Genomic DNA, 52173 nt, shown 5'->3' on the forward strand with positions numbered 1-52173 from the left:
TGACGACGATGTCAGGCTTCTTTTCGATCGGGTAAATTCCTTCCCGAAGACGGTAGATATTCTGGTCAATAACGCCGGTGGTTCCGGACCCGCTGAAGAGTGGACGTCAACCCGTCCGCAAACATGGGCTGAGGGATATGATAAAAACGTCCTCTCCGCCCTGCGGGTCATCAACCATTTTCTTCCGGGGATGCGCGCCAGGGCGTGGGGAAGAGTCATTAATATTTCGAGCATGGCGGCGCTGATGCCGCCGGACAAGCGGCCAGATTATGCTGCGGCGAAGGCCGGGATGCTTGCCATGACCTCATCCCTGTCAAAGGCGGTTGCGCAAGAAGGTATCACGGTGAATACCGTTTCACCCGGCACCATTCATAGCCCCAGCCTGGACAAAGCCTTCCGGCAAACGGCTAAACATATCGGCCTGTCTGACGATGCGCGGTGGGAAGAAGTTGAACGCTCGGTGCTTCCCATGTTCGCCCAGGTTCCAATGGGCCGCGTGGGAACGCTTGAGGAAATAGCCGATGCCGTCACATTTCTTGCCAGCCCCCGGGCAAGCTACATTACCGGAACGAATTTAAGACTTGATGGCGGCATGTGGCCCGGACTCTAAAGGTGCAGCGGGTCACAACCCCGCTCAGCTGTTCAACGACATCGGCTTACTCCCCCCAGGAGGTAAACCAAATAACCGACGCACCCAATTAAGAAACGCGCCGTAGGGCCGTCCCAGGCAAAGCATCATCAGCGCGGCGCCGAGAGTGCCTCGAATCAGCCCGCTTCCCGAGGCGCCGCTAAAAGCAATAATCAGCGCATAGATCGGCACCTGGAAACTGACCAGAGCCGCGCTATCCCAGAGCAGCTGAGACACCCGGCCGGGGCCGGCACGCCGCATCAGCCAATCCCGCCAGATGCCGTAAGGCCTTGCGACCGGAATCATCAGCGCCGCCCCCAGCAGGCGGGCGTGGAGAACCTGTTCCCAGGTCATACCGGCTATCACGCGTTCGTTAATAATGCCGGTTGTCGTGAAGAAGAGGATCAGCGCAGCGGTATCTGCAATAAATGCGGTCCGACGCATCGACCGTTCCGGGGGTTGAGGCAAATTACATTTCCTGTCGTGGTGGAGTGATTAAACGCCTTCTCATCCACAGAGAAGCCTAAAACTATAGCATATGGGCATTCTGCGGGACCGCGGCCGCCCTGAGCCCCCACCGTAACCGAAACCATTTACCTGCCGCTCCCCCCTCTCGGATTACCGGCCTGTTAATACTTAGACGCGCCTGCTGAAACCCATTTAAGATAATTAATCGCATGCTCAGCGCACGCCTCGCCACTGTCCGAACGGCCAGGATGTCGCACTCTGCAATGTGCAAAAAAAGATAAGAAGCGCCCGTTACGGGCGCCTCACCAGGCCGGTACAAAGATGCTGGCCGGAATATTGGCTTTGAATGGGATAAGACTATGGGTTCACAGGTATCCGCAGCGGAAGATTCTCTCCTGCGGCACGGGTCGTTCGTCACCTTTTGGCTGGCGCGCACCTGTTCATCGTTTGGTTTTCAGATGTTCTCGGTTGCCGTTAGCTGGCAAATTTACGCCATTACCCACAGCGCGATGGCGCTGGGGATGATCGGCCTGATGCAGTTTCTCCCCTCGGTGCTGCTGGCCCTGCCCGCCGGACACCTCGCGGATCAGTTCGATCGCCGGCGCATCGTGCTGCTAGGCCAGTTCATCGAATGGGCGGCGCTACTCGGACTGGTGGCGCTGACGCTGCTGCACTGGGCGGATAAAATTGAGATTTGGGGGCTGGTCTTCTTAATCTCGGTGGCAAAAGCGCTGGAGTGGCCGGCGATCACCTCGATGCTGCCAGCGCTGGTGCCGCCGCCGATCCTCGCCCGCGCGATGGCGGCCAGCTCCGTCGGGGGACAGGCGGCGGTGATTATCGGCCCAACCCTTGGCGGCCTGCTGTACGTCGCCGGTCCGGAAGTGGTCTACGGCGTCTCCGCCCTGTTCTATCTGTTCTCGATTGTGCTGGTGAGCCGGCTGCGCTACGAGCGGCCGCCGCAAACCCGCCTGCCGATGAACCTCAAGAACCTGTTTGCCGGCGTCCATTTTATCCGCGAGAGAAAAGACGTCCTGGGCGTGATCTCGCTCGATCTGTTTGCCGTGCTCCTCGGCGGGGCGACGGCGCTGCTGCCGATCTTCGCCCAGGATATTCTGCACACCGGCCCTTGGGGGCTGGGGATGCTGCGCGGTGCGCCATCGATCGGCGCGCTGCTGGTGGGCATCTGGCTTAGCCGCAACAAGCTGGAGAAGAACGTAGGTATGATCATGTTCGCCTCGGTGGCCGGCTTTGGCCTGGCAACGCTGCTGTTTGCGCTCTCGACGAAGCTGTGGCTCTCCCTGCTGGCGCTGGCCGCGCTCGGCGGGTTCGATATGGTGAGCATGGTCATTCGCGGCGCGCTGGTGCAGCTGGATACGCCGGATGATATGCGCGGCCGCGTGAACGCGGTAAACGCCATCTTCATCAATACCTCGAACCAGCTTGGCGAGTTTGAGTCAGGCCTGCTGGCAGCGTGGATGGGCGCCGTACCGGCCGCGGCGCTCGGCGGGATCGGCACGCTGGTGGTGGTGGCGATATGGATGACCATTTTCCCGCATCTGCGCAAACGGCAGAAGCTGGAAAATGAAGGCACCCGCTGATAGCAAAGATGAGAGGTACCTTATGCGCACAGCCGCAAACAGGCTGCAGAAATAATATTGACGCGCGCGGCTGCGGTAAAAATTCTGGCTAAGCTCTTTCTCAACGAAATAAGCGCCAGAAAAGAGATCCCGGATGCGGCAAGCGCGTCTGCGTTTCTCGCCTAACATTTAGCGCCGGCAAAAGCCGGCGCATTTATATCAGGCGCGGATATCATCGTATTCGCGGGTATTATCAAACTCGTGTTTAGCAAACGGGCATAGCGGGATAATTTTACGCTGCTCGCCGCGCATTTTTTCCACCACTTTCGCCACCAGCTTTTTACCGACGCCCTGCCCTTTCAGGCTCTCGTCGACGTCGGTATGTTCAATAATGCTGAGATGCTCCCCGGTGGGGACAAAGACAATTTCGGCGACCTGATTACCCTCGGCGTCGTTAACGTAAAACTTGTTGTGGCCTTCCAGTATTTCCATCACGTCCTCGCTTATTTTTGGCGATACTTCAGGGCGCCGCTCGGGCAGGTATCGATGACGCGCACGACCGTGGCGGTATCCACCTCGTCCGGCACGATCCACGGCTTACGTTTCAGATTGAAGAGCTTCGCGCTACCGCGTACGCAATTCCCCGAGTGCTGGCAGATTTCCGTATTGAAGTAGACATCGATTTTCTCTCCCCTGTAGGCGCGAAATCCCGCGTCCAGTAGTTCCTTATCCATGACATTGCCCCATTGTTTTTATTGTTCAGACCCTAAGCATAGCCCTGGCTGGAGGCGCTGACTACGGGCAGCAGCAGAAACCCTTCCCCCTATTTTATCGGCCGCTATCGCGGTTAATGCAAAATAAATGCGTTTATATTCATTCGCTATGCAAAGGCTACGCTCAAGCGGCGCCAGGAATATAGGTTTTTAGTCTGCCGTGCGGCTTTTAATTAGCCTTCAGGCCGATTAAACTCATTCCACAATGATATGAGCGCGCAGGTATCCTCCCTTGAATCGTATAGCGAAGCTGGCTCCGCCGGCACTATTATTAACCGCGCCTTTAATTTCCGGCTGCTCTTTATCACCGGCGATCCCGGTATTAGGCGCCGCATTTCCCGGCTGGTTCTTCTGTTTATTGGGCAGCGTATTTTTACTCATCCCCTGCCATATCCTGATCGTTCGCCGGGGCTGGCAGCCGCGATTTTCGCCGCTGGTCTTCAGCTACCTGGCGCTGATGTTCCTGTTCGCCACGATCCTGTGGTTTCTCTTCTTTGTTAACTAAGCCGCTATGACAAACTCCAGCCCAAGCGTATTCCGGAAAAAGTGGCCCCTGCTGGCCCTCGTCCTCGCCGCGATCGTGGCACTTATTGTGGTTATCTGGCAGCTCCAGACCTCGCCGGCCACCAATGACGCCTACGTCTATACCGACACCATTGACGTGGTGCCGGAGGTGAGTGGGCGGATCGTCGAGATGCCGATCCGCGACAACCAGCGGGTGAAGAAAGGCGATCTGCTGTTCCGCATCGATCCGCGCCCCTACCAGACGATGCTCGACGACGCCAAAGCCCGGCTGACGACGCTGGATGCGCAAATCATGCTGACCCAGCGCACGGTTAAGGCCCAGGAGTACAACGCCCAGTCGGTGGCCGCCGCCGTCGAGCGCGCCAGGGCGCTGGTTAAGCAGACCACCTCTTCCCGCACCCGCCTCGAACCGCTGGTGCCGCAGGGCTTCGCCTCGCAGGAAGATCTCGACCAGGCGCGAACCGCGGAAAAGGCCGCCCGCGCCGAGCTGCAGGCGACGCTGCTGCAGGCGAAGCAGGCCTCCGCCGCCGTCTCCGGCGTAGACGCGATGGTTGCCCAGCGGGCGGGGATCCTGGCGCAGATTGCGCTGGCGGAGCTGCATCTTGAATTTACCGAAGTCCACGCCCCCTTCAACGGCGTGGTGGTGGCGCTGAAAACCACCGTCGGCCAGTACGCCTCGGCGCTCAAGCCGGTGTTTACCCTCATGGATGACGACCGCTGGTACGTGATCGCCAACTTCCGCGAAACCGATCTTAAAAACGTCCGTCCGGGCGTTCCGGCCCGGGTTACCGTGATGACCAACCACGACAGAACCTTCTCCGGGGTGGTGGATTCCGTGGGCTCAGGGGTGCTGCCCGAAGGCGGGAGCGTGATTGAAGGCCTGCCGATCATCCAGAAGAGCATCAACTGGGTCCACGTATCCCAGCGCTTCCCGGTGAAGATCGCCGTCAAAGATCCCGACCCTGAACTGTTTCGCATGGGCGCCTCCGCCAGCGCCGTGCTTCAGCCGCAGTAAGGGGACGGCATGCAGAACTTCTGGTCGTTCCTGAACCGGGAACTCCGCGATGTGCCGGGCCGGGCCAACTATACCCTGCGCCTGACGCTGAGCTGCGCGGTGCTGATCGTCCTGTTTATGACCCTGCAGATCCCCTTCCTGGCCGTCGCGCTGATCGTGGTGTTTTACGTCAGCCAGCCGAACGTGCTGATGATCAAGCTGGTGAGCGTGGTGTTTTTTATCACCGTCAGCGTGGCGCTGGGCTGCGTGCTGCTGATCATCAAATGGACCTATGATTATCCGCTGATCCGCCTGGTGGCCTCGGTGCTGCTCTTTTTCGGCGCGATCTACCTGATGCGGGTGCTGGGCAAGCTGGGGCTGGCCTTCTTCGTGGTGGCGCTGGTGGTGATCTACGCGCAAACCTTCCCGTCGATGACCAGCCAGAGCGAGATTCTGGTGCGCCTGCTGCTGTGGCTGTGGGTGGTCATTAACACCGCCATCGTGGTCACCCTGCTGGTGAACGCCTGTTTTCAGCAGGCGTTTCCCGGCTACCAGCTCAAGGCGCGGATCGTCGTCCTGCTGCGCCAGGTTGCGCAGCTGCTGGTGCAGCCGGAGCCGCTGAAAAAGCAGCCGACGTTTAAAGAGACCGCCGAAAACTTTGCCCAGCTAAACGCCCTCTATAAGCAGGCTACCCGCTCCAGCCCGGAGATGGCCGCCGACCCGCAGGGGTGGCAATCGCTGATGGCCGCCGCGCTGCACTGCTATCACCTTGCCGCGCTGCTTCAGCCGGGGGATGACCATCCCGCAGAGCGCCAGCAGCTCTCCGCTGTGCTCTCGGCATTGGCGGAGAACCTGCGCGCCGACGCCCTGCCCGCGCGGCCGGAGATCGTCGCCCGGGATAGCGCCAACGGCGTGATCCTCCAGGAGATGGCCGCCACCCTGGACAAGCTGGCCCGCGGCGAAGCGGTTGCGCTACCGGCCGGGGAAGAGGAAAAGGCCCCGCTGCTGCTGCCCGATGCCTGGACCAATCCGGCCTACCTGCACTTCGCCCTCAAAACGCTGCTGGCAACCCTGCTGTGCTACGTTTTCTATACCGCCGCCGACTGGCAGGGTATCCACACCATTATGCTGAGCTGCGTGATTGTCGCCCAGCCGGGGCTGGGGGCGACCCTGCAGAAGACCTGGCTGCGCATCGGCGGCGCCCTGCTCGCCACCCTGCTGGCGCTGCTGATGATCGTCTACGTTCAGCCGCACACCGAATCCATCGTCGGGCTGCTGGCGATGACCCTCCCGGTGATGGCGCTGTCGGCGTGGATTGCCGCCGGCTCGGAGCGCATCGCCTACGCCGGGATCCAGATAGGCTTTACCTTTTCGCTGGCGTTTCTCAGCTGGTTCGGGCCGCTGACCAATCTCACCGAGCTGCGCGATCGGGTTATCGGCATCCTGCTCGGGGTGCTGGTCTCGTCGATCGTCCACCTCTACCTGTGGCCGGATAGCGAAGCCCTGCTGCTGAAATCGCGCCTCGCACGGCTCTACCGGCAGATTGCCGGCTACCTGCGCGCCGGGGATGATGAGGTCAGGCTGGTGCCGCTGTTCCACTCCCTTAACGGCGCCGAAACGCTGATGCATCGGGTGGCGGCCGAGCCGCTCAACGCCTGGGCCCATCCGCATCCGGAGGCCAAAACCTGGCCGGTCAAAGCGACCTGGCTCCGGGCCCAGGAGATCGTGCGCTTAAGCGAAGGCTACCGGCTGTACGCCGCGCCGGGGGATGATTTTCTCCCGCGCAGCGCCGCGCAGCTCCAGGCCTACGCCGAGGATATCGAGCGCCAGCAGGCCGCGCCGGCGCTGCCCCACGGAGTGCATCCGGATCCGCACAACCCCTTTGGTCCGCCGCTGGCGACGCTACTGACGACGTTACCTACGTGGTCGTCCGCACCTTCAGATCTTCCGCGACAGGCAGATAAGTCATGAGAAAAATAGACACCGCAGCACGCTATCTGCGCTACTCCCCCCTCGCCTTCGTCCTGCTCGCCGGGTGCGCGCTGATTCAGGACGATCCTTCTCAGGTCAGGATAGCCAACCCGCAGCAGGCAGAGCTCGCGCAGGTGATTCATCTGGCGAACAGCGGCTGGCCGACGGCCAGATGGTGGGAAGGCTATGACGATGCCCAGCTCAACATGCTGGTGAACCGCGCCCTGCAGAACTCCCCGACCATGCAGGCCGCCCGGCTGCGCATTTCGCAATCGCAGTCAACGGTAGAGCTGGCACAGTCGGCAATGGGCGTGCAGGCCACCGCGGTGGCGGCGCAAAATCGCCTGCGGGTGACCAACAAGCAGTTCACCTGGCCCTACTCCTACTCTCTGCCGGTCGATAAAAACGGCCCCTGGTACACCCTGAATACGGTAGGCGTCGGCGCTACGCTGAATATCGATCTCTGGGGCGCCGACCGCGCCCACGTCGCGGCGGCCATCGGCGAGAAAAACGCGCGCCAGGCGGAAACCGCCGGTATCGAGCTGGATCTCGCCAGCAGCGTGGCGCAGCTGTACTTCGCAATGCAGGCTACCTTCCAGAAAATTGCGCTGCTCAACCAGCTGGAAGAGATTGCCCGCCTGTCGGTACAGGCGCACGAGCACCGCACCCGCCGGGGCGTGGAGGATAGCGTCGATATCGCCAACGCCCAGGCCGAGCTGCTGGCGGCGCAGCAGCAGACGATTACCGCCAAAGGTACCCTGACCCAGTATCGCGAAACCCTGCGCGCGCTGATCGGCGCCGACGCCCGCAGCATGCCGGAGATCCACCCGGTGCCGCTGCCGACGCTGCAGGAGACGCTTCCCGATTCGCTCTCCTTCGAGCTGCTGGCCCGCCGCCCGGACCTGCAGGCGCTGCGCGGCTACGTCACCGCCTCGTTAAGCCAGGTCGATGCGGCGAAGGCGGCGTTCTACCCGCACTTCGATATCAAGGCCTTCTGGGGATATAACGCGCTGAGCGTCGGGGATCTGTTTAAATCATCGTTCCAGCAGATTAACCTGTTGCCCGGCCTCTACCTGCCGATCTTCGACGGCGGCCGCCTGAACGCCAACCTGCGTTCGGTGCGCACCGCCAGCAATATCCTGATCAAGCAGTACAACCAGGCCGTCCTCGACGCCGTTCGCGACGTGGCGATAAGCTCCAGCCAGCTCAACGATCTCAACCAGCAGGTGGCGCTCCAGCAGCTGAAGGTAACCGCCGCCATGGCCACCACCCACAGCGCCAGCGCGCACTATCAGCGCGGGCTGCTCAGCTATTACGCCGCCCAGGAGGCGCGTCGACCGGCCATCGCCCAGCGGCTGATGCTGTTGGATATCCAGGCCCAGCGCCTGAGCACCGACGTTACGCTGATCAAGGCGCTGGGTGGCGACTATCGCAGCCCGCTGGCGGAAGTTAGCGAGAAGTAATACGAGCAGCAATAAAGGCGGGGCGGCGAACGCGGCCCCGCAGAAATGACGGCGCGCCTAGCTTAGCAGCCGCCACTCGCGCGCCTGGTTGAGCGCCTGGATGCGGCCGCTGACCTGCAGCTTTTCGTACAGCTGCTTGAGGTGCCACTTGACGGTCTCCGCCGAAATCCCCAGCTCCCGCGCCATCCCCTTATTCGAGTAGCCTTCGGCAATCAGTCGCAGAGTTTGCCGTTCCCGCTCGGTTAGGCGTACGTCTGGCGGCGCGGCGCGTCCGGCGCTGAACGGGATCCCAGCGGCGGCGAAGTGCGCCAGTAGCTGCGTCAGGTCGGCGCTGAACTCCGCCCCTGCCGCGCCGCGTTTAGCGATCAGCTGCAGCAACGACGCCAGCGCCGGGCCGCCGTCCAGCAGGCTGCGCAGCAGCTTCTGGCGCATTGCCCGCCGCAGCGCGGGAACGCCGACCGCCACGGCCTGCTCCGGGGCATTCGCCTGCCACAGGGCCTGGGCCTGCAGCAGCCGCAGGCGCACGGCGAACAGCCACTCCCCGCAGCGCTCCTGCTCGGCCGCCAGCGTATCGAGCCGCAGCGCCGCCGACATCGCTTCCCCTTTCGCCATCAGTACCCGGCAGCGGCTTAGGGTCAGAGAGGCGTGCGCCACGTCGCTTTTGTCCGCGTCGTCGGCCAGCGCCTGCAGCCGGGAGAGCAGCGCTTCGGCGGCGGAGATATCGCCGTCCTGCAGCGACTGGCTGAGGCGCTCGGCCAGCAGCGGCGCCTGCGCCCGCAGCCAGCCGCGCTGGACCGCCAGGCCTTCGGCGTGCAGCAGCAGGGACTCCGCGTCCTCCGGGCGGCCGTCGAGCCGCGCCCGCCTCGCCAGCACGATGTAGCAGCGGCTAAAGCCGTCCGGCGGGCAAAAATCATCGATCGTCTCCAGACGCAGCGTCAGCAGCGCGTCAATGCGCTGCGTCTCCCCCTGCTCCCAGGCGATTTCGGCGAGGATCGGCGCCAGCGTCGCGCCGCTGCTGGAGCGGGCGCCGGTCTGCCGTTCCGCAGCCTCCAGCGCCCGGCTGGCCTGACGCTCGGCCTCCGCCAGGTTGCCCTGGCGCAGGTAGCCCTGGGCCATGACGAAGGCCCGGTACACGCCGACGAACAGATTGCGGCTGGCCTCGCGCGTGCCCGATACCCGCTGCTGCACGTCGAGGGCCTGCTGCGGCCGGGAGCTAGCCAGATGGCAGTAGCTGAGAATGTTGCACACCAGGCCATCGACCCATACGTCGCCGCAGGGCACCTCCCGCAGCAGCGGCTCGACGATAGCAATGCTCTGCGGGATATTCTCGGCAAAGGCTTCGCAAATCGCCCGCACCACCCGCAGCTTGACCCACGAGCTGTGGGCTAATGCTTCGCCGCTGGCCGCCGCCAGGGTTTCGAGCGCGTCCAGCAGCTGGCGGGCATCCTGAAAGCGAAAGCGGTGCGCCAGCGCCCAGGCGAGGTTAATCTGCAGATCGATGCGCGAAGGGTCGGGATCCGCCGGCAGGTAGCGGATCCAGCGCACCATCGTGTCGATGTCCCCCTCTTCCGCCAGCGACTGCGCCCCGGCCTCCGCGTGCCCGGCGCCGCTCTTACCGGCGGCGAGGGCGTGGCGGATCGCCTCCGCCCACAGCTGCTGCCCGGCAAACCAGGCGCCGGCGCGCTCGTGCAGCCGGCGAATATCCCCCTCGCCGCCGTGCTGCAGCCGCGAGAGCAGCGCGTCGCGCATCAGCGGATGGTAGCGAAACCACAGCCCGCCCTCGTCGAGGGCGGAAAGAAACAGGTTGCGCTGCGCAATCCATGCCAGCATCGCCTCGCCGTTAGCATTGCCGGTGACGGCGTCGCACAGCGCCGGATGCAGGCGGTTGAGCACCGACGTTTGCAGGAGAAAGTCGAGCACCTCGGCGGGCAAGGGGGCAAAAATGACTTCGTCAAGATAGCGGGCGATCGAGCGCGAGCCGGCGTTCAGCCCGCCCGCCGCCGGGTGGGAGTGCACGGGACCGCTGGATAAGGTGGCCATTTTCATCCCGGCGACCCAGCCCTCCGTCAGAGCCAGCAGCCGGGGGATCTCCTGCTGGCTGAACCCCGGCGCCAGCGCGGCGGAAAAATAGGCGCTGGCTTCGCCGACGTTAAAACGCAGCTCGCTATCGTCCACCTCCACCAGCTGATCCTGCATCTGCAGCCGGCCCAGCGCCAGCGTCGGCTGGCAGCGGCTGCCGATAATCAGGTGCAGAGCGGCCGGGGCGTGGTTCAGCAGCCAGCTTAACCCGGCGTGGATCGCCGGGTGGGAGATATTCTGATAGTCGTCAATGATGAGATACAGCGGGTGCGGGCAGCGGTGCAGCTGGTTCACCAGCTCCGCCAGAAACAGCGTGAGATCGGCCGCCGGGCCGTCATCCGCCTGGCGGAGAAACGCCGGGCTCCACCCTTGCCACAGAGGTGCCAGCGCCGCCTGAAGATAGCGCATAAACAGCGCCGGCGGGCCGTCGTCTTCATCCATGCTCAGCCAGGCCAGGGCGTCCCCCTGCTGCTGGCGATGGTGGTACCACTGGGCCAGCAGGGTCGTTTTGCCAAACCCGGCCGGGGCGCACACCAGCGTCAGCGCGCTGCCGGTGGCGGTGTCCAGACGCCGCAGCAGGCGGTCGCGCAGCTGCAGCGCACCGGGTGAGCGAGGCGGCGTAAAGCGGGTGGCGATAAGCGGCAGCTGGCGCGTAAAGCCTAAAGGCTCTTCGGGAACACATTCACTCAGTGGGTCATCCGTTGCGGGCAAAAATTCCATCGTGCCGTTACCTTTTCAGCCAGTCCATTCCCCGAGTGTACCCAAGGAGAGGCGGTTGAACCAAGGCATCGCTGCGATATCCGAGCGCGCTCCAGCTTTTCATCACTGCGCCCCATTCCCCCCCAGCTGGGGGGTAGGCCACGCCTATCCGCCGCTATAGAGTAGTGTCATTCTCTGCCGCTGATGCTCCCCTGGCCCGCTGCGCCCTTCCCGCACCGGGCCCACAGCGCATCGGGCAGCCGTCGTTTATTAATTAGCTCAAGGTGAGTACAGAATGGCTATCGAAAATAAAGTGGCGTTGGTCACCGGCGCAGGTCAGGGCATTGGCCGCGGGATTGCTTTACGTCTGGCGAAAGATGGCGCATCGCTGATGCTCGTCGACGTCAACCCGGAAGGGATTGCCGCCGTCGCCGCTGAGGTTGAGGCCCTGGGCCGCAAGGCGGCCACCTTCGTCGCCAATATCGCCGACCGCGAGCAGGTTTACGCCGCGATTGACGAAGCGGAGAAGCAGCTGGGCGGCTTCGATATTATTGTGAACAACGCCGGGATTGCTCAGGTGCAGGCGCTGGCCGACGTCACCCCGGAAGAGGTCGATCGCATCATGCGCATCAACGTCCAGGGCACCCTGTGGGGCATTCAGGCCGCGGCGAAAAAATTCATCGACCGTCAGCAGAAAGGTAAAATCATCAACGCCTGCTCCATTGCCGGGCACGATGGGTTCGCCCTGCTGGGGATCTACTCCGCCACCAAATTTGCCGTCCGCGCGCTGACCCAGGCGGCGGCCAAAGAGTACGCCAGCCGCGGCATCACGGTAAACGCCTACTGTCCGGGGATTGTCGGTACCGGCATGTGGACCGAGATCGACAGGCGTTTCTCCGAGATCACCGGCACGCCGGTAGGTGAAACCTACAAGAAATACGTGGAAGGCATCGCGCTGGGCCGTGCCGAAACCCCGGACGACGTGGCAAGCCTGGTCTCCTATCTCGCCGGCCCGGACTCTGACTACGTTACCGGTCAGGCGATCCTCATCGACGGCGGTATCGTCTACCGCTAAATCCTGACGCCGGGCCGCGTTCACCGCGCGGTTCGGCTCACCCTCTCCTTCAGTCCGCACGCCTTTTGCCGTCTTAATTTCCCGCTGAATTTCTGCTTAACCTTTTACTTCATTCGCTTCACTTCACCCGCACGCCCCCCGGTGATGCATCATAGCACTGGACTTAATTTTATATCGATCATAATATTTTACCCGACATAAAATTATCGACATCAGCACCACGGAGCGAATACGTGAATACCCACCAGCATGCCGAAGGGCTGCGCCAGCAGAAAAAGCGCCTTACGCGCCAGCAGCTCTCCAACACCGCCACCGAACTGTTTATTCAGCACGGTTTTGATAACGTCACCATTGCCGATATTGCCGCCGCGGCCGGCGTGTCGAAAATGACCGTGTTTAACTATTTCCCGCGTAAAGAGGAGCTCTACTTCGATCGCATCGACGAAGTCCACCAGCTGCTGCGGCAGGCGTTCGATCGGCATCCCCAGCGGGCGCCGATCGCGGTGCTGGAAGCGCTGGCCGAGGAGCTGATGAGCCAGCAGCATCCGCTGGTGAGAATGGATCGCCGGGTGGCGGCGTTCTGGCAGGGCGTTGAGGCCAGCCCGTCGCTGCAGGCCTACGCCCTTGAGCAGTTTACCCTTCTGACCCGGGCGCTGGGCACCATGCTCGCGTCGCGCCTTCAGCGGCCGGCGTACGATCCGCTGGCGCAGCTGATTGCCAGCATCGTGCTCAACGGCTGGCGCATTGCCTACGGCGACGCGCTGCGCCTGCAGCAGGAGCAGCCCGCCGACGTCGTACGCGAGCGCTTTCTCGCCCTCCTCGAGCGCGGCTTTCACGCCGCCCGCGCCGCCGCGCAGGATACCCCCTATGCGTAGCATCCCGCGTTGAGCCGACCATGAACAGAACCCTGAGCGTCATTTTTATCACCATCTGGCTCGATGCCGTCGGCATCGGGCTGATTTTTCCGCTGCTGCCGCAGCTGCTTAAAGAGGTGGTCCATACCGGCGATATCGCCCCCTACATCGGCATTCTGGCGGCGCTGTACGCCCTGATGCAGTTTATTTTCGCTCCCCTGCTCGGCGCGCTCAGCGATAACTTCGGCCGCCGCCCGATACTGCTGATTTCGCTGGCCGGGGCGGCGATCAACTACCTGCTGATGGCCTTTTCCAGCCATCTGTGGCCGCTGCTGCTCGGGCGAGCCATCGCCGGCCTCACCAGCGCCAACCTTTCGGTGGCGATGGCGTGGCTGACGGACGTGACGCCGGCGGAAAAGCGCGCCGGCCGCTTCGGGCTGTTCAACGCCACCTTCGGCGCCGGATTTATCATCGGCCCGGTGCTCGGCGGCGTGCTCGGCGATTACGCCCTGCGCCTGCCGTTCATCGTCGCCGCGGTGCTGAACGGCGCGAATTTCCTGCTGGCGCTGCTGGCCCTGAAGGAGTCACGCCGGCCGTCGAAGCGCAAAATGGCGCTCGCCGAGCTCAATCCCCTGCGGCCCATGCGCTGGCTATTCTCAGTCAAAGGGCTGCTCACCATCGCGCTGGTGTTCTTCTTCTTAAGCGCCACCGGGGAGGTCTACGGCACCTGCTGGACGCTGTGGGGACAGGATATGTTTCACTGGAACGGGCTGTGGGTCGGCCTGTCGCTGGGCGCGTTCGGCGTGTGCCAGATGCTGGCGCAGGCCTTTCTGCCAGGCCCGGCAACCCGCAGGCTCGGCGAGCGCGGGGCCATTCTCTGCGGCATCGCCAGCGCCAGCGCGGCGCTGATTATCCTGTCGCTGGCCCATCAGGGTTGGATTGTCTTTGCGGTGATGCCGCTGATCGCCCTCGGCGGGATCGGCACGCCCGCCCTGCAGGCGCTGGCCACCCGCCAGGTCAGCGACGATCGGCAGGGGCAGCTGCAGGGGGTGCTGGCCTCCACCGTCAGCCTGGCGTCGATCGTCGCGCCGCTGGCCTTTTCGTCGCTCTATTTCGGCCTCAGGACGTGGTGGCCCGGAGCCATCTGGCTGTCGGTGGTGGTGCTGTACGCCTTTACCGTACCGCTCATCTACCGCTGCACGCGGCGGTAGACATGAGCCCGTCGGCAGAGTACGGGCGAAAAAAAACCGGCGCATCGCGCGCCGGTTTACAGGATAGCAACGGGTTTACCGTCAGGCCTTAGCCGCCGGCTCCTGAGCGGTTTTGCTCTGGGTATTTTCCAGCATCCGGCGCACAGGAACGATCAGCACGCAGAGTACGGCGGCGCAGATCAGCAGCGCAATCGAGCAGCGGGCGAAGAGATCCGGCAGCATATCCAGCTGGTCAGCCTTGACGTGACCGCCAATCAGGCCGGCGGCCAGGTTACCCAGCGCGCTGGCGCAGAACCACAGCCCCATCATCTGACCGCGCATTCTTTCCGGCGCCAGCAGGGTCATGGTCGCCAGGCCGATCGGGCTCAGGCACAGCTCGCCCAGCGTCAGCATCAGAATACTGCCCACCAGCCACAGCGGCGATACGCCCGCCCCGCCGCTGCTCAGCACGTTCTCAGCGGCCAGCATCATCAGACCAAAGCCGCCGGCGGCGCAGAGAATACCGATAACAAACTTGGTGATGCTGCTCAGGCGGACGTTTTTACGCGCCATCGCCGGCCATGCCCAGCTGAATACCGGCGCCAGCAGAATGATAAACAGGGCGTTAATCGACTGGAACCATACCGCCGGAATTTCGAAGCTGCCGATGGTGCGGTTGGTGTAGTCGTTGGCAAACAGGTTAAACGACGTCGGCTTCTGCTCGAAGGCCGACCAGAAGAAGGCGGCGGAGACCAGCAGGATAAAGCACACCAGCAGGCGAGCGCGCTCTTTGCGGGTCAGGCCGGCAAAGGCGAACAGATAGATAAAGTACAGCGCCACCGACGCCGCAATGACGTACACCAGGGTGCTGGCGACCGCCACGGGATTAATCACGATAACACCCTGAGCAATCAGGACAATCACCGCCGCAACCCCGACCGCCAGCGCCAGCAGCCAGGCGCCGACGCCGTTTTTCTTCGCCACCGGGCTGTTCCAGGTGGAGTCGAGGCCCACTTCGCTGTCGTAGCGCTTCATGGCCGGAACGGCGAACAGGCGGAAGATAACCAGCGCTACCAGCATCCCGATACCGCCGATGCCAAAGCCCCAGTGCCAGCCGTGGGATTTGATAAGCCAGCCGGAGATCAGCGGGGCAATAAACGAGCCCATGTTGATGCCCATATAGAACAGCGAGAACCCACCGTCGCGGCGCGCGTCTCCCTTCTTATACAGCGTGCCGACCATCACCGAGATACAGGTCTTAAACAGGCCGGAACCAAGCACGATAAACATCAGCCCGATAAAGAACAGGGTGTCGCCCATCCAGGCAGAGAGGGCAATCGACAGATGGCCGAGCGCAATCAGAATCGAGCCGTACCACACGGCCTTTTGCTGACCCAGCCAGTTGTCCGCCAGCCAGCCGCCCGGCAGCGCCGCAAGGTACATGCTGCCGGCGAAGATGCCGACGATCGCCGACGCGTTTTCGCGCGCCAGCCCCATTCCGCCGTCATAGACGGTGGCGGCCATAAACAGGATTAAAAGCGGGCGAATGCCGTAAAAAGAGAATCGCTCCCACATTTCGGTAAAAAACAGCGACCCTAGCGGATAGGGGTGACCAAAGAAGGTCCGACTTTCGTTTTTATTAACAGAGGAATGCATAACTTCTCCCAATAAGGTGCGCCGAAGCGCTTGTAAATCGCGGAAAGCGCGTTGACCATTTTTTCATTTGGCCAATCATTTACTTAAAATTTAATATTATTTAACCATTTGATAACCGGATGGTGGTTTTGTCTAGCCCCGTACCCAGACTTTTTAGATGAAAAGTCGACAAACGTCTACTTTTATAGATTTTAAGTTGGTTGAGCCGTGAATACTGTTGACATTGACATCTCGGGAATTTTTACAATTTTATTGTTTATAAACATAACGTTAATGAATATCCATTCAGTATAAATGGATAGCCAGCGGCGGCAGGATAGCGTGATTAAAACCGGGGTAAATGTAGGGTTGGCAGGGTCTACGGTGGGAAAGGAGGATAAACAGAGCTCTTGATTTTGCGCGGTCGTCAAACGGCAGTGGCCCCCTGCGGCTAAGCAGGGGGCGGACTCCTATGCGGCATCCTGTAACATAAACATCCCGTAGGGATGAATCTGCAGGTAGTAGCTCTCCCCGACATCGGGCTGCAGGCGGGTGGCGTTGATTTGCAGCAAAATCTGCTGGCCGTGCCACTCCACGATCGCCTCATACTGCGGCCCCATATAGGCCACGTGGCGGATGACGCAGCGCTGGCTCTCAAGCCCCTGCTGGCTGAGGGTAATCGCCTCCGGGCGGACGCCGACGGTGCCGCTTCCGCTGGCGGTAAAGTGCGGCGGACGCGGCAGACGATAGCCGTGGATCTCCACGCTCTCGGCGCTGAAGCTGGCCGGGAACAGGTTCGCGTCGCCCATAAAGCTGGCCATAAAGCGCGAAGCCGGCTGACGATACAGATCCTGCGGTGAGCCAATCTGCATGATGCTGCCTTTGTTCATCACCAGCACCGTATCAGAGACCGCAAAGGCCTCGCTCTGATCGTGGGTGACGTACAGCGAGGTAATATTGAACTGCTTTTGCAGCTCGCGGATCTTATCCCGCATGCTGCGGCGCAGGTTGGCGTCAAGGTTGCTCAGCGGCTCGTCGAACAGCAGCACCTTCGGCTTGAGGATCAGCGCCCTGGCCAGCGCCACGCGCTGCTGCTGGCCGCCGGAGATCTGATCGACAAAGCGATCTTCGTAGCCCTCCAGGTCGACCATCGCCAGCGCCTCCTTCACCCGCGCTTTTGTCTCGCTGCGCGATACGCCGAGCATCTTCAGGCCGTAGCCGACGTTCTCCCCCAGCGACATATGGGGGAACAGCGCGTAGGACTGGAACACCATGCAGATATCGCGCTGCTGGATGGAGCGGTGGGTAACGTCTTCGCCGTCGATAAAAATCTGCCCGCTGGTGGGCTTTTCCAGCCCGGCCACCAGCCGCAGCACCGTGGTTTTGCCGCAGCCGGACGGGCCAAGCAGCGTCACCATCTGCCCCTGCGGAATGGCCAGGTTAATGGTTTCGATAACGGTGTTATCGCCAAAGCGCTTGCCGACGTTGCGCAGCTCAACGAAATGTTTTTGAGTCATAGAATTACGCCTGATTTTTGGCTTTTGAGCGGGAGATTCGCGCCTCGCCGATCAGCCAGTCAAAGAGGAAAATAATCGCCAGCATCACGACTATCAGAATGGAGCCGTAGGCGATCGCCACGCCGTATTCGCCGTCTTCTACCCGGTTGAGAATGTAGGCCGTTGCCACCCGGGTATCCGGCGTGACGAGGAAGACAATCGCGCTGACGGTGGTAATGGCGCGCACGAAGCTGTAGATCAGCGCCGACAAAATGGCCGGGCGCAGCAGCGGCAGCAGGATATGGGTAATGGTGCGTAGGCTCCCGGCGCGCAGGCTCAGCGAGGCTTCATCCAGCGATTTATCGATCTGGCCGAGGCCGGCAATGCCCGCGCGAATGCCGACCGGCACGTTGCGCATCACCATCGACATAATCACAATCGCCGCCGTGCCGGTGAGATAAACCGGCGCGCTGTTGAAGGCCAGAATGTACGACACCCCCGCCACGGTGCCGGGAACCGCGAAGCACAGCATGGTGGTGAACTCGATGGTCTTTTTGCCCCTGAACTGCTGGCGCACCACCACCCAGGCGATCAGCAGCCCGAAGGCGGCGGTGATCGGCGCCGCAATCCCGGCGTACAGCAGGGTATCGAGCAGCGAAGGCCACGCGCCGTCGCTCATCCCCTGGCCAAAGAGCTTAATAAAGTTATCCAGCGTCAGGGTGTAGTCCACGCCCCAGTTGACGGTGAAGCTGCCGTAGAAAATGCTGCCGTAAAGCAGGGCGTTAAAGGCAATCCAGATCGCCAGCAGGGCCACCACGCCGCGCACCAGCATCGCCGGCAGCGGCTGCACGTCGCCGCGGTAGGACTTGCCGGAAACGGTGACGTAGGAGCGCTTGCCAATCCACATATACTGCACGCAGAACACCAGCAGCGAGAACAGCAGCAGGAACGCGCCGAGGGTGCTGGCGGCCTGATAATCCAGCTGCGAGCCGGTAATGTAGAAGTAGATCTGCGTCGCCAGCACGTCGAAGTTGCCGCCCAGCACCAGCGGGTTGCTGAAGTCGGCCAGCGACTGCACGATAACGATCAGGAAGGCGTTCGCCAGCGCCGGCTTGAGCAGCGGGACGAATACACCGTTAAAGGTTTGCCAGCGGCTGGCGCGCAGGGTATACGACGCCTCCTCCAGCGAGGGGTGAATGGTTTTGATGGCGCCGTCGAGGATCATAAACGCCATCGGGGTAAAGGCCAGCACCTGCGCCAGCCAGATGCCGGTAAAACCGTACAGCCAGTTGGTGTTGGTCAGCCCGAACCAGGTCACCATAAATTCGGTCACGTAGCCGGATCGCCCCATCATCAGCGTAACGCCAAGCCCCACCACGAACGGCGGAGTGACGATCGGCAGAATCGAGAAGATGCGCCCGATGATGGCGCTGCGCTTCGCGATGCGGGTGGTGTAAATCGCCAGCACCAGACCGAAGAAGGTGCAGCCGATCCCGACGGCAATCGACAGCAGGATCGAGTTGATGATGACCTGCACGATATGCGCCTGGGAGAGGACGCTGAGGAACGCCAGCGGCGCGAACTCCCCGGCGGCGTTGGTGAACATCGGGATAAAAATGGCGATGCTCGGCCAGACGATAAAAATGCCGATCAGCGCGATGATGGTAATCAGCGAGCCGATGACAAAGCGGTCGCCGCCCAGCCACTCCAGACGCGTCAGCGCCAGGGTCATGATGGCGCCCAGCGCTACGAACAGCACGATGGCGGCGTAGCCTAAACCCCGGCCCTCGACGGTGGCGCTGATGACGATAAAGGCCATGCACAGCAGCGCCCAGCCGGCGTCAAAATAGTGGCGGGCCCGCTGTTCGCGGCGCGCTTCGCTCAGCGGGCGAACCAGCAGCAGGCTTGGCAGCAGGTACCACAGCCAGCTAACGTTGACCTGCGACCAGCCGTAGGCGGCGAGGATCTCGTCGCGCGTCGACTCCAGCAGGCCATAATCCAGGCTCCAGCCCGGCAGCAGGGCAAACGCCAGCCAGCCGAGTAAAACCCACAGGAATACCGCATCCCGTTTTTTCGCGGGATGAAGAGCTAATGTGTGTGACATAAGTTTTCCGGGTGCTGTTGGCCCGGCGGCAACGCCGGGCGATAACCACTTGTCGCGGGCTTATTTACCCATCTTCACGTCGGCAACCCATTTGTTAATGAGCGCTTTGCGGACTTCCGTTGAGCCGTACTTATCCATGTCATAGCTGATAAGCTTGAGGTCATCGAGCTTCAGCGAGTTTGGCGAGGTCTCCGCCGTGGTGTTGGTGAGGATTTGATAGGATTTGCCCTTCTTCCACGCCAGCTCCTGGGCATCCTTCGACAGCACCCAGTCAACGAACAGCTTCGCGTTATCCGCGTTGCGCGCGCCCTGCAGAATGCTGACGCCGCCAATCTCATAGCCGGTGCCCTCGCACGGGGAGATCAGCTCCAGCGGCGCGCCCTGCTCTTTTTCCAGCGAGTAGTCGTGGAGAAAGCCGATGCCGATCGCCGTTTCGCCGCGGGCGGCGTTACGCGCCGGGGCGATGCCGGATTTGGTGTACTGTGAGACGTTGGCGTTGAGCTGTTTCAGATAATCAAACGCCTGATCTTCCCCCCACAGCTGGACGAAGGTCGCCAGCGCGGTGTAGGCGGTGCCCGAGCTCTGCGGATCGGCAATCTGGATCTCGCCCTTGTATTCCGCTTTGGTCAGATCCTTCCAGCATTTCGGCACCGGCAGATTCTTCTCTTTCAGCCGCTGCGTGTTGACGCCGAAGCCGAGGATCCCGACGTAAACCGCCGAGGAGAGGTTGCCCTTCACCTTCGCCGGATCGCGGAATTTCTCCATGATCTGCGCGAGGTTCGGAGATTTATACGGCTGCAGCAGCCCCATTTCACCGGCCTGCGACTGCGGATCGAGGGTGCCGCCGTACCAGACGTCGGCCTGCGGGTTTTTCTTCTCCGCGTCCACCTTCGCCAGGGTACTGCCGGAGCCGTTGCGGATAAACGAGGTTTTAACGTCGTACTTGTCGCCGAACGCTTTGGTTTCGGCTTCGCACATTTCGTTGGTGGCGCTGCAGTAGACCACCAGACGGCCTTTTGCCTGCGCCGCACCGGTGAGGGCGGCGAGCGCGAGCCCGGAAGCAATGAGGGTAGAGAGAAGCGTTGTTTTCATTATTCAGCCCTTCAGGATGTTGTGTGATTGCGTGAAACGGTGACGCCCGACATCAGCAGGGGCATCAGTAATAAACCCATCAGTACGGCGGCCAGCGAGAGCAAGCTGAACATCCCCGACCAGCCGTAGCGTTCAATGACCTGCGACAGAGGCCAGCCGGCGAGCGCGGCCCCCAGATAGGCAAACACGCCGAGAAAGCCGCTGATCGACCCTGCCGCCTGCTTGTGCCCGCACTCGACGGCGGCAAGGCCAATGAGCATCTGCGGACCAAAGACAAAAAAACCGACGCTGAAAAAGCACATCGCCAGCAGCGCGTAGTGATGCACCGGCGCCAGCCACAGCGCGGCGACCGAAACCATCAGCCCCAGCGTGAACAGCAGGAGCATCGGCGCGCGCTGGCCGCTGAACAGCAGATCCGATCCCCAGCCGGCGAACAGCGCCCCGAGCAGGCCGCCGGCCTCGAACAGCATGACCGTGGCGTTGGCGCTCAGCAGGTTGACGCCGTGGCTCTCCGCCAGCCAGATGTTGCCCCAGTCGTTGAGCGCGATGCGGATCAGATACACCAGCACGTATGAGGCGCCCAGCAGCCAGATCATCGGGTTCTGCAGCACGGTGGTGCGCAGCATCTGCCACAGCCCCATCGGCGGGCTCTGCAGCTCCTGGCGCAGCTCCAGCGGATCGTTGCGCCACTCGCCCACCGTCGGCAGCCCCTCCTCCTGCGGCGTGCCCCGCAGCTGGGTGGTCAGCCAGATGCCGAGCACGATGCTGACGATCCCCGGCGCCAGCATCGCCGCCCGCCAGCCCCAAAAGTGGGTGGCGAAGGCGCAAATCAGCGGCACAATCGCCCCGCCGATATTGATGGAGGTGTTCCAGCAGCCCCACCAAAAGCCGCGTTCGTTGCGCGAGTACCAGTGGGTGAGCAGCCGGGCGCAGGGCGGCCATCCCCATCCCTGGAAAAAGCCGTTTAGCGTCCAGATAAACAGCAGCACCGGCAGGGAGTGGCTAAACACGAACAGCACGTTCAGCACGCCGGTCGCCAGCAGGCCAATCCCCATAAACGCCCGCTGCCCGTGGCCGTCATGCCACAATCCGGCGGCAAATTTCGACAGGCCGTAGCTCAGATAGAACAGCGAGCCGATCAGCCCGATGTCGCTTTTGCTCAGCCCCATATCCAGCTGCAAAACCGGCAGCACGTAGTTGATGCTTTTACGCGTCAGGTAGAATGCGGCGTAGCCAATGACCATGCACAGCAGCAGCCTCGGGCGCTGGGTCCGGTAGCGTTGAGCGATCTGTGCAGCAGACAGTGCGGGCATGGCGTTCTCCGTTTAGGCTGACGATATAAAAGCGCGCGGCAAAATGGATGAGAGAAAGTCCGGTGCAGCTAAGACTTTTTCCTGGTTAGCGAAGTGTTTGTGACGAAAATGTGGGCAGGTTAACAATTACGCGCGTGCCGCCGCGTGATTCCAGGGTCAGCTCCCCGCCGAGGGCGTGGACGCGTTCGCGGATGCCCTGCATGCCGAAGCCCGGCGTGTTCTGCGGGCCAAGGCCGCTGCCGTTATCCCGCACCTCGAGATACAGGCCGTCGCCCTGCTGGCAAAGCAGGATCGCCACCTCGCTGGCGCCGGCGTGCTTGCTGACGTTATTGAGCAGCTCCTGCAGCAGGCGGTAGAGGGTAAAGACCAGGATTTCGTTGGCCAGCGGGGCCGCCAGCCGGTAGTCAAAGCGGCAGTTAATCCCGCGCTCGGCAAAGGCGAACTCCTTCACCAGATGGTGCAGCGCCTCCCTGAGCGACAGCTCGTCCAGCACCGGGGGGCGCAGCTGGCGCAGCATCTGGCGGGTGGAGTGGTGAATGCGCTGGGCCAGGGCGTTGATCTGCCCGGCGGCCTCAATCGCCAGGGCGCTGCCGCCGGCCCGTTTGACCAGCTGCGATTGGATCTGAATGGCAGTGATGTTCTGCCCGATTTCATCATGCAGCTCGCGGGCGAGATGCTTGCGGGTATCCTCCTCCGTGTGGATCAGCTTTTCCGTCAGCTCGCGCCGGGTCTGCAGCTCCTGCTCGAGCCGGCGGCGATAGCGATCGAGATTGAGCGCCAGGTGCTGCTGGCGGCTGATGGCGATACCCAGGCCGATCCCCAGCAGCGACTGGGTGGCGAGGAAAATCTCAAGCTCCAGCAGATCCGTAAAGCCGCCGCCCACCTGACGCGCGATGGCGATCATCATGCTGCCGAGCAGGCCGGACAGCACCCCGCCCTGCCAGCCAAATTTCCACGCCATCACCACGTTAGGCAAAAACACCACGATCAGCAGCAGCCGCTCCAGCGCCGGGGAGAGCACCATCTGGGTGCCGATGCCGATGATAAAAAACAGGCTGCACCAGATAATCAGCGAGGCGCGCAGCGGCGGGTTGCTGGTATCCAGCCCCAGCAGCTGGTAGCGATGCTGCTGGCGTAAAAACTCGAACATCAGATAGACAAACGGCGCCAGCAGCACGCCGCCGGTAAACGAGGCCAGCCCGAGCAGCGTCGCGGGGCTTTGCAAAAAGGCGATCAGGGCCAGGGTCTGCAGCAGCGCGTTGGCGCTGACCGCGGCAATCAGCAGCGACAGCCGCTGCCAGTAGAGCGGGAAACGATACCAGAAACGCTGCGCCATAGCGGCCGAGAGCATGCCCACCAGCGGAACGATCGCGATCGCGTAGCCGGTCAGCAGCTGCTCGCTGCGCAGCCAGGCGATCGCCGCCAGCGGCGGCAGGACCACCGCCGGCCAAAAGCGGCGCGGCAGCAGGATCAGCAGCGCCAGATAGACGCCCTGCGGCAGGAACAGCACCGCCTGCTGGCCGTTGTGGGTCAAATAGAAGCTGAGCGTCCACAGCATCAGCCAGCCGCTTCCCCAGGCCAGGGTGATAAACAGCATCAGGACCAGATGACGGGAGGCGCGCTTCATCCATGGCCCGTCAGCAGCTGATTATCGAGGGCGAAATGCACCAGCTCGATGGTGCTGCCGCACTGCAGCTTGCCCAGCACGTTAGCCCGGTGAACGTGGACGGTTTTATGGCTCAGCGCCAGGCTGAAGGCGATCGCCTTCACGCTCTCCCCTTTCACCAGCAGCTCGAATATCTCCCGCTCGCGCGGGGTCAGGACATCGAGCGCTTTCGGCGAGGATTCGCCGCCGCGCAGCGCCTTAAGCGCATCCACGCACAGGTAATGGCCGCCCATCCCCACCGAACGTACCGCCTGCACCAGCTCCTCCGGGCCGCAGCGTTTGGTCAGATAGCCGCTCGCGCCGGCGTCGATGGCGCTCTGCACAAAAGCCGGGGTGTCGTAGATGCTGAGAATGATGGCGCGAAACCCCGGCTGCCGCTGGCGCAGGCGTTTGAGCAGACTCAGGCCGTTCTCGTCGGGCATGGCGACGTCGAGCACCGCAACGTCAATGTCGCTGCGCATCAGCGCGGGCCAGGCCTCGGCGGCGCTGCTGTACTGCCCCGCCACGATAAGATCGTCTTCCAGATTTAATAGCTGGGCAAAACCGGAGCGAACGACCACATGGTCATCCACCAGGGCGACTCTGATCATGATGCAATACTCTTGGCGGAAGGTCGTTTTATGATGCCTGTTAGCGCGGCGCAGGCAATGCCGCAGCCGCCGTTATGTAACGAATGTAACAAAATTGCAATAAACCGGCCGCTGCGGGCGATTGGCCGATAAAAAATTTTCCGAATAGATGTTCACCCTGCCGCGTTTACCCATCATCAAACACCGCTGATGGAGTCCTTTGCCATGAAACAACAGTCCCCCACCGCCCGGCGCCAGCGCTATGACCGCCTCACGCTGACGCTGCACTGGCTCACCGCCGCCTGCGTCATCTTTCTCTTTTCCAGCGCCCATATCTGGGCGTGGCTGGAGCGCGGCACCCCGTTGCGCAAAGAGCTGCAGGCCCTGCATATCTCGTGCGGCATCGTGCTGGCGATGACGATCGTCGTGCGCCTGCTGTGGCGCATTATCAGCCAGCGCTCCCCGCGCTACGCCCTGCCTCCCGCTCCCCTTTCGCGCCCGACGAAGCTTGCCGCGCACGCCGTCCACGGGACGCTGTACCTGCTGCTGTTCGCCCAGGCCGCGCTGGGCTTTCTGTTTCGCTGGGCGCAGCAGGAGCCGTTCCGCTTTTTTGGCGGGCCCGATCTCTCCGGCTGGGTAAGCATCGATCCCGCGCTCAGGCATAGCCTCGGGGAGTGGCACAACAACGTGGCGTGGGCGCTGATTATTCTCGCCTGCGCCCACGCCCTGGCGGCGCTAGCCCACCACTACCTGCTTCACGATGGCGTGCTGTCCCGGATGCTGCCCGGTCGCGCCGGCCGTTAATCCCTGCCCTCCCGCGCGAATAGCGCGCGGGGGAGTTTAGGCCCGATGCCGAACTTTAGCCTCGATGGCGATATCAATGGTGACGGTATCCCCCACCAGCGCCGCCAGGCTGTCCATATTAAAAGCCGCACGTGAGATGGCGGTCGTGGCATGCAGCGACAGCACCTCCCGGCCGACGGAGCCGTTCGGCGGATCTTCGAGAGCCGCCTCGAGAATGACCGGACGCAGGATATTTTTGACGCCGAGATAGCCGAAAACCCGAAAGCGTCCGCCCCCCAGCGCCACCACGCGGCTGCTGGTAAAGCGGATCGCCGGATAGCGATTGGCATCGAAAAAGAGACGGCCCTTCATTTGCCAGGTCAGCAGGCTATTGGACGCCGCGAGGGTAGCGACCGGGATGGTGACGCTCAGGCGATCGTCCATGTCATTAGCCGTATCCAGCGTCAGCTCCCCCGTTACGCCGGCAAGGCGCGCCTGCGAGGTGCCACCGAAAGCCTGCCATGAGAGCCCGATGGCGGTGTCGGGCGTACTGATGCCGTAGCTAACCGGCATCGCGTACAGCGGCGCCGGGCCGATCAGGAGCCCGAAGGCGATAGCGGAAACAATGCGCGTCATAGTGGGTTATCCTCAGTGTCGATAACCGGTAAACGCGCCTGGCCCCGTTTTTATTCATCGCTATTTTTGTCGGCGGATCGGTCATTTGCCGGCGATACGCGCAGCGGTTGAGCGAACGCGTGGTTGATGGTAAACAGGGGAACGCCCACTATCGAGATCAATACATGTCAGCAGCCTACGCTATTGTGGAAACCGTTCCTCCGGCAGAGGATTTTTGTCGCCTGCGCGTCATCTCCGGCTTAACGCCCCGCCCTCTTGAGGCGGCTAAACGCGCGCTACCCCGCAGCTGCCACGGCGTATACGTGGAGCATTCCGGGCTGATTGTCGGCATGGGGCGCATCGTTGGCGATGGCGCGCTTAACTTCGAGATCGTCGATATTGCCGTCGATCCGGCGCATCAGGGAAAGGGGTTGGGGCGAAAAATCATGGAGCACCTGATGGCCTGGCTTGAGCAGCATGCGCCGGCGGGCGCCTACGTAAGCCTGGTCGCCGACGTCCCCGAGCTGTATAAAAAATTTGGCTTTAAGCTGGTGCGCCCGGAGAGCGAAGGCATGGCGCTGGTGTGGGGTTCGCAAGAGAGGTGAAGGGAGGAGTCATCCCCCCTTCTTTTAGCGGGAACCGCTATGCGCCCTGGCGGGTTGCCGCGAGGACAATTTCGCGAATGCAGACGTACTGCGGCTGGGAGTAGGCGTACTCGATGGCGTGGGCGACGTCTTCCGGGCTGAGGACTTTGCCGCCCATATCCTGCTTCCACGCCTGGTAACCGGCCTTGATGTCGTCGCTGGAGGTGTGGCTCAGCAGCTCGGTCTCGACCGCGCCTGGCGCAATCACCACCACCCGCACGTTGTGCGGCGACAGCTCTTCACGCAGGTTTTCCGACAGGCCGTGGACGGCAAACTTGGTGCCGACGTACACCACGTGGTTGGGGAAGGTTTTACGCCCGGCGATGGAGCTGATGTTAATGATGGTGCCAGCCTTGCGCTCAATCATCCCTTTGGTGACCGCGTGAACGCCGTTCAGCAGGCCCTTGACGTTCACGTCCAGCATCTGCTCCCATTCATCGGGATCCTGCTGGTCAATGTTACCCAGCAGCATCACGCCCGCGTTGTTCACCATCGCATCTACCGGCCCAAACTGCTGCTCCGCTTCGGCAATCGCCGCGGCGACCGCCCGGCGGTCGGTGACGTCCACCGCGCGGCACAGGGCGTTCGGCAGATTCAGCGCCGTCATACGCTCGACGCGACGGGCCAGCAGCAGCAGCGCATGCCCGCGCTCTGAGAGCAGTTTAGCGGTCGCCAGGCCAATGCCGGAGCTTGCGCCGGTAATCACAACTAAAGGTTTTTCTGCAGCGTTCATGGAGTCACCTCATAAATAAAATTGATGGCGATACTTTAAATCCGCATAGATATGGTGAAAAATGGTTTATTTTTCTCACAGCCATAAAAAATAACTATGGATAAACGACAGCTCGGCGCCTTCATCTGCGTGTTTGAAGAGCGAAATATTACCCGCGCGGCCGAACAGCTAAGTCTGACACAGCCGGCGCTATCCGCCACCATCAAGGCCCTGGAAGAGGAGCTGGGAACGCGGCTTTTCGTGCGCAAGCCGCGAGGGGTGGAGGTGACCGAGGACGCAAGAGCGCTCTACCCTCACGCCTGCCGGATGATCCAGGATATGGCCGCGCTAAGCACCCGCTTTCGCAAGCGCCAGCACAAGCTGCCGCTGCATATTGGCGTTGAGCAGGATATCGCGTCTCCCTGCCTCGAGTCGCTGCTGCAGAAGATCCGCCTTGAGATGCCGGACACGCTGGTCACGCTCGATCCGGGCTGCACGGGCGATATTCGCCTCGGCTGCGAAAGCCTGCGCTGCGAAGATGAGCTTTTTATGCCGCTGTTCGAAGAGCGCTACGTGCTGGCCTACCCCGCAGCTCATCCGCTGGGCCAGCTGGCGGAGCTGACGTCGGAACAGCTCTGCAGCCAGCCGTGGGTGATGTACCCGGCTCACGACTCCCATCAGCGATTCCTGCCGTTTTACGGCGCCTCGGCCGGCGCCCCCAGCGCCAACGCCGGAAGCTTTACCCTGGCGCTCGATCTGGTGGAGGCGGGCTTCGGGCTGGCGATCGCCCCCCGGTCGCTGGTTGAATCGCGCTGCGAGCTGAGCTCGCGCCAGCTGCCCGGCTATCCGCTGCTGCGCCGGGTCGGCATCTGCTACGCCATGCAGGCGGTGGAGATAACCGCCGTGGAGCAGCTGCTGAACGGCATAAGCCTGGAGTAGATCGGCTTATTCGTAGCTACGTGGCATAATTCAGTTTGGATGGGGCGGCGAATCAGAATCGCTGAACGTTGGCGACTAACAGATTAACTTATCGATTAAAGATGGAACCAGGCTGAGTTCAGGGGAGCTGAGCCTGAACTGACATCACCGATACAAGACGCTATCTGAATTTGGACAAGCAATAGTACAGGTGAGGTGGAATTGGCGTCGTCAGACTCTCTGTGGGGGTCACTTGTATTCAATAAAGTTTGTATTTAAGCTTTTGGAGCTACATCCGTGATCATCATAGCTTTCCATTTTTTACGGATTTACCTTTCTCAAATCATTAATTATTCATATGCATTCTTTCCATATATAAAAAAGACGACATATTTAATCACGTAATCTTAGTTATATGGATTATAAAGAATGATAACTATAATTTTAATATTGAATTAACCTTGACTATCTTCGACGGACATGGCACTGTCAACCCACTGGGTGAATAAAAATCATTCTCTTTGTATAAATGAAAAACTCACTTATTGGCTTTGACTTACAGTTCAAGGTGAATATAGGGATATTTTTCGTATGGATAGCACATCATCTCTTCATTAATATTATTGAACTGTGCCCATGCCGTGGCTATTGAATCACAAATGTAATCCAGCAGTATCTAAAATACTGTAAACCCATGTTAGTTGCCAGGCTAACCAATGCAAATGATGATTAATGGAGCTAATCAAATTGAATTTTGTCATGAAGATAATTCTTATCGTCATTTTCATCCTGATTATCAGGACGGTCTATAAAAAAGCGCAGGAAAAAGGCTTACGCACGTACCACTTCGTCGTGCTGTTCTTGACATCTCCTCTTACCGTTTTTTTAGATTACTGTCTGCAGCGCCAGGCGCTACTACTGGATACGCCCGCATTCAAAACAACGGCAATTTATGGCCTCCCGCTGGCGTTTATTTTTTCGTTTATTTTGTATATCATCTATCGCAAGAAGAAGTTTAAATGAGAGCCTTAACTGAAGTTGAATTATCATTTATTCACGGTGCTGACGGTAACGACGCTTATAATCCGATCTCGCTCATTGTCGGTAGTCTAAGTACAATAACAAAATTACCCACACCAGTATCATTAGCCGTGGGTATTGGGACCGAAATCGCTATTCAGGCCGCACCGCATATGCCGGTTCACGTTCCAGTTCCGAAGATTCCAATGGGACCGACATGGAATGGCAGCGGCGGCGGTCGCCCTTCCCCTTCGGCGTCGCTTTCAACACCGGACTCATCAAATTAAAAAACGCAACCTTATTGGTATGCACCTGGAGATCGGGACATATTGTACGTTAAGCCTGTTTTTTGAACAGGCTTAACTATCGTAGTAGGGTGTACTCCGTCGCAATACGCCTTTCCCCAGATTTGTGATAACGCCATAACTTAAAAGCAATATATCAGACCTAATAACTTGAAAACGATAGCTAAACGAGGCAACCCGCGGCTTCGCCATGCGCTATCGCGCCGTGGAGCAGCTGCTGAACGGCATAAGCCAGGGGTAGATCGGCTTATTCGTCGCCGTGGCCAGTGATTTCCGTTTTCAGCAATTCGATCAGGCGCTTATAGCGAGCAGGCAGAGGCCATTCCGTGCGGTAGGCTATCCAGATGGTATCAATGACCTCGACCGGGCCCGCAATCACGCTAATTTTGTCTTGCTGCGCGTAGGCCGTCACCGCAAACCGGGGGAGCACGGTAAATCCCAGCCCGCGGGCGACGGGTTCCAGAATTAAACCAATCTGATTGGTCAATCCGCTGATCTTTATTTCATCGAAGCGCCTGCCGGGGTAACGCCTTCCCAATAGACGTAGCGCCATATTTCGGCCATCCGGGTGATCGATAAAACCTAATTTGCACAGCGCTTCCCAACCTATTTTTTCGTCCGTGCGGGGAACCACTAAACAGAGGCGATCGCGCGCAAAGGGCTCCACGACCAGCCGGGGATGTGCCGCAGGCTGATCGAGAAGCCCAACATCGCTGCGCCCTTCGAGAACGGACTGGATAATATCCGGCGTCGGCGCGAAGCGATGGTGGACGGTCAGCTCAGGATGAAGCTGCTGCTGCTCAAGAAGCAGCGGATAAAGCAGCAGGCCGATACTCCCCTGAGTGATGAGGTTTACGGGGCCGCGGCACGGGTCATCATCGGATAGCCTCGCCCTGAGCCGGGCATAGGCGACCTGCTGCTGTCGCGCAAAATCCAGCATAATCGCGCCCTGCGGTGTCAGCTCAAGAGGCCGCGTTTTCCTCAGCAACAGGCGGCCAAATTCCTCCTCAAGCCGCTGAATATGCTGACTAACTGCGGCCTGGGTCAGGTCAAGCTGCTCGGCGGCTCGGGTAAAGCTTCCCGTTTCGTAGACTTTCAGCAGCGTGTTGAGCCATAGCGGATTCATCATAAATATTTTTTATCATCCTCATCACTATGACCTTATTTTTTATTATGACGGCTATTTCTATCATGTCACCTCTTATCCATGCACAACCCAAAAAGGTGATATATGACTTATCCACGCAACTTTTCGCATATTGGTATCACGGTAACCGACCTCGATAAGGCCATCGATTTTTATACCAATGTGATGGGCTGGTATCTGATCATGCCGGCAACCACAATCAGCGAAGATGACTCCGCTATCGGCATAATGTGTAACGACGTCTTTGGTCCTGGATGGGGCTCATTCCGCATCGCGCATCTCTCGACGGGCGACAAAATTGGCATCGAAATTTTCGAATTCCCAAATAGCGAACGTCGCGAAAACAATTTCGAATACTGGAAAACCGGCGTGTTCCACTTTAGCGTTCAGGACCCGGATCTTGAAGGTCTGGCGGCGCGCATCGTCGCCGCTGGCGGAAAGCAGCGAATGCCGGTACGCGAATACTATCCGGGAGAAAAACCCTACCGCATGGTTTATATGGAAGACCCGTTCGGCAACATCATCGAGATTTACAGCCACAGCTACGAGTTAACCTACTCGGCCGGCGCCTATCAGGACAAGCAGCTCTGAGCTAACGTACGCCGCGCGGTATAAGCTTTTCAGCACGCGCGGCCGCTGCGTAGGATGCGCCCGACCCTCACTCTGGTCTGAGGAATTAGCGCTTGCCTTAAAAAATAAAATAAGTCTATTATGGATTTTTAGTCCACATCTGGTCGTTTTATGCAGCGTATAAACTCACTCTCTGACATTCTTGCCGGCTGTTACGATGCGCATCAGGCCATACGCCCGCAGGTAGCCGTAACGCCAATGCTTTTTAGCCCGACGCTGAGCCGCCGGCTCGCCTGCGAAGTCTGGTTTAAAGGCGAACATCTGCAGCATACCGGCTCGTTCAAGTTTCGCGGCGCCAGCAATAAGCTGCGCCTGCTTGACGATGCCGCACGTCGCGAAGGGGTGATTACCGCCTCATCGGGAAATCACGGCCAGGGGATGGCTCTGGCCGGCCATCTGAGCCGGGTTCCGGTTACCGTGTATGCGGCTCAAAGCGCTTCTCCGCTGAAGCTGGATGCCATTCGGGCATGGGGGGCGCAGGTCATTACCCTCGATAGCGATCCGCTCAGCGTCGAAATAGCGGCAGCGGAGGCGGCCCGTCGGCAGGGAAAAACCTTTGTTTCTCCCTATAACGATCCGGACGTTATCGCGGGTCAGGGCACTATCGCCCTGGAAATGCTGGAGCAGCAGCCGCCGCTTGATGCCGTATTTGTCGCGGTCGGCGGCGGCGGGCTGATTTCCGGTATCGGCGCCGTGCTGAAAAATCTCAGCCCTGAGACCCGGATTATCGGCTGCTGGCCCGCGGCCGCTCCGGCGATGTATGCCGCATTACGGGCGCAGCGCATTGTCGATATAGAAGAAAGCGACACCCTTTCCGACGGCACCGCCGGCGGCCTTGAGCCCGGCAGCATCACCTTCCCGCTGTGCGCTCAGGTTATTGACGAGTGCGTGCTGGTCAGCGAAGAGGAGATCCGCCACGCCATGCGCGAGGTTGCGCGCTGCGAGCGCTGGATGATCGAAGGCGCCGCAGGCGTCGCAGCGGCGGCTTTTCTGCAGCAGGCGGACGCCTGGAAAGGAAAGCGCGTTGGCGTGATCCTCTGCGGGAGAAACATTACCCTGGAGAAATTTATCGGGGCGGTATCATGAGAGTCGTGACGCTCGCTGAAATTCAGGCCTGCCTGCCCGTCGCCGATGCAATTTTAGCCATCGAAGAGGGCTTTATGGCCTATAGCCGCGGGGAAGTCCATTCTCCCCCGGTCCAGCAGTTCATCTTTGAAGAGAATGAGGGCGACTGCTGTATCAAATCGGCATGGACCGCGCAAAGCGACTATTTTGCGGTGAAGGTCTCTAGCGGCTTTTATCAGAACCCTCGCCGGGGGCTTGCCAGCAATCACGGCCTTATCCTGCTGCTGTCGGCAACCACCGGCCAGCCGGTGGCTTTACTGAACGATGAGGGATGGCTGACCGCCGTGCGTACCGCCATTGCCGGACGGATTGCCGCGCGCCTGCTTATGCCTGCGCGCGTTCACGCAATCGGTATTTACGGCACCGGACTGCAGGCCCAGCTCCAGCTCAGACAGCTGCTGGAAATAACGGACTGCCGCGATGTGCTGGTCTGGGGGCGAAGCGCGCAAAGCCTGGCGGCGATGCGGGAAGCGATGCGCGACGCCGACATCCATTTTGTCGCCACCACCCGGGCGGAACAGGTAGCAAGGGAAGCGAACCTGATCGTAACCGCAACGCCGTCACGGGCGCCGCTGATTAACGACGACTGGGTGTCGCCTGGAACCCATATTACCGCCGTAGGCGCCGACGGAGCGGGTAAGCAGGAGCTGGCGCTGACCCTACCCGGCAAAGCGGCGCTCATCGCGGTGGACTCCCGCAAACAGTGTAGCCAGTACGGTGAGATCAGCGGCGCAATTGCCGCGGGTCTGATCGGACAGGAGCGGCTGACGGAGCTGGGAACGCTGCTGGCCGGTCCCGCATGGGTGCGGGGTCAGGATGATATTACGCTGGCTGATTTAACCGGTCTGGGTATTCAGGATTTGCAGATCGCGCGGAGCCTTATGCGCGCTCTTCCTTAAATTCTTTCAGATACTTATAGACGGTAGCCCTGCCCAGCTGCAGAACCCGGGAAACGTAGTTCGCGGCGCTTTTGCCTTCGAAGGCGCCTTCGTCGTACAGCGCGGAGACCAGCAAACGCTTCTGCCCTCTGCTAAGCGTGGCGAGGCTGAGCTGCTGTTCACGCAGCCAGGACTGGATGAAAACGTTAATTCGCTCCTGCCAGTCGTCGCGAAATAGCGCGTCCGGCTGCGGAATAACGCGCCCGGCCTGAAAGAACAGATTAAGCACATCCCGGGCCTGTTCCAGCACCGACAGATTCAGATTGATGCACATCATCATTTCAGCCCGCCCCTTGCCATCCCGCAGGACGGTGCTGATGGAGCGGATTTTCTGGCCGTTCCAGTTGGTTTTTTCATACGGGCCGATCGTCGTTTCATCGCCCTCGTTGCCGGAGAGCATCTCAAGGCCAGCGTCGTCTCCGGCGCTTCTGCCGGAAAAGTTGTTCGCAATGTACACCACGCTTTGCGTCTTCAGGCAGTGCAGGACGACCTCAGCATGAGGAAACAACAGCGCCGCGATGCTATCCGCTATCGCCTGATAGTTATGCGCGGGTGATGGGTTTGAAAATTGGCTCGGCATCATCTTCTCCTGCTGAAAACAGGATGATACGCGAAAGCGCCGACGCTGGAAATCGGCCGCTAAGGCAGCGCGGTGTAATTTTATGTTGTTTTATTACGTGGCTTTATTTGCCGAAGCTTACCGAGAAAGAGTCATAACATGCGTAGAAAATCTTTGTTGCTGAGCGCCCTGCTTTGTAGTTATAGCGGATGGTCTGCGGTTCCTCCGCCTCAGCCAGCGGACTGGACGCAGCCGGTCGCACCGTTTCCCGTGACCGATAATATTTTTTATATCGGCACCCACGGCCTGACGTCATGGCTGATTGTTTCAGGCCAACAGGCAATCGTTCTCGATCCAGGACTGGAGCAGAACGCTTCGCTGATCGGAAAAAATATCCGCGCGCTGGGGTTCTCGCTGCAGAACGTCAAGCTGCTGATAAACAGCCATGCGCACTTTGACCATGCCGCGGGCCTGGCCACGCTGAAAAAAGCGACCGGCGCGCGTCTCTACGCCATGGAAGGCGACGTGTCCGCGCTGGAAAAGGGGCGGCACGAAGGCGATAACATCTACGGCAACGCCGCCTTCCCGCCCGTCATGGTGGATCGCGTGCTCCATGATGGCGATACGGTAACGCTCGGAAATATCAGGCTGACGGCCGTACTGACGGCGGGTCATTCGAAAGGCTGCACCACCTGGCTTATGCGCTCAACCCTTGCCGGAGAGCCGGTCAACGTCGTCTTCCCCTGCAGCATCAGCGTGGCGGGCAATACGTTAATCAATAACCGTACCTATCCCGGCATTGCGGCGGACTACCGGCGCAGCTTTGCGCGCCTGCGCGGCCTCAGCGCGGATATCGTGCTGCCGAATCACCCCGAGGTGACGCAGGTTATGTCGCGCGAGGAGCGGGTCAAAGAGGGCGATAAGCGGGCCTTTATCGATCCTGGCCTGCTCAAACGCGTCGTAGATGCAGCTGAAATAAAATTTAATGATGCGCTTAATCACCCGGCCCCGTAAGTCACGATGAGCCGTGCTCTCTACGGCTAAAACATCCGGCCCGCCGCCGAACTTAACGCGGAGGCGGGTCAGATGATGTACTTAACGATCGGCGTCGATCCCGATATTAAACATCTCCCGCGTCTCCACTGCTCTTTGCTTATTCGGCAGCCGATGCAGAATCCGGCTCAGCAGCAGCCCAATCGCCAGCAGGGAAATCACGGCGAGCGCCAGCCCGTTCCATCCCGCTTTGGCAAAGACGAAGCCGTTGAGGTAGCCCAGCACAGCGCCGCCCGCGTAATAGCAGAAGAGATAAAATGCCGTTGCCTGTCCTTTAGCGTGGGAGGCGTGCCCGCTCACCCAGGAGAGAATGGTTGAGTGCGAGGTAAAGAAGGCCACCGAGAGGACAACCACCCCGAAAATAAAGACCGCCGCGATGGTGGCAAAAATGCTTATGGCCGCGCCGGCAATCATCACCAGCAGCAGCATGCTGAGCATATTCATGGCGCCGAACCGCACGGCCAGCCTGGCGGTCGTCGGCGCGGAGAAGAAGGTTAGCGCGAAGCTAACGGGGATCAGCCCGATATGGGTAAATGACAGATTGAACGGTTCACGGTGCAGATAGAAGGCGACGAAGTTAAAAATAGAGGTAAAGGAGCCGAAGAGAATAAAGCCGATAACGTAGGCCAGGGAGATATTTCGGTTTTTAAAATGCTCAATGCCGCCTTTTAACATCTGCGTCAGGTTTAGCGCAGTGCTCGGGGTAAAGTTTTTCGACGCCGGAAGGAAATAGAGGACGTAAAGCGCCATAAAGATCAGCAGGCCGCCAAACAGCATGAAAATAACGTTCAGCGAAACCTGTTCCATCATCAGCGTGGCGAAAACCCTGCCGGACATGCTGCCCAGCGAGTTACCAAAAATAAAATAGCCGGTAACGACGCCCGCCAGAGCGGGAGAGACCTCTTCGCAAATATAAACGGTGACCGCCGCCGTGATGCCGCTGACGGCAAGGCCAAGCAGAGCGCGATAGAGCACCAGCTCCGGCCAGGCGCTGACGGTCGTGCACATCAGCGTCAAAATGCCGCCTAACAGCAGTGAAACGACGATAGTTTGCTTGCGTCCAAAGCGATCGGAAAGGCTGCCGGTAAACAGCATCGCCAGGGCCAGACAGCCGACCTCAGCAGAAAGGATCAGGCCAACCTGATTAAGCGGAATATGGTAAACCTCCGCCAGCTTGGGCAGCAGCGCCTGGATAGAGTACAGAGAGGCAAGCTCCGCCAGCCCGGCCAGCGGCAGCGTGAGCAGTATGGGTAAATAATGTCTAAGTCCGATGTTATTCGGTGCTGGCTTCATTTTTATTCCTCACATTATTTCTTTAGATAATTTCTGCGCTGTGCGCGTTCTGCTAAAAAGCGTTAGCGCACCATCAGGTAGTCCATTCAAATAACCATGGAATTTATACATTAATTATCGCCGCGCGATACTTACCAGCCGTAATAGATTAAGTTATGAATCGTGCATCTTATTTATTTCCAATGACCTTGTGCGCAGCGAGCTGAAAATTAACGCTTGCATTATTATTTTTTATCACTTTTCAAGCTATCGCGATCACACTTTTGCAAATAGCCTATAAGCCAACCACACAGAGATAAAAAGGTTATTAATATCATTGAATTACATAAAACACGTTTCGTATCCTTTAGCCTCATGGTTGTACTTCATACTTTTACTTAAGCTTTTTCTCTGCGGTTGCTAATATTCTGCTGACGTGAGCAACGCCTTTTATTATTGCTGTATATAAGCAAGGTGATCCAACCATGAAACCTAAAACGCTGTACGATAAAATAATCGACGCACATATTATTCGACAATTAGACCAACAGGGTAATGTGCTACTTTATATCGATCGCTCTATTTTGAACGAGTATACCAGCCCGCAGGCGTTCAGCGGGTTACGCGAAGCGAAGCGCCAGGTCTGGCAGCCCAAAAGTATTTTACTTAACGTCGATCACGTTAACCCGACGCGCCCCGAACGCACCACCGAGATGACCGATCCGGGCGGTGAGCTCCAGGTTCGCTATTTTGAATCGAACAGCCGGGATTTTGGCCTCGAGCTTTTTGGCGTGATGGATGAGCGCCAGGGTATCGAACACGTTGTCGCCCACGAACAGGGAATGGTGCTGCCGGGCATGGTGATTGCCGCCGGTGACAGCCACACCACGACCTACGGCGCTTTTGGCGCATTCGGCTTCGGCATTGGCACCTCTGAAATTGAGCATATGCTGGCGACGCAGACGCTGGCCTATAAAAAGCTGAAAACGCTGCGCGTCCGGGTAGACGGCGAGCTGCCGTTTGCCGCGACGGCAAAAGATATCGTCATGCTGCTTATCGCCCAAATCGGCGCCGATGGCGCGACGGGCTACGCAATCGAGTTTTGCGGCGAAGCGATTGATGCGCTGAGCGTCGAAGGGCGCATGACCGTCTGCAATATGGCGGTTGAAGCGGGGGCGCGCGGCGCGTTTATGGCGCCGGACGAGAAGGTATTTGCCTACATCAGGTCCGCGCCGCGCGTGCCGCAGGGCGAAATGTGGCAGCAGGCGCTGGCCCACTGGCGCACGCTGCACAGCGACGAAGGCGCGGTCTTTGATAAAGAAGTGGCGCTTGATTGCGCGAACCTGACGCCGCGCGTCACCTGGGGGACCAGCCCCGACCAGGGCGGCTGCATTACCGATCGCGTTCCCAATCCGGCCGATGAGCAGGACCCGTCCAGGCGGCGTGACATGCAACAGGCGCTGGCCTACATGGGTCTTGAGCCCGGCATGCCGATAAGCGGAATTCCTATCTCCCACGCCTTTATCGGCTCCTGCACCAACGGGCGTATAGAAGATTTACGCGCCGTCGCGCAGGTGCTGCGCGATAGAAAAATCGCGCCGGGAGTCAGAGGGATCATCGTTCCGGGCTCAACTCAGGTACGCGCCCGCGCCGAGCGTGAAGGGCTGGCAAAAATCTTTATTGCCGCCGGCTTTGAGTGGCGCCAGTCCGGATGCTCAATGTGCCTTGCGATGAACGAGGACGTGCTGATGCCGGGCGATCGCTGCGCGTCGAGCACCAACCGCAACTTTGCCGGTCGCCAGGGCGCCGGGGCAAGAACCCATCTGATGAGTCCGGCAATGGTAGCCGCCGCCGCGGTAGCCGGTCACCTGGTCGACGTGCGCCAGTTTTTGCAGCAGGAACAATAGACAATGGAACCTTTCAACAGCGTTACCGGCATTGCCGCACCGATGATGGCGGCCAACATTGATACCGACGTCATCATGCCCAAGCAGTTCCTTAAGGGCATCGATCGCAGCGGGCTGGATAAGGGCGCCTTTTACGACCAGCGATGGTTAGCCAGCGGCGAGCCCAACCCCGATTTTATTCTCAACCGCCCCGAGTGGCGCGGCGCGACGTTTCTGATCGTTGGCCCCAACTTTGGCTGCGGTTCCAGCCGCGAACACGCGGTTTGGGGACTGCGCCAGCTCGGTATTCGGGCGCTTATCGGCACCAGCTTCGCCGGTATTTTTAACGACAACTGCCAGCGCAACGGCGTGCTGACCCTGACGCTTTCAGCAGCGGATATCGACCTGCTGGCCCGGGCGGCAGGCGATCCGGCAGGTAATCACATCACCGTTGATTTGCAGCAGCAGCGCATTCAGGCCGGGGAAACGGGCTTCTCCTTTGCCGTGGATGAACTGAAAAAACAGATGCTGCTGCAAGGCCACGATGCGATTAGCTACACGCTGCAGTATCAGCAGGAGATACGTGATTTTGAGGAGCGCTACTTCACCACCCACCCGTGGCTTGTGGCGTAGAACGAAAGAACGACTCTGAGGAGTGAGCAGAACATTATGAAACTGGTCAGTTTTATGCATCATGGCGGCAAGAATGGCCGCGATAAAAGCTACGGTATCTGGACTGAAAACGGCGTTATCGATCTGGGGAAACGGATAGGCGCGCGCTACCCGACCATCAAATCCCTGCTGGCCGGCGAAGCTCTGGCCGAGGCCGCCGCCTACGGACTGCAGCAGCCGGACTACGCGCTGGAGGAGATTAGCTACCTTCCGGTTATCGAAGATCCGAACAAAATCATCTGCGTGGGTATGAACTACGCCGACAAGCGCCTTGAGTTTGACGAAAAGAACAACGAACCCACGCTGTTTATTCGCTTTGCCGATTCGCAGACCGGGCACAACGGCACGCTGCTCAAACCGGGAGCCAGCGCCGAGTTTGACTATGAGGGCGAGCTGGCGGTGATTATCGGTAAAAGCTGCTTTCACGCGAGCGCCGAACGGGCGCTGGAGTACGTGGGAGGCTACAGCTGCTACATGGATGGCTCCGTGCGCGACTGGCAGCATACCTGGTATACCGCCGGTAAAAACTGGCCGCAGACCGGCTCTTTTGGCCCCTACTTAACCACCGAGGATGAGATTGTCGATCCGCAGGCGCTGGCCATCCACACCTGGCTGAACGGGCAGATGGTGCAGAACGATAACACCCGCAATATGGTACATAAGATCGCCCAACTTATTTGCTACATCAGCGCTTTTACGCGCCTGATGCCCGGAGATGTGATCATTACCGGATCGCCTGGCGGCGTGGGTAAAAAGCGCGTTCCCCCGCTATTCTTACGCCAGGGGGACCGCATTGAGGTGGAGATTGAGGGGCTTGGCCGTCTGAGCAATACGGTAAGCGAGGCGCGTCAGGCGGTTGAGAGACCGGCATGAGCGGAGAAAACATAAGGAGCTTGATGATGATAGATACCGCTGAAGGCATTAAGGATAAAGGCGAGTCCGCCTTTATTCCCGGCTTTCGCCTGCTGGACGTTGAGCTGGGCAACGGCATCCGCCTGCGCGCCGCGGTTGGCGGCCAGGGCGAGCCGCTGCTGATGCTGCACGGACACCCGCAAAACCACGTCACCTGGCGCAAGATTGCCCCCACGCTTGCCCGGCACTTTACCGTCATCATGCCCGATATTCGGGGATACGGTGACAGCAGCAAGCCGCCGAGCGACCCCGAGCACCGCACCTACTCCAAGCGCGAGATGGCAAAGGACATCGTTTTACTGATGGCGCGGCTGGGCTTTAACGACGGATTCGCCTTCGTTGGCCACGATCGCGGCGCTCGCGTCGGGCATCGCCTGGCGCTGGACTATCCGCAGCAGGTTAAGCGCAGCGTCTTTATTGATATTGCGCCAACGGCCACCATGTATGAGCGTACGGATAAGGCGTTTGCCACGCGCTATTTCTGGTGGTTCTTCCTGATCCAGCCCGCGCCGCTGCCGGAGAAGCTGGTGGCCTCCGATCCGGCCTTCTTCCTGCAAAAGCACATCAACGGCCAGTTGAAAACGCCAGGCGCCACGGAGCCGGAGGTGTTTGCCGAGTATCTGCGCTGCTATCAGAACCCGGAAACGCTGCGCGCGGTTTGCGAAGATTACCGGGCGGCGGCCACGATAGACCTGGCGGACGATGAGGCCGATAAGCATCTGCGCATCGGCAGCCCGCTTTTGGCCCTGTGGGGTGCAAAAGGCACCGTAGGCCAGCTTTATGATGTAACATCAACGTGGCAGGAAAAGGCGTTGAACGTGAGCGGCGTGCCGATGCCTTGCGGACACAGCCCTCAGGAAGAGTGCCCGGAAGAGATGCTCAGGGTCATCATGCCCTTCCTTTCCTGAAGGCTCCGCGCCACCCACGAGGCTCGATAGCGGGCCTCCTTTTTTATTCTCCGGATGGCACGCACATGAGCACTCATGACAAGCAGCGGGCGCAGTGGCCGCTTATCGAAGATCTGAACGTTTTTCTGACCGTGGTGCGCAAGGAGAGTTTTGCCAACGCGGCGGCCGAGCTTGGGCTATCGCCCTCCTACGTTAGCAAGCGTATCGGCCTGCTTGAAAAAAGCCTCGGCATGCGCCTGTTTCATCGCAGCGCCCGCGCTATCCGGCTTACCGCCGACGGGCACAAGGCGCTGAGCGGCGCGATCTCCGTCCTGGACAGCATGGGCGAGTTCGTTGCGGGGCTTGCCGCCTGGCGCGACGCCATCGAGGGAAATATCCACATTAGCTGCTCGTTTGGGTTCGGTTCAACGTACATGGCAGACGCGCTCTCCGCGCTGGCGGAGCGCTACCCGGCGCTCAACGTTAAGCTCACGCTGACCGACCGGGTGGTTGACCTGATTGAAGAGGGGGTAGATCTCGAGATCCACGTCGGCGACGATATTAAAGATCTCTACATTACCCGCAGGCTCTCGCTCAATCGACGGGTGCTGTGCGCCGCGCCGCAGTACCTTGCCGGGCACGGCACGCCAGCTCAGATAAGCGATCTCAAGCAGCACAAGTGTCTGGTTATCCAGGAGCGTAGCGCGCAGTTCGGCGTCTGGCCGCTCACCAACGGACGCGACAGCACGCAGCTGCATATCGGCAGCCAGCTCTCCTCCAACAGCGGCAGCGTGGTGCTAAGCTGGGCGCTTAACGGCCACGGGATAATTCTTCGCTCCCTGTGGGAGGTTCAGCGCTATCTGGCGAGCGGCGAGCTGGTGCAAATCCTCCCGCCGTGGCATCAGAGCGCCAACATCTGGGCGGTTTACTCCAACCGCACTTCCGGTTCGGCAAAGCTGAAGGTATGCATCGATTTCCTGATGGACTATTTTCAGCAAAATCCTCCCGTCGGCGACGCGCTGTGGGGAAAAATAACCGCTGAGGATGGGGAGAGCCGGCTTGTTTAACGAAGGGCCGGCAGGGACGCGATAAGCTATTTACGGTTTATTATTTCCGCCGGGATAGCTTCACCGTGATATTTTTCGTAAATGGCATTCAGTTTTCCATTTTTAAGATTGGTGACAATCCATTCATTTAATTTTTCTTTCAACTCAGGCTCACCTTTTTTAACTCCGATAGCTAAATCAAATACCGTTAGGGTTAATTTGGGCTCAAAGCTTAATTTAGGATTCTGTTTTTTAATCTGGTTAACCAGCGTGGCGGAAGTGGCGACCGCGTATGCCTGGCCGCTAACGGCGGCGGTGACTAAGGTGGCGTCATCATCATAGCGCTGGATGCTATAGCCCTTTTTCATCGCATCCTGACTCAGCATTGAGTCCTGAGTGGTGCCGCGCGTAACGGTAATGGCGTGCCCTTTTAAATCGGCCCAGTCGCTGACTTTAGTGGCGGCAGGCGCGGCAATAACGGAGCGCAGCCCGGCATAGGCGCGGGTAAAATCAATCACCTGCGCACGCTGCGGCGTGACGGATAGGGTTGAAATGACGATATCTGCCTTACCGGTTTGCAGATTCGGAATACGCGTCGGTCCGGTGGTTTCAATAAACTTCAGCTTTAAGCCCCAATCCTTCGCCAGCAGTTCAGCGGTTTCGACATCAGAGCCGACCGGCTTCATCGAGGCGTCCAGCATGCCTGAAGGCGGTAGTGACATATCGGTGGCAACGCGCAGCTCGCCGCGCTGTTGGATGTCCTGCAGCGCATTTGCCGAGGCCGGCTGGGCGATGAGCGCGGTTACCACGCCGGCGAGTAGAGCAATCGATTTTGCGTATTTCATTATTATTCTCCTGATGAGGATGGGTACAGGGTATCGGGTGAATTACAGATCGTTGGCAATAAACTCCTTTAAGGCCTCGGTTTCCGGCGCTTTCAAAATGGCGGCACTCCCGCTTTCATGCACTTTTCCCTGATGCATAAAGATCACCTTATCGGCGACTTTGCGGGCGAAATTCATTTCATGGGTCACCATGATCATCGTCATGCCGCTGCCCGCCAGCCGCTCAATCACGCGCAGCACTTCGCCGGTTAATTTAGGATCCAGCGCCGACGTGACTTCATCAAAAAGCATCACTTTTGGTTTCATCGCCAGAGAGCGGGCGATAGCGGCGCGCTGCTGCTGCCCGCCGGAGAGCTGCTCAGGGTAGCTGTCCACTTTATCCGCGAGCCCGACCTGCTCCAGAACGGAGAGCGCCAGCCTTCTGGCTTCCGCCTTCGGCATTTTTTTCACCGCCACCGGACCAAGCGTAATGTTCTGCTCAATGGTGAGATGGGGAAACAGGTTGTAGCTCTGAAAGACAATGCCAACGTCCTGGCGTAGCTTACGCAGGTCGACTTTGGGATCCTCCACTTTATAGCCGCACACTTCGATGCTGCCGCCGTTGATGGTTTCTAGCCGATCGATACAGCGGAGCGCCGTGCTTTTGCCCGAGCCGCTGGCGCCAATCAGCGCCACGACCTGGCCCTGATTCACCGAAAACGAAACGTCTTTCAGCACTGAATTTTGACCAAAACTCTTCTGTACGTTGCTTAAGGTAATGATTGACATAACTTTATCCTTATCCTCGGTTAACGCGTGCCGCCATGGCCTGCAGGCGCTTTGCCTGCTTCTGCGGTGCTCCGCGTTCCAGCCGGCGGCTTAGCACTGAAACCGGAAAACACAGGCAGAAGTAAATGCCGGCAACGATCAGATAGATAACGAAGGGCTGGAAAATCGAGTTATTGATGAGCTGGCCAGCGCGCGCCAGCTCGACAAAACCCACCACCGACGCCAGCGAGGTGTTTTTGATTATCTGCACCGAGAATCCCACGGTAGGCGGCGTTGCCAGCTTGATTGCCTGCGGCATAATCACTTTGAACATGCGCTGAGTGCGCGACAGCGCCAGGCATTCGGCCGCCTCCCACTGCGCGCGCGGAACCGATTGTATGCAGCCGCGCCAGATCTCACCGAGATAGGCGCTGGCGTAAATGGTGAGAGAGATGCCCGCTGCCGGCAGAGGCGCAATCGAATAGCCGAGTTGCGGCAGGCCGAAGTAGACCATAAACATGATGATCAGCAGCGGCGTGCCCTGAATCAGCTGCACCCATGCGCTGACCAGAAGCCGCAGCGGCTTCACTGGCGCAATACGTCCCAGCGCAATGAGAAACCCCACCAGACCACCGCCGCCGAAGGCCATGAGCGACAAAATCACCGTCCACAGCGCGCCATCAAGCAGAAACTGCAGATGAGCAAAGTTAAGCGAAATATTCATCAACGGCTCTCCTTAAATCGACGTGCCAAGACGGCGGCGGCGCGGGAAAATTACCTGACCAAATAGCCAGAATATCACCCGCATCAGCAGCGACAGCGCGATGTAAATACAGGCCACGATGAAGAACGTTTCAAAGGGGCGATAGGTTTCTGACTGGATAAAATTGGCCGTTGCCGTGAGCTCTTCCGCGGAAATTTGCGATGTCACCGACGATGCCAGCATCAGCAAAATAAACTGGCTGGTGAGCGAGGGGTAAACGCGCTCAATCGCCGGGCGCAGCGCCACGTGCCAGTATTGCTGCCAGCGGTTCAGCCCCAGCGTTTCGGCGGCTTCCCACTGACCTTTGTGAATCGACTCGAAGCCGGCGCGCATAATCTCCGCCGTATACGCCCCGACGTTGATGGTGAGCGCAATGACTGAAACCGTGAAAGCGCTGAATGAGAAGCCCAGGCTGGAGAGACCAAAATAGACCAGGAAGATCTGCACCAGAAAAGGCGTATTGCGAATCGACTCGACATAAACGCCCGTCAGGCGCGCCAACCAAACCGACTCCGAACGACGCGCCGCTGCGCACAGCGTGCCGATCAGAAAACCGGTTAACGTCGTCACCAAAGCCAGTTTGGCGGTGAGTAGCGCGCCGCTCCACAGAAGCTGCCACTGCGCGAGAATTGCTGTGAAATCGAGCATCATAAGGTCAACCCCGGTTATTTTGTTACGCTGTTTTGCTGGCCGGTCATGCGGTCGTAAACTTTAAAGAGCGCCTGATTGCCGTTGGCACCTTCGCCATAGGCCTGCGCGTTTTGATACTGCGAGGCGACCAGCGCGGTAGCGGGGAGCGGGACCGGATGCTTCTGCGCGGCCTCCAGCACAAGACGCAGATCTTTCATCATCAGGTCGATACGAAATCCTGCGGAGACGTCACCTTCAATCATTGCGCCACCCAGTTTGTCGAGCATCCAGGATGCCGCCGACCCGCCCATCAGCACCTCGCGCATCTGCGGAAGATTGATATCCCAGGCGCGCGCCAGCGCTAACGCTTCGCAAATTGCCTGGATGTTGATGCCACAAATCAGCTGGTTACATAGCTTTACCGTCTGCCCCGCGCCGGATGCGCCAACGTGATTGAGCGTGGTGCCCATGGCGCGCAAATAAGGCGTTGCCTGGGCAAAGCCTTCGGCGCTGCCGCCCACCATGATCGTCAGATTGCCGTTTTTTGCGCCAACCGGGCCGCCGGAAACCGGCGCATCCAGCATCGTGACGCCAATGGTTGCCAGCGATTCGCTTAGCTGGCGCGTCGCGGCGGGTGCGATAGTGCTCATATCAACAAACAATTTCCCACGCGGCGGGTTGCTCAGCAGTCCGCCGGCGCCGCGCACGATCTCTTCAACCTGCGGGGTGTCTGGCAGCATGGAGATGACGATATCGGCATCAATGATAGCGCTGGAAAGATCGCTGACGACGTCCACGCCGTACGGGCGTAGCGCATCGCCTGCCGCTGCGACAACATCAAACGCGCGAACGGTAAAACCCGCCTGTGCCAGATTGCGCGCCATCTCGCGGCCCATGACGCCAAGTCCAATAAACCCGACAATGCCGGAAGTGCTGTTACTCATCGTTATGCTCCAGGTTGATGGTTAGTTAAGTTGTTCCAGCTGAGCGAGCTTCGCGACGCGACGAACAAAGTCGTCGTCATGCACAAACTTCGCTTCGAGGAAGGCAAGAATCAGATCGCGAGCAAGCCACGGCCCGACAATTTGCGCCCCCACGCACATGACGTTGACGTCGTCATGCTCCACCGACTGGTGCGCAGAGTGCACGTCGTGGCAGACCGCCGCGCGGATCCCTTTGACTTTGTTCGCGGCGATAACCGCCCCGACGCCGGTGCCGCAGACCAGAATGCCGCGCCGATCCGCGCTGCCGCGCACCTTGCTGCATAGCGCCAGGGCGATATCCGGAAAATCAACCGGTTCGGGGTCGTGGCTGCCGACATCGTCAATCTGATATCCGGCCTGATGCAGCCACTGCTTAAGCTCCTGCTTGAGGTGAAATCCTGCGTGGTCACTGCCAATCACAATCTGCATCTGCTGTTTTCCTTTTACGGCGTAGTGAAGGTCGATGAACCGCTGCCGGCCTTGAGGATGGTGGCGCGGCGGCGAAAATCTGAGCCAATCTCGAAGTGGCGGCCAAGTAACTCATCGGCTTTATTTTCATCACGTTCGACGATGGCGGAAAAAATGGCGCGGTGATGGTTAATGAGGAACTCTTCAATCCCCTCGACCTGAATGATCTGCTCGCGGCGGTCAAGGTGTGAACGACGCATCAACATGCTGATGGACTGGTAAATATTGATAAGCGTGGGCGAACCGGATGCGGTGACGATGCTTTCGTGAAACCTGAAATCTGCTAAGGCGCCGAGCTCCGGGGTGCGAATGGTCTCAATGATTTCGCCGAGACAGGCGGCCAGGCGATCGTAGTCACTTTGCGTTGCGCGGCGACAGGCTAAACGAACGGCCTGACGCTCAATCGCGATTCGTGCCTGCATGACGTCATCTACCACGTTGGGCTGGTGGGCAAGTACGAAAGTAAAGAATTCACCGAGAATGGAGACATCAGGTTTGGTTATCACGGTACCAACGCCGTGGCGGATCTCCACCGCCCCGACCATGGCGAGCGCCCGCAGCGCTTCGCGCAGTACCGGCCGACTGACGCCTAACTTTGCCGAAAGCTCGCGCTCCGGCAGAAGGCTGTCCCCGGCTTTCAGTTCGCCGTTGAGGAGCTGATCCCGCAAAAATTTTACAACTCGGTCATAGCCGCTGCCGGCTTCGGTCTTTTCACGCCTGATTTCCATGTGATCTCACCAGTGGTCTGTAGTGGTAATACCAATGGTAGATGTGTTGATGAAATATTAACGTGATATTGATCGTTTATTGATCAGTTGTTTTTGTGATGTAACCGGCAATGAGCGGAGAAAGGTGAACGGGCCAGGGAACGTTGGCCGTATTGCGGCAGGCAGAGGAGAAGCGGACAGCTAGCGGAGGGGCTGCAGATAGCGTGCGTCGGGACTTAGCTGAACCGGGAAAAGGGCTCGCACAAAAATCATGGCGGAGCCGTCGCCCAGGCCTGGCGGGGATGATGAGAGATATTAGCGAACGGAGGTCGGCCTGATTTTTTCAGGCGGCGAGTTAACCTCCCTTCCCTCGAACATACTCTGCATTGAGCTGTCTCATCTCATTATCCCGCCAGCGTTCCCAACGGTTCCTGAGTTCACTCCTGCTGGAGCCAATATCTTCATTCAATATCGTCGCCTGGCGTATGCGCTCAGCCCGGAAGTGACGAAAGCCGCCGCGTAGCTCGCACCAGCTAATGAGGAGACAGCAGTTCTGGTCATAGCCCAACACCACCGGCCAAACGGTTCTTTGAGTGATGTCACCGGAGCTGGAGCAGTAATCCAGCAACAGCTTTTTTCCTTCCCGAATGGCGATGCGTATATTCCGCGTATCGGGTTTGAAGCTGCCTGACTCCTCCGGCTTTATCCCTACTGCCGAATAAGATAAACAACCGAGCAGCCGCGCGGGAACTACCGAGGCGATTTTTGCCAGCACGTCGCTGGCGTTATTCGCCAGCGTCGCATCCGGTAAGCGCCGCACCAGTTCCGCGCCAAGAAAGATGGCTTCCAGCTCCTCGGCCGTAAACATCAAAAGAGGCATGTTGTAGTCTGAACTTAAAACATAGCCCGCCCCCGCCTCCCCCTCTACCGGCACCCTTTGCCCGGCGAGATCCGCCATATCCCGATAAATGGTTCGCTTTGAGACCTCAAGCTCTTCGGCCAGTTTCGCCGCGGTGACCGGAAGCGTCGAACGCCTGAGTATCTGGAGAATCTGGAACAACCTGTCTGCACGCCGCATTTTTTCATCCTGTTGCCACCACGCTGTCAGCATACCTGAGTGAAGATATTTTTCAGAGGCCGCGCTATTCGCCGCCATAATGGAGCATCGCTATGAAATTTGTCTCTGTCCGCCTGATTGCGCAAAACATCAAAGACGTTGTGCAGTTTTATGAGTTAGTTACCCGCAGCAAGGCCGACTGGTTAGCCCCGGTTTTTGCCGAAATCGTCACGCCGGTCGCCGTTATCGCCATAGGTAGCGTTGAGACGGTAGCGCTGTTTAAAGAGGGCAGCGCCCAGCCCGCACTTAATCGTTCGGTAATTTTGGAGTTCAGGGTAGAAGATGTCGATGCCGAATTTAATCGCTTAAAAGAGCACATCGAAGTGGTTCATCCCCCGAAAGATTTACCCTGGGGAAACAGGACAGCACAGTTTCGCGATCCTGAAGGCACGTTGATCTCACTTTATACTCCGGTAACGGAAGCGGCGAAAACGCGCTTTAATCGGGGATAAGAGGAAGGCAACTGATAAGAAGCTCTCCCGGTCAAAAGAAAGATGGGAGAGCTGCTCGGGAAAGTCTCACGCCTGCGGCGACGGTAAGCAGGATCGGCTTATTTCAGCGGTAAATAGATATCCGTGAGCAATTCATGTTCCGCCACCTCATGGACAAAGTTGTGGTAGTGAAAGAAGAGCGGGAAATCGCGCAGCTCTTCTCCGCTGCCGGGCAGCCAGTCGCGGTACAGGGCCTGCGCCAGCCCGGTTAACGCCTCGTGCGATCCCTGATGGCGCAGCACCGCGCATCGGCCCGCGGGGATGTCGCTATTAACCACCCCGAAGCGATTGTCTTCGTCAATCGGTGAGGTTACCGTTCCGCAAATATGGAACGCAAATTCATCCGACGGCGTTGTAGCCGGATCGTCCGGAGCAACACCGTACGTCTGGCTGCTGGCAACGGGAGAATAGCCCGTGGTTTTTCGCCACTCAATAAAGCGGGCCGCAGTTTCGTTTATGAGCTCCGGCTGCCCATAGTGAGTCAGCATAGCGACTGATGTCGCGGGAAAATTGACGATCTTGACCTGGCCTTGCATCGTTTGTCTCCTGGCTTTATAGGGTTCAGATATGCGCTTATGCCAATCGACCCAAGGAGGCTGCTGGCGAAATTGCGTCGGTGAGAGACCGAACATTTGTCTGAAAGCGCGACTAAATGATTCAGCGTGCTGAAAACCGGCGTCGAACGCGATATCGGTGATTTTCTCTAACGGATTAAAAGCCAGCCGATAAGAGGCGCGTTTTAAGCGCATCATCTGGATGTAACGACCAGGGGGCATCCCACAATAGCTGCAAAACTGACGATGGAAATGAAATGGCGAGAAGTGAGCCACTTCACTGAGTTTTTCCAGCAACAGCGCGTCGTCGAGATGGCGGTCAATATAATCAAAGACCCGTTTAAAACGTCTGGCGTAACTATCGGTTTTGTTATCGCACATGGCTTCCTCCGTGCCTCTTAATATGCGCAAAGGCGATTTGATTTGCCTGACCGATCTTGCGCAAAATAACAAAACCGCAAAAGAAACCCGTCTCAAGGTGCGGCCTTAGCTGCCGCAGACACAGGCCCTTACTGAGCGGCGTCATCAATGATGGCGCCGGGATGCGTCAAAAAATGGAGTATGTCGATCCAGAACAGACGGTTGGCAATGAGCCGTTTTATTATCGAGTTCGGTGACCGCCTGAGCGATCGTCTTTAATACGGTGGCAGTTACACAGAATTATTTACAGGGTTATACGAGGGGAGCGCAACGCACTCTTTCTTTATGCCGTTGGGCGTTCGTTCCAGGCGTCTTAAACCGCGAAGTTCGACACTCCCCTCACGATACTGAACATCGGAACCACCACGGATTACCGCGCCGCCATCATCTTTCAAAAATAAGTGCACAGGTACAGCCATTCTTAAAAATTTTTGTAATCAATCGTATAACCAGCGTCCGGCTTTAGCTGACTCTGCGAACATTCGTACAGTTAGCGGCTTTGATACTTGCCCGATCGGCTCTTTGTTAAACCATTTGCGGTATACAGATTCTCTTTCCCACGGGTAGTAGGCATCAAAATTGATCGCCGATACATCGACGTTAAATTTTTCCCCGAAATCCTCGATTGCATAAGGCAATTCATCCCATTCGGCGTAGCCTTGTAACGGCGTATCAAACTCAATTGGGATTGGCTTAAAAGTAAAGGTTACTGCAAGAGATAACTCTCCTCGGAAAAACGCTAATACTTCACTATCTGTCACCATACGCGATCTACTTTTCTGTCCATGGTGTTAAAGAGAATTATAAAACAATAAGTTAAGAAAAGAAGACAACTCAAGAACCAAGTTCTTGTTGTCTTGAGGTTTCAACTTAGCACCACCAGAATCCCCAATCTACACGACAAAAACTACTGGAAAAATTGTCGCGCCGAAAGTGCCATCCCCCCTTTCAGGCATTGCGTTCAAAAACTTCAGCGGTGGTAGGCTTCTCCTCATAGAGGTAAACAGCCTCCAAAGTTTTAACTGCGTGATAAAGTGAAAGCTCGCCAGAGAGCTTCCCAGTGCGTCTGAGGGGTCTTGCTGCTTCTGCTTACGGATGACTGAACTGTCTGATTAGTAGTAGCTTCGTGGCCCAGTCCGGTTTACTTTATTGCTATCAACCAGGAGAAGTTCAGAGGCGACACGGAGATAACGCTTTGAAAACCGTCGAGATACTGCAGTACATTCTACGCAAAGGCACCGGAGCCACTTTTCACGCCATCATGCAGGACATCAGCATTCCCCTACACCAACGACACGGGATCGATGTCGTGTCATTTGGCAACTCGCTACATGACCCGGATTGCTACTACCTGATGCGCGCCTTTGATAATCCTGAAAGCATGGCTACGGTTCTCGATTCTTTTTACGCCAGCGCTGACTGGCGCAACGGCCCACGCGAAGAGATCATTCATAGCATTGAAACCAGCTTGAAAACAGTGATAAACCTGCCGCCGGAAAGCGTAGACGGGCTGCGGGTACAATCGTAGGTTATCGTCTTCGCCAGACATTTTGAGCGTCGCCAAATTTTGAGCCGTCGCGGACATCCGCTCGTTTATTCGCCATTGTCGATTAAGTACACGCGTGGTTAGGCTTGTTTCTTCTCGTTCCACGCGTCAGAGTGAAGAATATTACCGTCTTTATAGAGATGAGTGATTTTCTCATAACTCAGAGAAACATCTTCCATGTGTCCTGTACCTGTTACGTTGCGGGTGTCGTGCATCAGCGGGCTATGGCTAACCACTTTCACATTTTCCAAAGCGATCGTGTAGTAAATTTCCTCCTGTCCATTGTAGTTTATTCTGTAGAACTGAAATTCAGCACTTTTAAGCGTCTGGCCTGTTGCAACGGCTTTAAACAGGTAAGGTGATGAACTATCGATCTCTTTGGTGAAATTAAAAGAGCAGTGTTGACGGGAGCCAGTAATTTTACCAGTAAGAGGATCTGTAGGAATAACCACGCCATGTTGCAAGCTGCGTAGCTCTATACTTCCATCCCTTCCGTGAACATCACAAGATCCCATAATCTGCGATCCGCCATCATCTTTTAAAATTAGGTGAACAGGTACAGCCATTTATTAAGCTCCTTGTAATTAGTCGTACAACCATTTCCCGGCTTTAGCTGATTCTGCAAACATTCTTACAGTAAGAGGTTTTGATATTTGTTTTACTGGTTTATCAGTGAACCATTTTCTAAAGAACCACGTATGAAACCACGGATAATATTTTTCGTAATTCATTACTGATACATCAACATGAAATACTTCATCGTATTTATCAATACAGTAAATTAAATCATCATCATCAGCATAATCTTGCAATACATCGTCCAGTTCCAACGGTATTAGTTTTCCTGAGAAAGTACCCAACACAGGCAGCTCATTACGGAAAAACTCTAATACTTCCTGATCCGTTACCATATGCGATCTTTCTCATGAGCAATGGTGTTATAGTCTCGAACAGTTTTATAAACGATCTGACTAACATCACTTGCAAGAATCACCCAACCGATTACAGGTAAGCCACGACCTACGAAAGCTCCTAAATTAGTTACGTACTTTGGTTTAAGCGTTGCTATGCTGGCTTCTGTCAATGTGGGAAGTCTGATCGGTAATTCAACGTTAAGATACTGGCGTAAGTATTTAGAGGCTATGGAGGTTCCTTGAGTCGCCCCATAAGGTTTGCCCCTTGTCTTTAACAGTGGTAACCCCAGTATGATGCAACTCAATGCCAGAAGGTCTGTAACCCCTCCAAACTGCTCGTTTGTCTTGTCCAGAAAGAGCCAAAAGAACAATTCACCCGCTGAAATGTTATCGATCCCTTTGTAGAAGTACGTTCCATTTAGCTGTTCAACTGTATCCATCAGTAACCCTATAGTTTCTATTGGTTTGCTTACCTATCGTACTCCTAAGCAATCGGACACAGGAAGGTTTTCTTCCCAGGAAACCTCTGATTTTTTTAGACAATAGAAGCCTTATTGCCCGTTGGTGGTAAGACAACGAGCGGAGCCGTTAGGCGACTTTGTAAGCATCCCGGTAATCCGGACCATTCACTTTTAGAGATCTTCCGGCATACTGATTATGTCCCCGGAGGAGATCGCCATGCGCAAAGCACGA

Annotated in this window: 54 protein-coding genes (1 of these 54 only partly in view); 25 read left to right on the forward strand and 29 right to left on the reverse strand. The window is 58.5% G+C overall.

Translation table 11 applies throughout. From position 1 onward, the window contains the following. Positions 1-610 carry the 3' portion of an SDR family NAD(P)-dependent oxidoreductase gene (locus tag M2416_RS17970; protein WP_259226231.1) on the forward strand. It extends 200 nt beyond the left edge of the window, so only the last 610 of its 810 coding nucleotides appear in the window; the start codon falls outside the window, past its left edge; its stop codon occupies positions 608-610. Between the two features lie 24 nt (positions 611-634). Here M2416_RS17970 and alaE read toward each other — a convergent pair whose 3' ends face one another. Then, complete coding sequence (gene alaE / locus M2416_RS17975) at positions 635-1072, reverse strand: L-alanine exporter AlaE (RefSeq protein WP_259226232.1); 438 nt, start codon at positions 1070-1072, stop codon at positions 635-637. A gap of 383 nt (positions 1073-1455) precedes the next feature. Here alaE and M2416_RS17980 point away from each other — a divergent pair, with 383 nt between their 5' ends. Continuing rightward, positions 1456-2694 carry an MFS transporter gene (locus tag M2416_RS17980; RefSeq protein ID WP_259226233.1) on the forward strand — a complete coding sequence of 413 codons (1239 nt, stop codon included), beginning with the start codon at positions 1456-1458 and terminating at the stop codon, positions 2692-2694. Between the two features lie 198 nt (positions 2695-2892). Here M2416_RS17980 and M2416_RS17985 read toward each other — a convergent pair whose 3' ends face one another. Beyond that, positions 2893-3165 carry a GNAT family N-acetyltransferase gene (locus M2416_RS17985; RefSeq protein ID WP_041147122.1) on the reverse strand — a complete coding sequence of 91 codons (273 nt, stop codon included), beginning with the start codon at positions 3163-3165 and terminating at the stop codon, positions 2893-2895. A gap of 11 nt (positions 3166-3176) precedes the next feature. Then, complete coding sequence (gene yjdI / locus M2416_RS17990) at positions 3177-3407, reverse strand: 4Fe-4S mono-cluster protein YjdI (RefSeq protein ID WP_076945866.1); 231 nt, start codon at positions 3405-3407, stop codon at positions 3177-3179. Positions 3408-3678: 271 nt separating this feature from the next. On the opposite strand from yjdI, the gene M2416_RS17995 reads away from it, so the two are divergent. From M2416_RS17995 to M2416_RS18010, 4 genes are read left to right on the forward strand one after another with little or no spacing between them, the layout of a single operon-like run. Next, entirely contained in the window at positions 3679-3951 is a 273-nt protein-coding gene (locus M2416_RS17995) for a YtcA family lipoprotein (protein ID WP_076945865.1), read from the forward strand. 6 nt (positions 3952-3957) lie between these two features. Then, positions 3958-4986, forward strand: a complete 1029-nt coding sequence (mdtN, locus tag M2416_RS18000) for a multidrug transporter subunit MdtN (protein ID WP_259226234.1) — start codon at positions 3958-3960, stop codon at positions 4984-4986. Between the two features lie 9 nt (positions 4987-4995). After that, positions 4996-6936 carry an FUSC family protein gene (locus tag M2416_RS18005; protein ID WP_259226235.1) on the forward strand — a complete coding sequence of 647 codons (1941 nt, stop codon included), beginning with the start codon at positions 4996-4998 and terminating at the stop codon, positions 6934-6936. Beyond that, on the forward strand, positions 6933-8399 hold the full coding sequence (locus tag M2416_RS18010; protein WP_259226236.1) for an MdtP family multidrug efflux transporter outer membrane subunit: 1467 nt from the start codon (positions 6933-6935) through the stop codon (positions 8397-8399). The genes M2416_RS18005 and M2416_RS18010 overlap by 4 nt, the downstream gene beginning before the upstream one ends. Before the next feature lie 57 nt (positions 8400-8456). Here M2416_RS18010 and M2416_RS18015 read toward each other — a convergent pair whose 3' ends face one another. Further along, positions 8457-11198: a LuxR C-terminal-related transcriptional regulator gene (locus M2416_RS18015; protein ID WP_259226237.1), complete on the reverse strand. Its 2742-nt coding sequence runs from the start codon at positions 11196-11198 to the stop codon at positions 8457-8459. 274 nt (positions 11199-11472) lie between these two features. Between M2416_RS18015 and M2416_RS18020 the strand changes: the two genes are divergently transcribed. The 3 genes from M2416_RS18020 to M2416_RS18030 all read left to right on the forward strand — a co-directional run bounded on the left by M2416_RS18020 (position 11473) and on the right by M2416_RS18030 (position 14317). Further along, on the forward strand, positions 11473-12252 hold the full coding sequence (locus tag M2416_RS18020) for an acetoin reductase (protein ID WP_076945860.1): 780 nt from the start codon (positions 11473-11475) through the stop codon (positions 12250-12252). A 233-nt stretch (positions 12253-12485) separates the two neighbouring features. Then, complete coding sequence (locus M2416_RS18025; protein ID WP_259226238.1) at positions 12486-13127, forward strand: TetR/AcrR family transcriptional regulator; 642 nt, start codon at positions 12486-12488, stop codon at positions 13125-13127. A gap of 20 nt (positions 13128-13147) precedes the next feature. Beyond that, on the forward strand, positions 13148-14317 hold the full coding sequence (locus tag M2416_RS18030) for a TCR/Tet family MFS transporter (RefSeq protein ID WP_259226239.1): 1170 nt from the start codon (positions 13148-13150) through the stop codon (positions 14315-14317). 81 nt (positions 14318-14398) lie between these two features. Here M2416_RS18030 and M2416_RS18035 read toward each other — a convergent pair whose 3' ends face one another. From M2416_RS18035 to M2416_RS18065, 7 genes are all read right to left on the reverse strand, one after another. Beyond that, entirely contained in the window at positions 14399-15952 is a 1554-nt protein-coding gene (locus M2416_RS18035; RefSeq protein WP_259226240.1) for a peptide MFS transporter, read from the reverse strand. Positions 15953-16401: 449 nt separating this feature from the next. Then, on the reverse strand, positions 16402-17448 hold the full coding sequence (fbpC, locus tag M2416_RS18040) for a ferric ABC transporter ATP-binding protein (RefSeq protein ID WP_045857214.1): 1047 nt from the start codon (positions 17446-17448) through the stop codon (positions 16402-16404). A gap of 4 nt (positions 17449-17452) precedes the next feature. Next, positions 17453-19531: an ABC transporter permease gene (locus tag M2416_RS18045; RefSeq protein WP_045857212.1), complete on the reverse strand. Its 2079-nt coding sequence runs from the start codon at positions 19529-19531 to the stop codon at positions 17453-17455. A gap of 60 nt (positions 19532-19591) precedes the next feature. Beyond that, on the reverse strand, positions 19592-20623 hold the full coding sequence (locus M2416_RS18050) for an ABC transporter substrate-binding protein (protein ID WP_123708743.1): 1032 nt from the start codon (positions 20621-20623) through the stop codon (positions 19592-19594). An 11-nt stretch (positions 20624-20634) separates the two neighbouring features. Further along, complete coding sequence (gene uhpC / locus M2416_RS18055) at positions 20635-21936, reverse strand: MFS transporter family glucose-6-phosphate receptor UhpC (RefSeq protein ID WP_259226241.1); 1302 nt, start codon at positions 21934-21936, stop codon at positions 20635-20637. 85 nt (positions 21937-22021) lie between these two features. Then, positions 22022-23563: an MASE1 domain-containing sensor histidine kinase gene (locus M2416_RS18060; RefSeq protein ID WP_259226242.1), complete on the reverse strand. Its 1542-nt coding sequence runs from the start codon at positions 23561-23563 to the stop codon at positions 22022-22024. Beyond that, the gene (locus M2416_RS18065; RefSeq protein WP_132512864.1) at positions 23560-24192 is read right to left on the reverse strand and encodes a response regulator transcription factor; all 633 of its coding nucleotides are present in this window, start codon (positions 24190-24192) and stop codon (positions 23560-23562) included. The genes M2416_RS18060 and M2416_RS18065 overlap by 4 nt, the downstream gene beginning before the upstream one ends. Positions 24193-24396: 204 nt before the next feature. Here M2416_RS18065 and M2416_RS18070 point away from each other — a divergent pair, with 204 nt between their 5' ends. Next, positions 24397-24975, forward strand: coding sequence for a cytochrome b (locus M2416_RS18070; RefSeq protein ID WP_259226243.1), 579 nt, complete (start codon positions 24397-24399; stop codon positions 24973-24975). Between the two features lie 36 nt (positions 24976-25011). Here the strand turns inward: M2416_RS18070 and M2416_RS18075 are convergent, their stop codons facing one another. Beyond that, positions 25012-25590 carry a YceI family protein gene (locus M2416_RS18075; protein WP_259226244.1) on the reverse strand — a complete coding sequence of 193 codons (579 nt, stop codon included), beginning with the start codon at positions 25588-25590 and terminating at the stop codon, positions 25012-25014. Between the two features lie 164 nt (positions 25591-25754). Here M2416_RS18075 and M2416_RS18080 point away from each other — a divergent pair, with 164 nt between their 5' ends. Further along, positions 25755-26174, forward strand: coding sequence for a GNAT family N-acetyltransferase (locus M2416_RS18080; protein ID WP_076945855.1), 420 nt, complete (start codon positions 25755-25757; stop codon positions 26172-26174). Between the two features lie 37 nt (positions 26175-26211). On the opposite strand, the gene M2416_RS18085 is transcribed toward M2416_RS18080, so the two are convergent. Then, positions 26212-26946 carry an SDR family oxidoreductase gene (locus tag M2416_RS18085; RefSeq protein WP_259226245.1) on the reverse strand — a complete coding sequence of 245 codons (735 nt, stop codon included), beginning with the start codon at positions 26944-26946 and terminating at the stop codon, positions 26212-26214. Between the two features lie 96 nt (positions 26947-27042). Between M2416_RS18085 and M2416_RS18090 the strand changes: the two genes are divergently transcribed. The 3 genes from M2416_RS18090 (at position 27043) to M2416_RS18100 (ending at position 29150) form a co-directional block, all read left to right on the forward strand. Next, positions 27043-27864 (forward strand): LysR family transcriptional regulator, encoded by an 822-nt coding sequence (locus M2416_RS18090; RefSeq protein ID WP_259226246.1) that lies wholly within the window; start codon positions 27043-27045, stop codon positions 27862-27864. A 711-nt stretch (positions 27865-28575) separates the two neighbouring features. Then, positions 28576-28866 (forward strand): hypothetical protein, encoded by a 291-nt coding sequence (locus M2416_RS18095; protein ID WP_259226247.1) that lies wholly within the window; start codon positions 28576-28578, stop codon positions 28864-28866. Continuing rightward, the gene (locus M2416_RS18100) at positions 28863-29150 is read left to right on the forward strand and encodes an E492 group microcin (protein WP_259226248.1); all 288 of its coding nucleotides are present in this window, start codon (positions 28863-28865) and stop codon (positions 29148-29150) included. The genes M2416_RS18095 and M2416_RS18100 overlap by 4 nt, the downstream gene beginning before the upstream one ends. Positions 29151-29415: 265 nt before the next feature. Here M2416_RS18100 and M2416_RS18105 read toward each other — a convergent pair whose 3' ends face one another. After that, entirely contained in the window at positions 29416-30297 is an 882-nt protein-coding gene (locus M2416_RS18105; RefSeq protein ID WP_259226249.1) for a LysR family transcriptional regulator, read from the reverse strand. A 102-nt stretch (positions 30298-30399) separates the two neighbouring features. On the opposite strand from M2416_RS18105, the gene M2416_RS18110 reads away from it, so the two are divergent. The 3 genes from M2416_RS18110 to M2416_RS18120 all read left to right on the forward strand — a co-directional run bounded on the left by M2416_RS18110 (position 30400) and on the right by M2416_RS18120 (position 32969). Further along, positions 30400-30906: a lactoylglutathione lyase family protein gene (locus tag M2416_RS18110; RefSeq protein WP_259226250.1), complete on the forward strand. Its 507-nt coding sequence runs from the start codon at positions 30400-30402 to the stop codon at positions 30904-30906. Between the two features lie 159 nt (positions 30907-31065). Then, entirely contained in the window at positions 31066-32031 is a 966-nt protein-coding gene (locus tag M2416_RS18115; RefSeq protein ID WP_259226274.1) for a threonine/serine dehydratase, read from the forward strand. Then, complete coding sequence (locus M2416_RS18120; RefSeq protein WP_259226251.1) at positions 32028-32969, forward strand: Rossmann-fold NAD(P)-binding domain-containing protein; 942 nt, start codon at positions 32028-32030, stop codon at positions 32967-32969. Before M2416_RS18115 ends, M2416_RS18120 begins: the two co-directional genes overlap by 4 nt. Here the strand turns inward: M2416_RS18120 and M2416_RS18125 are convergent. After that, entirely contained in the window at positions 32950-33588 is a 639-nt protein-coding gene (locus M2416_RS18125) for a helix-turn-helix transcriptional regulator (protein WP_310504030.1), read from the reverse strand. The two genes, M2416_RS18120 and M2416_RS18125, sit on opposite strands and share 20 nt — an antisense overlap. A 138-nt stretch (positions 33589-33726) precedes the next feature. On the opposite strand from M2416_RS18125, the gene bla reads away from it, so the two are divergent. Then, the gene (gene bla / locus M2416_RS18130; RefSeq protein WP_259226253.1) at positions 33727-34581 is read left to right on the forward strand and encodes a subclass B3 metallo-beta-lactamase; all 855 of its coding nucleotides are present in this window, start codon (positions 33727-33729) and stop codon (positions 34579-34581) included. Positions 34582-34662: 81 nt separating this feature from the next. Here bla and M2416_RS18135 read toward each other — a convergent pair whose 3' ends face one another. Continuing rightward, positions 34663-35913, reverse strand: coding sequence for an MFS transporter (locus M2416_RS18135; RefSeq protein WP_259226255.1), 1251 nt, complete (start codon positions 35911-35913; stop codon positions 34663-34665). 464 nt (positions 35914-36377) lie between these two features. Between M2416_RS18135 and leuC the strand changes: the two genes are divergently transcribed. The 5 genes from leuC to M2416_RS18160 all read left to right on the forward strand — a co-directional run bounded on the left by leuC (position 36378) and on the right by M2416_RS18160 (position 41316). Continuing rightward, on the forward strand, positions 36378-37799 hold the full coding sequence (gene leuC, locus M2416_RS18140) for a 3-isopropylmalate dehydratase large subunit (protein ID WP_259226256.1): 1422 nt from the start codon (positions 36378-36380) through the stop codon (positions 37797-37799). Between the two features lie 3 nt (positions 37800-37802). Then, positions 37803-38411, forward strand: coding sequence for a 3-isopropylmalate dehydratase small subunit (gene leuD / locus M2416_RS18145; RefSeq protein ID WP_241722802.1), 609 nt, complete (start codon positions 37803-37805; stop codon positions 38409-38411). 36 nt (positions 38412-38447) lie between these two features. Then, on the forward strand, positions 38448-39323 hold the full coding sequence (locus tag M2416_RS18150; protein ID WP_259226257.1) for a fumarylacetoacetate hydrolase family protein: 876 nt from the start codon (positions 38448-38450) through the stop codon (positions 39321-39323). Positions 39324-39346: 23 nt separating this feature from the next. Further along, positions 39347-40270, forward strand: a complete 924-nt coding sequence (locus tag M2416_RS18155) for an alpha/beta fold hydrolase (protein WP_259226258.1) — start codon at positions 39347-39349, stop codon at positions 40268-40270. Positions 40271-40335: 65 nt separating this feature from the next. Continuing rightward, a complete protein-coding gene (locus M2416_RS18160; RefSeq protein WP_259226259.1) occupies positions 40336-41316 on the forward strand; it encodes a LysR substrate-binding domain-containing protein in 981 nt (326 codons plus the stop codon). A 26-nt stretch (positions 41317-41342) separates the two neighbouring features. Here M2416_RS18160 and M2416_RS18165 read toward each other — a convergent pair whose 3' ends face one another. The 8 genes from M2416_RS18165 to M2416_RS18200 all read right to left on the reverse strand — a co-directional run bounded on the left by M2416_RS18165 (position 41343) and on the right by M2416_RS18200 (position 47594). Beyond that, a complete protein-coding gene (locus M2416_RS18165; RefSeq protein WP_052698736.1) occupies positions 41343-42140 on the reverse strand; it encodes a transporter substrate-binding domain-containing protein in 798 nt (265 codons plus the stop codon). A 42-nt stretch (positions 42141-42182) separates the two neighbouring features. Further along, entirely contained in the window at positions 42183-42908 is a 726-nt protein-coding gene (locus M2416_RS18170) for an amino acid ABC transporter ATP-binding protein (protein ID WP_045857196.1), read from the reverse strand. A 10-nt stretch (positions 42909-42918) separates the two neighbouring features. Beyond that, positions 42919-43611, reverse strand: coding sequence for an amino acid ABC transporter permease (locus tag M2416_RS18175; RefSeq protein ID WP_259226260.1), 693 nt, complete (start codon positions 43609-43611; stop codon positions 42919-42921). Between the two features lie 12 nt (positions 43612-43623). After that, positions 43624-44301 carry an amino acid ABC transporter permease gene (locus tag M2416_RS18180; protein ID WP_123708752.1) on the reverse strand — a complete coding sequence of 226 codons (678 nt, stop codon included), beginning with the start codon at positions 44299-44301 and terminating at the stop codon, positions 43624-43626. 14 nt (positions 44302-44315) lie between these two features. Next, positions 44316-45224, reverse strand: a complete 909-nt coding sequence (locus tag M2416_RS18185; RefSeq protein ID WP_259226261.1) for an NAD(P)-dependent oxidoreductase — start codon at positions 45222-45224, stop codon at positions 44316-44318. 21 nt (positions 45225-45245) lie between these two features. Further along, on the reverse strand, positions 45246-45692 hold the full coding sequence (gene rpiB / locus M2416_RS18190) for a ribose 5-phosphate isomerase B (RefSeq protein ID WP_045857187.1): 447 nt from the start codon (positions 45690-45692) through the stop codon (positions 45246-45248). A gap of 14 nt (positions 45693-45706) precedes the next feature. Then, a complete protein-coding gene (locus M2416_RS18195; RefSeq protein WP_259226263.1) occupies positions 45707-46459 on the reverse strand; it encodes a FadR/GntR family transcriptional regulator in 753 nt (250 codons plus the stop codon). A 334-nt stretch (positions 46460-46793) separates the two neighbouring features. Beyond that, entirely contained in the window at positions 46794-47594 is an 801-nt protein-coding gene (locus tag M2416_RS18200) for a helix-turn-helix transcriptional regulator (RefSeq protein WP_259226264.1), read from the reverse strand. 14 nt (positions 47595-47608) lie between these two features. Here M2416_RS18200 and M2416_RS18205 point away from each other — a divergent pair, with 14 nt between their 5' ends. Then, positions 47609-48007, forward strand: coding sequence for a VOC family protein (locus M2416_RS18205; protein ID WP_134527709.1), 399 nt, complete (start codon positions 47609-47611; stop codon positions 48005-48007). Between the two features lie 98 nt (positions 48008-48105). Here M2416_RS18205 and M2416_RS18210 read toward each other — a convergent pair whose 3' ends face one another. Both M2416_RS18210 and M2416_RS18220 read right to left on the reverse strand, forming a co-directional pair. Continuing rightward, the gene (locus tag M2416_RS18210; protein ID WP_259226265.1) at positions 48106-48981 is read right to left on the reverse strand and encodes an AraC family transcriptional regulator; all 876 of its coding nucleotides are present in this window, start codon (positions 48979-48981) and stop codon (positions 48106-48108) included. 476 nt (positions 48982-49457) lie between these two features. After that, positions 49458-49784 carry a DUF1493 family protein gene (locus M2416_RS18220; protein WP_259226266.1) on the reverse strand — a complete coding sequence of 109 codons (327 nt, stop codon included), beginning with the start codon at positions 49782-49784 and terminating at the stop codon, positions 49458-49460. Between the two features lie 431 nt (positions 49785-50215). Between M2416_RS18220 and M2416_RS18225 the strand changes: the two genes are divergently transcribed. After that, positions 50216-50548 carry an NIPSNAP family protein gene (locus tag M2416_RS18225; protein WP_076945854.1) on the forward strand — a complete coding sequence of 111 codons (333 nt, stop codon included), beginning with the start codon at positions 50216-50218 and terminating at the stop codon, positions 50546-50548. A 98-nt stretch (positions 50549-50646) separates the two neighbouring features. Here the strand turns inward: M2416_RS18225 and M2416_RS18230 are convergent, their stop codons facing one another. Genes M2416_RS18230 through M2416_RS18240 form a run of 3 tightly spaced genes read right to left on the reverse strand, consistent with a single transcriptional unit; the run spans position 50647 to position 51920 of the window. Further along, positions 50647-51132: an Hcp family type VI secretion system effector gene (locus tag M2416_RS18230; RefSeq protein ID WP_076945853.1), complete on the reverse strand. Its 486-nt coding sequence runs from the start codon at positions 51130-51132 to the stop codon at positions 50647-50649. An 18-nt stretch (positions 51133-51150) separates the two neighbouring features. Then, positions 51151-51477: a DUF1493 family protein gene (locus tag M2416_RS18235; RefSeq protein ID WP_045857174.1), complete on the reverse strand. Its 327-nt coding sequence runs from the start codon at positions 51475-51477 to the stop codon at positions 51151-51153. Beyond that, a complete protein-coding gene (locus M2416_RS18240; protein ID WP_076945851.1) occupies positions 51471-51920 on the reverse strand; it encodes an STM2901 family protein in 450 nt (149 codons plus the stop codon). Before M2416_RS18240 ends, M2416_RS18235 begins: the two co-directional genes overlap by 7 nt. Positions 51921-52173: the final 253 nt, after the last annotated feature.

Source organism: Klebsiella sp. BIGb0132, assembly GCF_024810075.1.
Taxonomy (GTDB): Bacteria; Pseudomonadota; Gammaproteobacteria; order Enterobacterales; family Enterobacteriaceae; genus Klebsiella; species Klebsiella terrigena.

Excerpts from the sequence above, each read along its gene's own strand:
- M2416_RS18090 (WP_259226246.1), top strand. The coding sequence starts at position 27,043 with ATGGATAAACGACAGCTCGGCGCCTTCATCTGCGTGTTTGAAGAGCGA.
- M2416_RS18165 (WP_052698736.1), bottom strand. The coding sequence starts at position 42,140 with ATGAAATACGCAAAATCGATTGCTCTACTCGCCGGCGTGGTAACCGCG.
- M2416_RS18110 (WP_259226250.1), top strand. The coding sequence starts at position 30,400 with ATGACTTATCCACGCAACTTTTCGCATATTGGTATCACGGTAACCGAC.
- M2416_RS18180 (WP_123708752.1), bottom strand. The coding sequence starts at position 44,301 with ATGATGCTCGATTTCACAGCAATTCTCGCGCAGTGGCAGCTTCTGTGG.
- M2416_RS17985 (WP_041147122.1), bottom strand. The coding sequence starts at position 3,165 with ATGGAAATACTGGAAGGCCACAACAAGTTTTACGTTAACGACGCCGAG.
- M2416_RS18080 (WP_076945855.1), top strand. The coding sequence starts at position 25,755 with ATGTCAGCAGCCTACGCTATTGTGGAAACCGTTCCTCCGGCAGAGGAT.
- M2416_RS18085 (WP_259226245.1), bottom strand. The coding sequence starts at position 26,946 with ATGAACGCTGCAGAAAAACCTTTAGTTGTGATTACCGGCGCAAGCTCC.
- M2416_RS18075 (WP_259226244.1), bottom strand. The coding sequence starts at position 25,590 with ATGACGCGCATTGTTTCCGCTATCGCCTTCGGGCTCCTGATCGGCCCG.
- M2416_RS18170 (WP_045857196.1), bottom strand. The coding sequence starts at position 42,908 with ATGTCAATCATTACCTTAAGCAACGTACAGAAGAGTTTTGGTCAAAAT.
- mdtN (WP_259226234.1), top strand. The coding sequence starts at position 3,958 with ATGACAAACTCCAGCCCAAGCGTATTCCGGAAAAAGTGGCCCCTGCTG.
- rpiB (WP_045857187.1), bottom strand. The coding sequence starts at position 45,692 with ATGCAGATTGTGATTGGCAGTGACCACGCAGGATTTCACCTCAAGCAG.
- bla (WP_259226253.1), top strand. The coding sequence starts at position 33,727 with ATGCGTAGAAAATCTTTGTTGCTGAGCGCCCTGCTTTGTAGTTATAGC.
- M2416_RS18160 (WP_259226259.1), top strand. The coding sequence starts at position 40,336 with ATGAGCACTCATGACAAGCAGCGGGCGCAGTGGCCGCTTATCGAAGAT.
- M2416_RS18150 (WP_259226257.1), top strand. The coding sequence starts at position 38,448 with ATGAAACTGGTCAGTTTTATGCATCATGGCGGCAAGAATGGCCGCGAT.
- M2416_RS18175 (WP_259226260.1), bottom strand. The coding sequence starts at position 43,611 with ATGAATATTTCGCTTAACTTTGCTCATCTGCAGTTTCTGCTTGATGGC.
- M2416_RS18195 (WP_259226263.1), bottom strand. The coding sequence starts at position 46,459 with ATGGAAATCAGGCGTGAAAAGACCGAAGCCGGCAGCGGCTATGACCGA.
- M2416_RS18200 (WP_259226264.1), bottom strand. The coding sequence starts at position 47,594 with ATGGCGGCGAATAGCGCGGCCTCTGAAAAATATCTTCACTCAGGTATG.
- leuC (WP_259226256.1), top strand. The coding sequence starts at position 36,378 with ATGAAACCTAAAACGCTGTACGATAAAATAATCGACGCACATATTATT.
- M2416_RS18155 (WP_259226258.1), top strand. The coding sequence starts at position 39,347 with ATGATGATAGATACCGCTGAAGGCATTAAGGATAAAGGCGAGTCCGCC.
- M2416_RS18135 (WP_259226255.1), bottom strand. The coding sequence starts at position 35,913 with ATGAAGCCAGCACCGAATAACATCGGACTTAGACATTATTTACCCATA.
- M2416_RS18100 (WP_259226248.1), top strand. The coding sequence starts at position 28,863 with ATGAGAGCCTTAACTGAAGTTGAATTATCATTTATTCACGGTGCTGAC.
- M2416_RS18125 (WP_310504030.1), bottom strand. The coding sequence starts at position 33,588 with ATGCCGAGCCAATTTTCAAACCCATCACCCGCGCATAACTATCAGGCG.
- M2416_RS18105 (WP_259226249.1), bottom strand. The coding sequence starts at position 30,297 with ATGATGAATCCGCTATGGCTCAACACGCTGCTGAAAGTCTACGAAACG.
- alaE (WP_259226232.1), bottom strand. The coding sequence starts at position 1,072 with ATGCGTCGGACCGCATTTATTGCAGATACCGCTGCGCTGATCCTCTTC.
- M2416_RS18060 (WP_259226242.1), bottom strand. The coding sequence starts at position 23,563 with ATGAAGCGCGCCTCCCGTCATCTGGTCCTGATGCTGTTTATCACCCTG.
- fbpC (WP_045857214.1), bottom strand. The coding sequence starts at position 17,448 with ATGACTCAAAAACATTTCGTTGAGCTGCGCAACGTCGGCAAGCGCTTT.
- M2416_RS18010 (WP_259226236.1), top strand. The coding sequence starts at position 6,933 with ATGAGAAAAATAGACACCGCAGCACGCTATCTGCGCTACTCCCCCCTC.
- M2416_RS18220 (WP_259226266.1), bottom strand. The coding sequence starts at position 49,784 with ATGGTGACAGATAGTGAAGTATTAGCGTTTTTCCGAGGAGAGTTATCT.
- M2416_RS18015 (WP_259226237.1), bottom strand. The coding sequence starts at position 11,198 with ATGGAATTTTTGCCCGCAACGGATGACCCACTGAGTGAATGTGTTCCC.
- M2416_RS18005 (WP_259226235.1), top strand. The coding sequence starts at position 4,996 with ATGCAGAACTTCTGGTCGTTCCTGAACCGGGAACTCCGCGATGTGCCG.
- M2416_RS18230 (WP_076945853.1), bottom strand. The coding sequence starts at position 51,132 with ATGGCTGTACCTGTTCACCTAATTTTAAAAGATGATGGCGGATCGCAG.
- M2416_RS18045 (WP_045857212.1), bottom strand. The coding sequence starts at position 19,531 with ATGTCACACACATTAGCTCTTCATCCCGCGAAAAAACGGGATGCGGTA.
- M2416_RS18185 (WP_259226261.1), bottom strand. The coding sequence starts at position 45,224 with ATGAGTAACAGCACTTCCGGCATTGTCGGGTTTATTGGACTTGGCGTC.
- yjdI (WP_076945866.1), bottom strand. The coding sequence starts at position 3,407 with ATGGATAAGGAACTACTGGACGCGGGATTTCGCGCCTACAGGGGAGAG.
- M2416_RS18065 (WP_132512864.1), bottom strand. The coding sequence starts at position 24,192 with ATGATCAGAGTCGCCCTGGTGGATGACCATGTGGTCGTTCGCTCCGGT.
- M2416_RS17980 (WP_259226233.1), top strand. The coding sequence starts at position 1,456 with ATGGGTTCACAGGTATCCGCAGCGGAAGATTCTCTCCTGCGGCACGGG.
- M2416_RS18235 (WP_045857174.1), bottom strand. The coding sequence starts at position 51,477 with ATGGTAACGGATCAGGAAGTATTAGAGTTTTTCCGTAATGAGCTGCCT.
- M2416_RS18205 (WP_134527709.1), top strand. The coding sequence starts at position 47,609 with ATGAAATTTGTCTCTGTCCGCCTGATTGCGCAAAACATCAAAGACGTT.
- M2416_RS18210 (WP_259226265.1), bottom strand. The coding sequence starts at position 48,981 with ATGTGCGATAACAAAACCGATAGTTACGCCAGACGTTTTAAACGGGTC.
- M2416_RS18095 (WP_259226247.1), top strand. The coding sequence starts at position 28,576 with ATGGAGCTAATCAAATTGAATTTTGTCATGAAGATAATTCTTATCGTC.
- M2416_RS18035 (WP_259226240.1), bottom strand. The coding sequence starts at position 15,952 with ATGCATTCCTCTGTTAATAAAAACGAAAGTCGGACCTTCTTTGGTCAC.
- uhpC (WP_259226241.1), bottom strand. The coding sequence starts at position 21,936 with ATGCCCGCACTGTCTGCTGCACAGATCGCTCAACGCTACCGGACCCAG.
- M2416_RS18050 (WP_123708743.1), bottom strand. The coding sequence starts at position 20,623 with ATGAAAACAACGCTTCTCTCTACCCTCATTGCTTCCGGGCTCGCGCTC.
- M2416_RS18030 (WP_259226239.1), top strand. The coding sequence starts at position 13,148 with ATGAACAGAACCCTGAGCGTCATTTTTATCACCATCTGGCTCGATGCC.
- M2416_RS18020 (WP_076945860.1), top strand. The coding sequence starts at position 11,473 with ATGGCTATCGAAAATAAAGTGGCGTTGGTCACCGGCGCAGGTCAGGGC.
- leuD (WP_241722802.1), top strand. The coding sequence starts at position 37,803 with ATGGAACCTTTCAACAGCGTTACCGGCATTGCCGCACCGATGATGGCG.
- M2416_RS18070 (WP_259226243.1), top strand. The coding sequence starts at position 24,397 with ATGAAACAACAGTCCCCCACCGCCCGGCGCCAGCGCTATGACCGCCTC.
- M2416_RS18240 (WP_076945851.1), bottom strand. The coding sequence starts at position 51,920 with ATGGATACAGTTGAACAGCTAAATGGAACGTACTTCTACAAAGGGATC.
- M2416_RS18120 (WP_259226251.1), top strand. The coding sequence starts at position 32,028 with ATGAGAGTCGTGACGCTCGCTGAAATTCAGGCCTGCCTGCCCGTCGCC.